Source organism: Nonomuraea rhodomycinica (genome assembly GCF_013363995.1).
In the GTDB taxonomy this organism is placed as follows: Bacteria; Actinomycetota; Actinomycetes; order Streptosporangiales; family Streptosporangiaceae; genus Nonomuraea; species Nonomuraea rhodomycinica.
This window is the reverse complement of the sequence record NZ_JABWGO010000013.1, coordinates 55,626-112,788: the sequence shown is the minus strand read 5'-3', so window position 1 is coordinate 112,788 and position 57,163 is coordinate 55,626. Positions and strand designations below refer to the sequence as shown.

At 70.0% G+C, this 57,163-nt stretch carries 49 protein-coding genes and 1 tRNA gene (1 of these 50 running past the window's edge); 27 read left to right on the top strand and 23 right to left on the bottom strand.

Features of this window, described 5'->3' with window-relative positions; translation table 11 throughout:
* Positions 1-77 precede the first annotated feature (77 nt).
* Positions 78-884 (bottom strand): hemerythrin domain-containing protein, encoded by an 807-nt coding sequence (locus HT134_RS46400; protein ID WP_175605254.1) that lies wholly within the window; start codon positions 882-884, stop codon positions 78-80.
* A gap of 1,293 nt (positions 885-2,177) precedes the next feature.
* Between HT134_RS46400 and HT134_RS46395 the strand changes: the two genes are divergently transcribed.
* From HT134_RS46395 to HT134_RS37590, 5 genes are all read left to right on the top strand, one after another.
* Positions 2,178-3,629 (top strand): LLM class flavin-dependent oxidoreductase, encoded by a 1,452-nt coding sequence (locus tag HT134_RS46395; protein ID WP_246366270.1) that lies wholly within the window; start codon positions 2,178-2,180, stop codon positions 3,627-3,629.
* Between the two features lie 49 nt (positions 3,630-3,678).
* The gene (locus HT134_RS37605) at positions 3,679-4,515 is read left to right on the top strand and encodes an alpha/beta fold hydrolase (RefSeq protein ID WP_175605253.1); all 837 of its coding nucleotides are present in this window, start codon (positions 3,679-3,681) and stop codon (positions 4,513-4,515) included.
* A gap of 4 nt (positions 4,516-4,519) precedes the next feature.
* The gene (locus HT134_RS47910) at positions 4,520-5,209 is read left to right on the top strand and encodes a winged helix-turn-helix transcriptional regulator (RefSeq protein WP_175605252.1); all 690 of its coding nucleotides are present in this window, start codon (positions 4,520-4,522) and stop codon (positions 5,207-5,209) included.
* Between the two features lie 247 nt (positions 5,210-5,456).
* Positions 5,457-6,428 (top strand): 23S rRNA (guanosine(2251)-2'-O)-methyltransferase RlmB, encoded by a 972-nt coding sequence (gene rlmB / locus HT134_RS37595; RefSeq protein ID WP_175605251.1) that lies wholly within the window; start codon positions 5,457-5,459, stop codon positions 6,426-6,428.
* Positions 6,429-6,448: 20 nt separating this feature from the next.
* Positions 6,449-6,521 (top strand) — tRNA-Thr (locus HT134_RS37590).
* 96 nt (positions 6,522-6,617) lie between these two features.
* On the opposite strand, the gene HT134_RS37585 is transcribed toward HT134_RS37590, so the two are convergent.
* The 8 genes from HT134_RS37585 to HT134_RS37550 form a co-directional block, all read right to left on the bottom strand.
* A complete protein-coding gene (locus HT134_RS37585; protein ID WP_175605250.1) occupies positions 6,618-7,025 on the bottom strand; it encodes a hypothetical protein in 408 nt (135 codons plus the stop codon).
* A gap of 162 nt (positions 7,026-7,187) precedes the next feature.
* Entirely contained in the window at positions 7,188-8,426 is a 1,239-nt protein-coding gene (locus HT134_RS37580; protein ID WP_175605249.1) for a site-specific integrase, read from the bottom strand.
* Complete coding sequence (locus tag HT134_RS37575; protein WP_175605248.1) at positions 8,426-8,608, bottom strand: helix-turn-helix domain-containing protein; 183 nt, start codon at positions 8,606-8,608, stop codon at positions 8,426-8,428. Before HT134_RS37575 ends, HT134_RS37580 begins: the two co-directional genes overlap by 1 nt.
* Positions 8,605-9,957, bottom strand: a complete 1,353-nt coding sequence (locus HT134_RS37570) for a replication initiator (protein ID WP_175605247.1) — start codon at positions 9,955-9,957, stop codon at positions 8,605-8,607. Before HT134_RS37570 ends, HT134_RS37575 begins: the two co-directional genes overlap by 4 nt.
* Before the next feature lie 715 nt (positions 9,958-10,672).
* Entirely contained in the window at positions 10,673-10,990 is a 318-nt protein-coding gene (locus HT134_RS37565; RefSeq protein WP_175605246.1) for a hypothetical protein, read from the bottom strand.
* Positions 10,987-11,643, bottom strand: coding sequence for a DUF2637 domain-containing protein (locus tag HT134_RS37560; RefSeq protein WP_175605245.1), 657 nt, complete (start codon positions 11,641-11,643; stop codon positions 10,987-10,989). The genes HT134_RS37565 and HT134_RS37560 overlap by 4 nt, the downstream gene beginning before the upstream one ends.
* An 89-nt stretch (positions 11,644-11,732) precedes the next feature.
* Entirely contained in the window at positions 11,733-13,103 is a 1,371-nt protein-coding gene (locus HT134_RS37555; RefSeq protein WP_175605244.1) for an FtsK/SpoIIIE domain-containing protein, read from the bottom strand.
* Positions 13,104-13,202: 99 nt separating this feature from the next.
* Positions 13,203-13,532: an SCO3933 family regulatory protein gene (locus HT134_RS37550; protein WP_175605243.1), complete on the bottom strand. Its 330-nt coding sequence runs from the start codon at positions 13,530-13,532 to the stop codon at positions 13,203-13,205.
* 137 nt (positions 13,533-13,669) lie between these two features.
* Between HT134_RS37550 and HT134_RS37545 the strand changes: the two genes are divergently transcribed.
* Positions 13,670-14,512: a GntR family transcriptional regulator gene (locus HT134_RS37545; RefSeq protein ID WP_175605446.1), complete on the top strand. Its 843-nt coding sequence runs from the start codon at positions 13,670-13,672 to the stop codon at positions 14,510-14,512.
* Positions 14,509-15,183 (top strand): HAD family hydrolase, encoded by a 675-nt coding sequence (locus HT134_RS37540; protein ID WP_175605242.1) that lies wholly within the window; start codon positions 14,509-14,511, stop codon positions 15,181-15,183. Before HT134_RS37545 ends, HT134_RS37540 begins: the two co-directional genes overlap by 4 nt.
* A gap of 561 nt (positions 15,184-15,744) precedes the next feature.
* On the opposite strand, the gene HT134_RS37535 is transcribed toward HT134_RS37540, so the two are convergent.
* Together HT134_RS37535 and HT134_RS37530 are read right to left on the bottom strand one after the other, a co-directional pair.
* Positions 15,745-17,247, bottom strand: coding sequence for a pentapeptide repeat-containing protein (locus HT134_RS37535; RefSeq protein ID WP_175605241.1), 1,503 nt, complete (start codon positions 17,245-17,247; stop codon positions 15,745-15,747).
* A 782-nt stretch (positions 17,248-18,029) separates the two neighbouring features.
* On the bottom strand, positions 18,030-18,353 hold the full coding sequence (locus HT134_RS37530; protein WP_175605240.1) for a hypothetical protein: 324 nt from the start codon (positions 18,351-18,353) through the stop codon (positions 18,030-18,032).
* An 81-nt stretch (positions 18,354-18,434) separates the two neighbouring features.
* On the opposite strand from HT134_RS37530, the gene HT134_RS37525 reads away from it, so the two are divergent.
* Positions 18,435-18,716: a GntR family transcriptional regulator gene (locus tag HT134_RS37525; protein WP_312888724.1), complete on the top strand. Its 282-nt coding sequence runs from the start codon at positions 18,435-18,437 to the stop codon at positions 18,714-18,716.
* A 249-nt stretch (positions 18,717-18,965) separates the two neighbouring features.
* Positions 18,966-20,300 (top strand): hypothetical protein, encoded by a 1,335-nt coding sequence (locus HT134_RS37520; RefSeq protein ID WP_175605239.1) that lies wholly within the window; start codon positions 18,966-18,968, stop codon positions 20,298-20,300.
* Between the two features lie 704 nt (positions 20,301-21,004).
* Here the strand turns inward: HT134_RS37520 and HT134_RS37515 are convergent.
* Positions 21,005-21,997: a hypothetical protein gene (locus tag HT134_RS37515; RefSeq protein ID WP_175605238.1), complete on the bottom strand. Its 993-nt coding sequence runs from the start codon at positions 21,995-21,997 to the stop codon at positions 21,005-21,007.
* 387 nt (positions 21,998-22,384) lie between these two features.
* On the opposite strand from HT134_RS37515, the gene HT134_RS37510 reads away from it, so the two are divergent.
* Both HT134_RS37510 and HT134_RS37505 read left to right on the top strand, forming a co-directional pair.
* Positions 22,385-22,576 (top strand): DUF2283 domain-containing protein, encoded by a 192-nt coding sequence (locus HT134_RS37510; protein ID WP_175605444.1) that lies wholly within the window; start codon positions 22,385-22,387, stop codon positions 22,574-22,576.
* 226 nt (positions 22,577-22,802) lie between these two features.
* A complete protein-coding gene (locus HT134_RS37505) occupies positions 22,803-23,471 on the top strand; it encodes a DUF4241 domain-containing protein (protein ID WP_175605237.1) in 669 nt (222 codons plus the stop codon).
* A 141-nt stretch (positions 23,472-23,612) separates the two neighbouring features.
* On the opposite strand, the gene HT134_RS37500 is transcribed toward HT134_RS37505, so the two are convergent.
* On the bottom strand, positions 23,613-24,065 hold the full coding sequence (locus HT134_RS37500; RefSeq protein ID WP_175605236.1) for a DUF6463 family protein: 453 nt from the start codon (positions 24,063-24,065) through the stop codon (positions 23,613-23,615).
* 216 nt (positions 24,066-24,281) lie between these two features.
* Positions 24,282-24,698: an HIT family protein gene (locus HT134_RS37495; protein ID WP_175605235.1), complete on the bottom strand. Its 417-nt coding sequence runs from the start codon at positions 24,696-24,698 to the stop codon at positions 24,282-24,284.
* 248 nt (positions 24,699-24,946) lie between these two features.
* Here HT134_RS37495 and HT134_RS37490 point away from each other — a divergent pair, with 248 nt between their 5' ends.
* The 3 genes from HT134_RS37490 (at position 24,947) to HT134_RS37480 (ending at position 26,483) form a co-directional block, all read left to right on the top strand.
* On the top strand, positions 24,947-25,144 hold the full coding sequence (locus HT134_RS37490) for a hypothetical protein (RefSeq protein ID WP_175605234.1): 198 nt from the start codon (positions 24,947-24,949) through the stop codon (positions 25,142-25,144).
* A 134-nt stretch (positions 25,145-25,278) separates the two neighbouring features.
* Positions 25,279-25,638, top strand: a complete 360-nt coding sequence (locus HT134_RS37485; RefSeq protein ID WP_175605233.1) for a hypothetical protein — start codon at positions 25,279-25,281, stop codon at positions 25,636-25,638.
* A 50-nt stretch (positions 25,639-25,688) separates the two neighbouring features.
* The gene (locus HT134_RS37480) at positions 25,689-26,483 is read left to right on the top strand and encodes an inositol monophosphatase family protein (RefSeq protein WP_217708822.1); all 795 of its coding nucleotides are present in this window, start codon (positions 25,689-25,691) and stop codon (positions 26,481-26,483) included.
* Positions 26,484-26,587: 104 nt separating this feature from the next.
* On the opposite strand, the gene HT134_RS37475 is transcribed toward HT134_RS37480, so the two are convergent.
* Positions 26,588-27,034 carry an SRPBCC family protein gene (locus HT134_RS37475; RefSeq protein ID WP_175605231.1) on the bottom strand — a complete coding sequence of 149 codons (447 nt, stop codon included), beginning with the start codon at positions 27,032-27,034 and terminating at the stop codon, positions 26,588-26,590.
* Between the two features lie 185 nt (positions 27,035-27,219).
* On the opposite strand from HT134_RS37475, the gene HT134_RS37470 reads away from it, so the two are divergent.
* Positions 27,220-28,182 carry a DUF1838 family protein gene (locus HT134_RS37470; protein ID WP_246366266.1) on the top strand — a complete coding sequence of 321 codons (963 nt, stop codon included), beginning with the start codon at positions 27,220-27,222 and terminating at the stop codon, positions 28,180-28,182.
* A gap of 56 nt (positions 28,183-28,238) precedes the next feature.
* Here the strand turns inward: HT134_RS37470 and HT134_RS37465 are convergent, their stop codons facing one another.
* The 4 genes from HT134_RS37465 to HT134_RS37450 form a co-directional block, all read right to left on the bottom strand.
* Entirely contained in the window at positions 28,239-28,793 is a 555-nt protein-coding gene (locus HT134_RS37465; protein WP_175605229.1) for a YceI family protein, read from the bottom strand.
* Between the two features lie 10 nt (positions 28,794-28,803).
* Positions 28,804-29,013, bottom strand: coding sequence for a hypothetical protein (locus tag HT134_RS37460; RefSeq protein ID WP_175605228.1), 210 nt, complete (start codon positions 29,011-29,013; stop codon positions 28,804-28,806).
* 194 nt (positions 29,014-29,207) lie between these two features.
* Positions 29,208-34,559 carry a non-ribosomal peptide synthetase/MFS transporter gene (locus HT134_RS37455; protein WP_175605227.1) on the bottom strand — a complete coding sequence of 1,784 codons (5,352 nt, stop codon included), beginning with the start codon at positions 34,557-34,559 and terminating at the stop codon, positions 29,208-29,210.
* Positions 34,556-39,370: a non-ribosomal peptide synthetase gene (locus tag HT134_RS37450; protein WP_175605226.1), complete on the bottom strand. Its 4,815-nt coding sequence runs from the start codon at positions 39,368-39,370 to the stop codon at positions 34,556-34,558. The genes HT134_RS37455 and HT134_RS37450 overlap by 4 nt, the downstream gene beginning before the upstream one ends.
* Positions 39,371-39,857: 487 nt before the next feature.
* On the opposite strand from HT134_RS37450, the gene HT134_RS37440 reads away from it, so the two are divergent.
* The 8 genes from HT134_RS37440 (at position 39,858) to HT134_RS37405 (ending at position 50,770) form a co-directional block, all read left to right on the top strand.
* On the top strand, positions 39,858-39,947 hold the full coding sequence (locus tag HT134_RS37440) for a K(+)-transporting ATPase subunit F (protein WP_175605225.1): 90 nt from the start codon (positions 39,858-39,860) through the stop codon (positions 39,945-39,947).
* Positions 39,948-41,594: a potassium-transporting ATPase subunit KdpA gene (kdpA, locus tag HT134_RS37435; RefSeq protein WP_175605224.1), complete on the top strand. Its 1,647-nt coding sequence runs from the start codon at positions 39,948-39,950 to the stop codon at positions 41,592-41,594.
* Positions 41,594-43,696, top strand: coding sequence for a potassium-transporting ATPase subunit KdpB (kdpB, locus tag HT134_RS37430; RefSeq protein WP_175605223.1), 2,103 nt, complete (start codon positions 41,594-41,596; stop codon positions 43,694-43,696). The genes kdpA and kdpB overlap by 1 nt, the downstream gene beginning before the upstream one ends.
* The gene (locus HT134_RS37425) at positions 43,697-44,536 is read left to right on the top strand and encodes a potassium-transporting ATPase subunit C (protein WP_175605222.1); all 840 of its coding nucleotides are present in this window, start codon (positions 43,697-43,699) and stop codon (positions 44,534-44,536) included.
* A complete protein-coding gene (locus tag HT134_RS37420; RefSeq protein ID WP_175605221.1) occupies positions 44,533-47,073 on the top strand; it encodes a DUF4118 domain-containing protein in 2,541 nt (846 codons plus the stop codon). Before HT134_RS37425 ends, HT134_RS37420 begins: the two co-directional genes overlap by 4 nt.
* Positions 47,070-47,738 carry a response regulator gene (locus HT134_RS37415; protein ID WP_175605220.1) on the top strand — a complete coding sequence of 223 codons (669 nt, stop codon included), beginning with the start codon at positions 47,070-47,072 and terminating at the stop codon, positions 47,736-47,738. The genes HT134_RS37420 and HT134_RS37415 overlap by 4 nt, the downstream gene beginning before the upstream one ends.
* Positions 47,739-47,874: 136 nt before the next feature.
* A complete protein-coding gene (locus tag HT134_RS37410) occupies positions 47,875-49,785 on the top strand; it encodes an APC family permease (RefSeq protein WP_175605219.1) in 1,911 nt (636 codons plus the stop codon).
* Between the two features lie 67 nt (positions 49,786-49,852).
* Positions 49,853-50,770, top strand: coding sequence for a DMT family transporter (locus HT134_RS37405; protein ID WP_175605218.1), 918 nt, complete (start codon positions 49,853-49,855; stop codon positions 50,768-50,770).
* On the opposite strand, the gene HT134_RS37400 is transcribed toward HT134_RS37405, so the two are convergent.
* Positions 50,757-51,392, bottom strand: coding sequence for a TetR family transcriptional regulator (locus HT134_RS37400; RefSeq protein ID WP_175605217.1), 636 nt, complete (start codon positions 51,390-51,392; stop codon positions 50,757-50,759). The genes HT134_RS37405 and HT134_RS37400 overlap by 14 nt on opposite strands.
* Positions 51,393-51,448: 56 nt before the next feature.
* Between HT134_RS37400 and HT134_RS37395 the strand changes: the two genes are divergently transcribed.
* Positions 51,449-52,111, top strand: coding sequence for an esterase/lipase family protein (locus HT134_RS37395; protein ID WP_175605216.1), 663 nt, complete (start codon positions 51,449-51,451; stop codon positions 52,109-52,111).
* Between the two features lie 65 nt (positions 52,112-52,176).
* On the opposite strand, the gene HT134_RS37390 is transcribed toward HT134_RS37395, so the two are convergent.
* The 3 genes from HT134_RS37390 to HT134_RS37380 form a co-directional block, all read right to left on the bottom strand.
* Positions 52,177-52,314, bottom strand: a complete 138-nt coding sequence (locus tag HT134_RS37390) for a hypothetical protein (protein WP_175605215.1) — start codon at positions 52,312-52,314, stop codon at positions 52,177-52,179.
* A gap of 104 nt (positions 52,315-52,418) precedes the next feature.
* Positions 52,419-52,778 (bottom strand): ClpX C4-type zinc finger protein, encoded by a 360-nt coding sequence (locus tag HT134_RS47325; protein ID WP_175605214.1) that lies wholly within the window; start codon positions 52,776-52,778, stop codon positions 52,419-52,421.
* 9 nt (positions 52,779-52,787) lie between these two features.
* A complete protein-coding gene (locus tag HT134_RS37380; protein WP_175605213.1) occupies positions 52,788-53,138 on the bottom strand; it encodes a hypothetical protein in 351 nt (116 codons plus the stop codon).
* A 338-nt stretch (positions 53,139-53,476) separates the two neighbouring features.
* Here HT134_RS37380 and HT134_RS37375 point away from each other — a divergent pair, with 338 nt between their 5' ends.
* From HT134_RS37375 to cbiQ, 3 genes are all read left to right on the top strand, one after another.
* On the top strand, positions 53,477-55,300 hold the full coding sequence (locus HT134_RS37375) for a glycosyltransferase family 2 protein (protein ID WP_175605212.1): 1,824 nt from the start codon (positions 53,477-53,479) through the stop codon (positions 55,298-55,300).
* Between the two features lie 74 nt (positions 55,301-55,374).
* Positions 55,375-56,406 carry an energy-coupling factor ABC transporter permease gene (locus HT134_RS37370; protein WP_175605211.1) on the top strand — a complete coding sequence of 344 codons (1,032 nt, stop codon included), beginning with the start codon at positions 55,375-55,377 and terminating at the stop codon, positions 56,404-56,406.
* Between the two features lie 10 nt (positions 56,407-56,416).
* On the top strand, positions 56,417-57,163 hold the 5' portion of the coding sequence (cbiQ, locus tag HT134_RS37365; protein ID WP_175605210.1) for a cobalt ECF transporter T component CbiQ. 9 nt of this gene lie beyond the right edge of the window; only the first 747 of its 756 coding nucleotides appear in the window; its start codon is at positions 56,417-56,419; its stop codon lies off the right edge, out of view.

Sequence of the window (57,163 nt, the reverse complement as noted above, 5' to 3'; positions counted from 1 at the left end):
GGCGTTGTACCTGCTCCTTGATCGTCGTTCCCACCTGCTCCCTGCCGCCCGGCAGGCTGCCGGCTCAGGTGCCGCGGTCAGGAGCAGGAGTGCGAGTGCCTGATCGCCGGGCCGAACACACGGCGCTCCAGCCGCACGTACGCCCGCCCGGACATCGCCAGCAGCGCCCGCCTGCCCGCCCCGGCCTCGCGCATGAGCCGGTGACGCTCCTCGGGGGTCGCCAGCCGGGCCGCCCAGGGCAGCACCCAGGCGACACGGTTCGGGGCGATGGTGGAGCGCATCCGCCGCGATGCCACCGCGTAGTCCTCGGCGGAGACGTATCGGGTGATCAGCGGCAGGACGTCCTGGTCCAGGTGGCCGACGTGCTCGTCGATCCGGTCCCTGACCACCCGCAGCAGGGCCGCGAGCAGCGCCGCGCCCGACTCGGGATCATCGGCGAACTGGTCGGCCGCCGCCCGCAGCCCCGCCAGGATCGGCGTCAGGGCGTCGCGGCTCTCCAGGTACGGACGTATGTCGATGGCGGCGCCGGCGGACTCGGCCACGATCGGCCACAGGATCCGCTCCGCGCACTCGTGGTGCCGGTCCATCTCCTCACAGAGGAGCGTGACGTAGTCCCGCACGGCCACAGCCCGCCGCCGGGACACCAGGGGCACCTCCGGCGCCCGCTGGGACTGTCCAGATGCTTTCGGCGTCCGGCGAGACAGCACCAGCCGGGACGGCGTGCGCTTGGGCTGGGCGGCCGGGGATGTGGGCGCAACCGTCGGCGTGCGCGGGGACTGGGCGGGGAACACGCTGCTGGCGGGGGTAGGCATGGAGTCGGCCACGACGGGCGAGGTCGGTGGCACGGCGCTCGCCTCGACGGCGTCCGCCAGCCCGCCGATCACGTCGGCCAGCCTGTGGAGATCGTCACGTAGAGAACGATGAATGAGCCGGGGAACGGTGACATCGGCTCCCCCTGAGTGGTGGACCGCGACGCTCCGGCCTGTGACGTTCTGACCTGGGATGCCCTGGCCCATGTCGCCCTGGGGCGAGCGGCCGTGAGCTGAGGGACCCTGGGGTGAGCCGCCCTGGGCTGAGCGGCCCTGGCCTGAGTCGACCTGGTTTGGGCCGCCTCCATCCATGACTCTTGCGTCGACAAGCCTCGCGTCCGCGACCCTTTTCCGCGCCTGACTTTCGTCCGCGAACCTCTCATCAGAGAGCTGTGAACCTTCACGCACATGTCGCGCGATGCCCACATCGCCGTTCTTGTGGATGTACGTCATAAATGACCTTCCCTCTTGTCTCGTCTACCGACTCCTCCTACTCGGAGTGGCTTCAGTGAAGATTTAGTAATATGTGTCCCCATTTGTCGTATTCCTTGTGATCGTCCAGGATCGACGACCTGCCACCAGATATGTCTCGATGTAGGCGAACAAGACCCGTCGGCCCTGAGCCGAAGCCCACCAGTCCCAAGCCGCAGCCCGGCCGTCCCAAGCCGGAGCCCAACAGGGCCAGGTTGGAGCAGCCGTCCCAGGCTTGAGCCTGACCGCCGAAAAGCCGGACTTCCGTCGCCCGCCGGATCCATTTTCAGATCCCACTGGGCCCTCGCCCTGCTCCTTCGAACCCGCCAGAGCAGCCACCCTTGAAATCCGGTCAGATCCCCGTTCAGTCCCATGCTGGGGCGCACAGACCTCCTCGTCCGGAAGCGAGCGCCTTCGTCCGGCCTCAAGCCAAGACCGCCTGACCTGTCCTCAGATCAAGCGGGGCCTACTGTGTGCGCCGCTCTTGGCTTGCTTGTGCACCGTGGCGCACCCTCGACCCCCAGCCATGGCTCTGAAGACGGCTGCAGGTGAGACCGCCACACCCAACCGACTGGGCCACGTCGCCCACGCATGCCCCTTGGCACACTCACCGGCAGCCCACACAGGGGACGCGGACGGGTGTTTACGGTGAGCCCCGACCGACCCGAACCAGTCGCATCCACCACTGTCCGGTAGCACTCACATCCACTATCAACGGCCTTTGACCTGCGGATTGTTCCCTCCAAGCCACGCTCCGCCCTACGGCTCTCGCCTCGCTCGCCACCTGACATAGATGGAGGCCTATCTACCTGACTTCAAAGCTTCTACTTCAAAAACGAGAAGTATCTGCTCTAAGATCGTGGCATCTGCTCAGAGCTTGGAGTGAGGGGGAGCGTCATGGGCGACGGCAAGGACAGCAACCTCGACAGCACCACCAAGGTGACCCTCAACGGGGCGCCCCGCGAGACGCGCGCCCCGGCACCCGATGAGGCGCCCCCTAACGCTGATGGAGCGGCTCCTACCAGGGCACCCGGCGAGACCGACGACGCGGCACCCGACGACACGTTGAATGTGGCTCCGCCCCAAGTCGCTGAGCTGCGGATCGGCTATCTGCTGCCGACCCGGGACTGGGTGGTCATGGATGATCGCGACCTCACCTCCCTGGTCGATCAGGCACGGTTGGCGGAGGAGCTCGGGTTCGACTCGGTCTGGGCGGGAGACAGCCCCGTGACGCGTCCGCGTGCCGACCCGCTGCTGGTGCTGGCCGCCGCCGCGGCACTCACCGAGCGCGTCACGCTGGGTACAGCGGTGCTGCTGCCCGCCTTGCGGCACCCGATCCTGCTCGCCCACCAATTGGCCACGCTGGACCTCATGTCCGGAGGGCGCCTGGTGGCGGGCATGGGCGCCGGTTTCCCGACGCCGAACACCGAGGCCGAGTTCGAGGCGATCGGCGTCGGCTTCAAGCGCCGGGTCAGCCGCATGGAGGAGGCCATCCACGCCATGCGCCGCCTCTGGAGCGAGGACGAGGTCTCGTACCAGGGGACGCACTTCTCCTTCCGCGACGTACGCCTCGCCCCGAGACCGGCCCGGCGAGGAGGTCCGCCGATCTGGCTGGCGGGGGGCGGCTCCGACGCCGCGCTGCGACGCGTCGCGAGGATCGCGGACGGCTGGCTCCCGTATCCGCCGGACCCTCGGACGTACGCCAACGAATGGACATCCATCACTGCAGAACGGTCGGCCTCCCTGAAGACGGGCGGCTCCCGCGATACGGAAGAACGCGACCCAGGCGACACGGCAACGCGGGACACTCGCCGCCCCGACGCCCAGAACGCGTCCGAGCCGCCCCGCGCGAAGGGACATCGTGCGGACGCCCTCTCCAACGACCGAAGCGACCGAAGCGGCCGAAACGACCGCAGCGACCTGAGCGGAACCAGTCACCGAAGGGACGGTGGAGACCGTGGCGGCCAAGGCGGACCTGGCCGGAGCGCCCGCGGCGACTTAGGCCACCACGGCGACCGTGACCGGAGCGACCGCAGGGACCTTCACAACCGGGGCTCGCACGACGCCCCGACCCCCGCCCTGTACGCCACGATCTGCCTGGACGACGACCCCGAACGGGCCCGCCTCCGCCTCCGTACCAGCATCGAGCGCTACTACAACGCGCCTCTGGAGGTCGTGGAAGGCATCCAGGCGATGTTCGCCGGGACGCCCAAGGACGCCGCCGCCTGGCTGCAGGCGTATGTGGAGGCGGGGGCGCGGCACGTGGTCATCCGGCTGGCCGTGGACGATCACCGGGCGGCCATGGAGGAGTTCGCCGCCCAGGTGCTGCCGCTCGTACGACATGCGTAGCCGAGCCGGCAGGAACCGAGACCTGCCGACGACAGGAAGGAACACCATCATGACCACGTACGTCCTGGTGCCCGGCGCCTGGCACGGCCCCACGGCCTGGGACCGCGTCGTGCCGCTGCTCGAACGAGCCGGTGCCCGCGCCGTCACGATAGACCTCGCCGCCACGCCCGCCACCGGGCTGGACGAGCATGTACAGCAAGTGATCACGGCGCTGGACGCACTTGAGCCGTCCACCTTCGCCGCACCCACTTGCGACGCCGCAACGCCTGAAAGCCCCGCACATACTCCCCACACATCCGTGAGCACCTCACGGACAGTCGCGCGAGCCTCGCGAACAGTCTTCCCCACACCTGGACCATCCGCCCCCGAACCCGGCCGTGTCATCCTCGTCGGCCACAGCTACGCGGGCCTCGTCGTACGGCAAGCCGCTGACCGCAGGCCCGAACGCGTCGAGCACCTCATCCTCATCGACGCCTGGGTCGGTCCGGACGGGTCGGGGCTGTTCACCCTGACGCCCGAGGCGTTCGCGGAAAGGATCCGCGCCGCCGCGGACGAGAGCGGCCTCATCCCCGCGCCGGCGCCCGCGCTGTACGGCGTCACCGAACCCGACGACGTCGCGTGGCTGCAGCCGAGGCTGCGCCCTCACCCGCTCCGTACGTTCACCGACACGACGACCCTCACCGGCGCCGTGGACCGCGTCCCCGGCACCGCCCTCTACTGCCGCCCGCAAAGCCTGCCCTTCGACCGGCTGGCCGAGGAACTCGGGTATCGGACGATGCCCGTCGACGCGCCGCACGACGTGATGGTCACGGATCCGGAGACGGTCGCCCGCTACCTTCTCGACATCCCGCAGGTTCAGAATCGGGAAGCGCCAGAGCTACAGTGAAGAAGTGGATCAGCGGACGTACAACCAGTACTGCGCGACGGCCCGGACCCTCGACATCGTGGGGGAGCGCTGGACGCTGCTGCTCGTGCGCGAGCTCCTGACGGGGCCCAAGCGCTTCGGCGACCTGCAGAGCAGCCTGCGCGGTCTCGGCACGGGACTGCTCGCGGCACGTCTGAAACACCTCGAACGTGAGGGCCTGGTCCGCAAGGTCGTGCTGCCGCCGCCCGCCCGCACCCCCGCGTACGCCCTGACGCAGGCAGGCGCCGAGCTGGGCCCCGCGGTGCTCGCGCTCGCGCGGTGGGGGATGAAATGGGCCATGGGCGAGCGCCGCGAGGACGAGGCGTTCCGGGCCGGCTGGGCGGTGCTCGGGCTGCGAGCGTGCTTCGACGCAGAGGCGGCGTCGGGGGTGAGGGCGGTGTACGAGTTCCGGATCGCGGACGAGATCTTCTACGCGCGGGTCGAGAACGGGACGATCGAGACCGTGCTGGGGGCGGCGCAGCAGCCTGACGTCGTGATCGAGATGGACGACGAGACGCTGGCGGAGCTCGCCGCGGGGGAGCGGACGCTGGCGGACGCCATCAGGCACGAGGTCGTACGGGTCTCAGGGGACACGGCAGCGGTCGGGCAGCTGAAGTCGCTGTTCCGGCTGCCCCAGCCGCAGTCCAGGTACGAGCAGGCGACCCAGGAGACCTGACGCCGAAGCCCCGGACACCAGAGAAGGCCGAACCCCAGACCCAGACCTCAGACACCAGAGGACGTTGGCGCCCCAGATGCCAGAGGACGCTGGAGTCCCAGCGCCCGGTAGCCCCGTAGGAACCCGGGTAGCTTCGGAGGAACCCGGATAGCTCCGGAGAAACCCGGCCCCCAGTCGCGGGACGAACAGGCACAGGGCCGAAGCGAGCGGGCATGAGTGGGTCGTGCCCGCCAGTACCCTTGATGGCATGGCAGCTGGTGGTAGGGCGTCGGGCAGGCCCGCGAAGAAGAAGGGCCCGACCAAGGGCACCGGAGGTCAGGTCCGCCGCGGCCTGGAGGGCCGGGGCGCGACCCCACCCGCCGAGATGCGCCACTGGTACAAGGACAAGGCGCGCGCCGAACGCGTCGCCCGCGAGGAGCGTGGCGGCGGCGGTGGCGCGCGGCGCCCGGCCGCGGCCCGGCAGAGGCGTTCGGAGGACGCGCCCGAGTACATCGGCGGCCGCAATCCCGTGCTGGAAGCGCTGCTCGCCGGGGTGCCGGCCAGTGCCCTGTACGTCGCGCAGCGCATCGACAACGACGACCGCGTCCGTGACTCGATCAAGATCGCGGCCGAGCGCGGCATCGCCCTGCTGGAGTCCTCGCGCGACAAGCTCGACCGCCTCACCGACGGCGCCGTGCATCAGGGTCTCGTACTCCAGATCCCGGCCTACGACTACGCCCATCCGTCCGAGCTGGTCGAACTGGCCCAGGACGCGGCCGAGGCGCCGCTGATCGTCGCCCTCGACGGCGTGACCGACCCGCGCAACCTGGGCGCCATCGCCCGCTCGGCCACCGCGTTCGGGGCGCACGGGCTGCTCATCCCCTCGCGCCGCTCGGCGGGCGTCACGGGCGGCGCCTGGAAGACGTCCGCGGGGACGCTCGCCAACCTGCGGGTCGCCCGCGCCGCCAACCTCACGGCCGCGCTGCGCGAGTACCGTGACGCCGGCCTGTTCGTGATCGGCCTGGACGGCGAGGGCCGCACCGACATCGGCGACGTCGACCTGCTGACGGAGCCCCTCGTGGTCGTCATCGGCTCGGAGGGCAAGGGCCTGTCCCGGCTGGTGCGCGAGCACTGCGACGTGGTGGCCCGCATCCCGATGCGCGCGGCGGCGGAGTCGCTGAACGCGGGGGTGGCGGCGGGAGTGGCGCTGTACGAGGCCGCTCGTCACAGGAGTCGCTAGGCTCTACACTGGTAGGCCGTGCCGACGTAGCTCAATCGGCAGAGCATCTGTCTTGTAAACAGAAGGTCAGGGGTTCGATTCCCCTCGTCGGCTCTGCAGCTCAAAGGCCCTTCGGGATGATCCCGGAGGGCCTTTGTGATCTCCGTACAGCAGCGCCGTACAGCAACGCGTTCAGTGGATACCTGCCGCTCACTGCACACCTAGCTCCTTGCGCATCAATCGCAGGTATTCATCGAACGCTGATGAGAGCGGTCCTTGATCGCCTTTGCCATTCGCTCCGAAGAAGGCCATGAGTTCCTTGGTCGCCATTTCGGCCGCGCGATGAGTGGAGGGAGATGCGAAGACCCGCACGGTGAGAAGCCGCTTGTACAGTCCATCGAAGTCGTCTGCCTCGAAGTCACACGGCGCCGGGCCTTCGTCGTAGGGGTTGTGACGTGCTGCGATGTCCCAGTAGTGGTCGAAGCTCTTGAGGAAATCTACGTGTGCTTCCCTCCGATGGTCATAGGAGCGCCCTTGAGCCTCCCGCCGCCCTTGCATGAACTGACCGAGCGCAACGCCAGCAAGGGCACTCAGCGCGCCCACTATGACCGACCACATGGCATGACTCCTTCGCGATCGCGGCTGATGGAGTGACATGATCACGTAAAAGCGGCAAGGCTTGCATAAATGTTGCCACTTCGTGAATAGCAAACGCTCCGCCGAGAGGCGGAGCGCTCACGTACCTCTGCCTGATCAACGATCAAGTAACGAGAACGGCACTCATTCCCCCTGCTCGCCAGTGCCCAGGCTCTGCGCCAGTCGGTCGAGTGCCTTGCGTGTCTCTGGACTCGGGATCTGGGTGTAGACGTTCATGGTCACGCTGATCTGTGAGTGCCTGAGGATGCGCATGGCCACGCGTGGATGGACGTCGAGGGCGGCGAGGAGCGAGGCGCAGGTGTGCCGGGTGTCATGGAAGCGGATGCGTGGGACACCGGCGTTCTTGCAGTGGGCCTCGAAGGCGCGGTTAAGGTTTCGTGGTTCGATGGGCGTGCCGTATCTCGTGGTGAACACCAGGTCTGAGTCCTTCCACTTGTCGCCGGCCTTTTCGCGGGCCTGGTCTTGCAGCTCGCGACGCAGCTTCAGGGCCGAGACGCACAGGCCCAGGAGTGGGAGCGAGGCGGACGAGTCGTCGGTCTTGGTCTTGTCCCTGTGCAGGAGCTGGCCGCCGACTCTGGTGAGTTGCCGGGCGATGTGGAGCTCTTCGGCGTCGAGATCCACGCAGTCCCATGCCAGGCCGAGCACTTCCCCGCGCCGCAGGCCAAGGACGAGGACGAGCACGTACGCGGCGTAGAGCGGATCGTCCTGGACGTGTTCGAGGAAGCGACGGGCCTCATCGACGCTCCAGACCACCTGCTGACGCTTCTTCTTGGTCTTGCTGGCGCTGGGCAGTGTGGTCAGCGCCGCGACGTTCTTCGAGATCAGCTCCTCGCGGATGGCGTGGCCGAGGGCTGCTCGGAGAGTGCGACGAATGCCGATGATCGTGAAGCGGGCTGGGTAGCCCTTGCAGCACTTCCCGATGGCGCAGCATCGGCGCTTGGCCTCGGGGCGCTTGTGGTCCTTCTTCTGGTCGCAGCAGGTGCAGAGAGTGGGCAGTGTGTTGAGCCAGGCTTGCACGTCGCGCACGGTCAGCTTGTCGAGCCGCTTCCTGCCCAGGCCGGGAATGATGTACAGCCGCACGAGCGGTTCGTACGCGACGTATGTGGTCGGTTCCCGGTTGGGTTCGACGACCTCCGCGAGCCAGCGCTTGAGGAAGGCCGCGACGGTCTCGTGTCTGGTGGCCACGGGGCCGCTGCGGGCCTGGTCATGGAGCTTGAGCCACTTCTCGTGGGTCTCCTCGCGGGTCTTGCCGTAGGCCCATTTGCGGGTGCGCTTGCCGGCCGGGGTGGTGACCCAGACGTAGCCCGCCCAGCCGCCCTTGTACGGGAAGATCGAGCCTTCACCGTTCGATCGCTTGCTCATCAGGCGGCCTCCTCACAAAGACGGGTCACGTAGGCATCCAGGACGGACGACGGGATGCGGCGGCAGCGGGTGCCGACGAGGATGGATGTGATCTCGCCGGAGCGGATCAGGTTGTAGAGGGTCCAACGGCTGACCTTGAGCACGGCCATCGCTTCCGGGACGGTGAGGAGGTCAGCGGTCATGCGTGCCCCTCTCCGTTGACGGTGGCGGCGAGGGCGGATTCGCCCGGCGTGAAGCCCTGCCCGGCGTACTTCCAGTGGGCAAGGACGAGCGTGCTGGTCGGGTCGTACGGCAGGCGTTGCAGCTCTTGGGCCTCGCGGTACTCCACGCGGACGCGCCGCAGGGCGGTCAGGGTGGTCGAGTAGGCGCGGCTCTTGGTCGAGAAGTGGCCTCGGAAGCCGAGCATGTGGGCCCATTGCCGCAGGCGCAGCGGGGCCAGGTCCGGATGGGTTTCGGTGTTGCCGAGGTCCCAGGCGGTGCGGATCAGGCGGGCGGCGTGGTCGGTGACGCCGTGGGTGTGCAGGCGGGCGAGGTCGTGGTGGGTGACGCGGCGGTCCAGGGTGCCGGAGGTCTCGGCGGCCTTGGTGGCGTACTTGGCGATGTAGCCCGCGACGGCTGCTTCGGACAGGGTGCTGGGGCCGGCGGTTCGGATCGGGCGGACGTCGATGGTGCCCCAGGTGAGTGGGTGGCCGGTTCGCGGGGCGGGCAGGCGTACGGCTTGGGCGGCGGAGTGGATCGTGGTGGTGAGCAGGTCGAGGGTGGCCCAGGTGGGCGGGGTTGTGAGGGTGTCGCCGTCGCGGCCGTCGAGGCGGATGACGGCGTGGAAGTGGACGACGCCCCTTGCCTGGTACTCGGCGACCTTGGCGAAGGACAGGCGGCTGACGCGGGCGAACTCCTTGCGGGTCAGGCCGGTGGTGGCGGCCAGGTGCTGGCGGAGGTAGACGGTGAAGCGGTGCCACAGGGCGGCGGCGTGGGCGTTCCACAGGATGTGGGCGGTGTAGTCGTAGCTGTCGGCGTCGAGCGGTTGGCCGATGGTCGGGTCTCCTTGGTGGTGGCGGGTGAAGCATGACGGGCCGGTACGGCGTGCATGGCAGACGTTGGCGGTGCCGTCCTTGTCAGGACCCTGGTGGACGGGGCCGAAGGACGGGGCGGTGAGCGTGGCGAGGACTCTGGGATGGGTGCGGACGATCTCGGGAACCCCCTTGTCTCCGCCGAGCAGGCCCGCGCGGATGAGGTGGAAGGTGTCTTGGCGGTAGGTCTCGGCGCAGGCTGGGCAGCGAGAGGCGCGGCGGTTGCCGCAGCGGACGAGGAGCTGGCCGTGTGGTTCGTCGCGGGTGGTGTAGGCGTTCAGGACTTCGCCCGTGGTGCCGTTCAGGACGGCGGATTCGCCGGTCAGGCGGATTGGGTCGGTGCAGCCGCGGAGTCGGTCGACCTGGTGTAGCCATCGGGTGACGTCGTGGTTGGAGCGGCGGGCCAGGTCCCGGATGACCGGACCGATGAGGTCGCCGAGCTGTGCGGGCGTTTCGGTCATTGGGCCTCCTCTCCGCTGCCTTCGCAGCTCGGGCAGTAGACGATGATCAGAAGGTGGCTTTGGATCGAGCGGACGCGGACGGAGCCGTATCCGTCGCATTCCGGGCAGGGCCGGTCGCGCATACTGGAGTTCCTTCGTTGAGTGCGGAGGGTGACGCCCCACGGGGACGGCGGGCTGCCAGGCTTGAGCCGTCCCGTGGTGGCGTCGTTGGTCAGTTCTGGTTGTCGATGCCGGTGCCGGAGCAGTCGCGGCAGGTGTCGTCGTCGTACAGGCCGGTGCCGTTGCAGGTGGCGCAGGCGTAGGCGGAGATCACTGGGGTTCCCCTCCTTGTGTTGTGCACGGGCAGGGCTGGTCGGGTGTGGTGGTGTCGCAGTCGGGCGGGTCTCCGTCGAAGTCGCAGCCGTATCGGGCGCAGCAGGCGCAGAACGGGCACGGTAAGCGGGTCACGGGTGGATGCCGCATCAGTCGGCACGGAGGGCGACCTTGGCCCGTTCGCACACGGTGGTCATCGAGTGCCCTTTCCTTGGCAGGTGGGGCAGGTCTCCGTGGTCTCGATGACGAGGGTCGGGCCGGTGGGCTGGGGCTGGCTGCGGTAGGCGGTGATGGTGCCGGAGCCCAGGCAGCGGCGGCAAGTACAGGTGATTCATGCGGGGCCGCCCTGTACCGGGACCCAAGCGGCGCGGTTGCCGGCGGCGTGGCGGACGGCGGCCACGACCTAGCCGAGGTTGGTCGAATCCAGGATGGTGAGCGCCGGGCCAAGCTCGACGGGCAGGGCGTAGGCGATCGAGAGGGCGATGCGAAGCATGGCGTCCTCTCCGCGTGAGCAGGGCAGCTGGCCGCGGGTGAGGGCGTTGTGGACGGCCTGCCAGTCGATGACCGCGAACGGTTCCTCCAGGTCCACGGCGAGGGTCTGGAAGTCCGATCGGCGTAGCCAGGTGCCGTGGTGGATCAGCAGCTCCACGGCGGCTTCCATCGGGCAGGAGCCACGGGCCCAGGAGCGGGCGGCCTCGATGATGAGGTCGTGGTGGTTCATGCGACGGGTTCCCTTCGGATCAGGGTGAGCAGGTCGTTGGCCACGTCAGTCGAGACCTGCATGCGGATGGCGAGCTGGTCGCCGGTGATGGGCCGGTGGTGCTTGGTGTGGTGGTCGCCGGCCAGACGGCGGGCGTAGGCCAGCAGCGCCGGGGACACGGCGGGTTCGGGTTCGCGTTCGGCCGAGGGCAGTTCGACGGGGTCGACATGTACGGCCTGAGCGATCTCGGCGTCGGTCTCTGCGGGCTCGGCAGCGGCCGGCCTCTCTGGACGGTGCGAGGCGCGGCGTTCCAGCATCGACACCGAAACCAGGAAGGCCACGGCAGGTGTGGCGGCGGTGATCCAGCCCCACACGGTCGGCCGGGCGGTGGCGAGATTCGCTGCCAGGGTGAGGACGATGCCGCCGGTGAGCACGAGTGCGGGCCAGGACATCAAGCCGCATCGGTGGCGGCCGGTGCGCTTGTCGCGTTGGAGTTCGCGGGCAGCCATGACGCACATCAGGTCGATGCACACGGCGACCGCCCATGACTGCCAGCCGACTTGTCCGTGCCGAGCGGCCAGATCGCTGATGTGGGTGAAGGACCCGACAGCGGCGATGACCGCCAGGACGACGACGGGACCGGTGTCGACCAGCCGGGCGCGGATGTGGTTCATGGCAGGGCACCTCCCTTCGGTTTCGGGCATGGGGCGGGTAGGGACCTGGCGCGATCAGGCCGGCGCCGGGGCCTTGGGCAGGTGAGTGGTTAGGTGGGTTCGCCTTCGCGGGCCAGGGCTTCCAGCTCGGCGTCCGTGACGGTCACGGTGTCGGTGCCGGTGAGGAGATCGGCCCAGGCGGGCGTCAGCTCGGCGTTGGTCTGGGCGGCGGCCTCGGCGACCTCTTCGCTGACGTAGACGGACCGAGCCCGGTACCAGCGCCCGTCATCGCCGACGACGACGGCGGTGCCCGGCATGTTCGCCGGGATCTGACGGGCCGCGTCGAGGGCGGCCGGGTCGGTGTCGCCCAGTGTCATGGTCGCGGTCTCCGGGTCGTTCACCCGGTGGCAGACGCGGCCGGACAGTTGGGATCGCAGAGCGGTGACGCCGGGACCGAGGTCGGAACCGACCCGTTGACCGCACACCACCAGATACACCCCGAACGCCCGGCCGAGCTGTGCCAGCCGCAGGAGCGCGGTGGCGGTCGAGGCGATCTCGTCCTTCTCGCCCTTGTGAGCCATCAGGAACAGCTCCGCCACCTCGTCGACCAGGACCACGACCGGGGTCGGGCGCAGGTCTTCGGGCAGTCTCCAGATGTTGCGGACCTTGTTCGTACGGCACAAAGCCATGCGGGTCTTGACCAGGCAGATCAGGTCATCGAGCAGCCCGACGCATTCGGCCCGCTCGGTGGCGATGGCGGACAGGCGTGAGCTGTAGGCGGTGAGTTCGACGCCGCCCTTGAGATCGAAGCCGACCAGGGCGACGGGCTGGCCTGACAGGCCGGTGATCAGAGCGTTCAGCAGAGTGGACTTGCCGGACTGAGTCGCACCGGTGTTGAGCCAGTGCGGGACCGTACGGAAGTCGACCACCCACGGCGCGCCGGTCTCCAGCAGCCCGACCCGCACCCGCAGCAGCCCTTCAGACAGCACGGGTGCGCGAACTTCGGACAGCGGATCACCTCGGGTAGCGAGCAGGGTGATCCGGCCAGGCCGTGACGCCACCAGCCGCACCGAATGCACGCGCCAGGCGTGGGCGAGGTTGGGCAGCCGGGCGGCATAGTCATCCGGCGTCTGACCGTCCATGAGCTTGACGTTCACCCGGAAGCCGAGACGACACGGGCGGACGATGCCGAGCCGGGGTGGTTTGTCGATCTGCACCCGGCGGACCTTCCGCTTGTGGGTGAGCGAGATCGTCGCGTGGCCGACGACCGGAAGGCCGTCGAGGGTGTAGCGCCAGCGGCGGCGCTTACGGGTCAGGGAGCAGCCGAGGGCGACGTTGCCCCAGGTGAAGTAGACATGCAGGGTCTTGAGCGGGTAGCCCACGACCAGCCAGAACGAGACGGGGTGCAGCCCGCGCCACACCAGCAGGATCGTGCAGGCCGAGGCCACGGTGATGGCCAACGGGATCAGCCAGTCGGACATACTTGGGACGTCCTTTCGAACCTTCGAAAAGGGCTGGCCCCGGGAGCGGGCGAACGAGCTGCCTGGCGACGCGCCCGCTCCCAGGGGTGTACCTACGGGTCAGGCGGCCTTGGGCATGGCCACCGTGATCGTCTCGGCGCGAAAGCCGAGACCGGACCTGCCGTTCATCGACCAGAAGAACGCCGCCAGGCCGACCGGCCGGACCTGCACGCCCTCGGGGATCTGCGGGAACGTCTCGCTGGGGAACGTCACCACGATCACCGGGTTACGCCGGTCGTCGTTCGGCTTGGGGAGCAGCGGGATCGTGTACAGCTCCCGCCCTTCGGCGTCCCGCTTCACCTCGCCGGTGGCGCGATCCACGATCTTGGGCTCAGGCTCGCCCGCGACCGTGAACGCCAGGCTGGTGATGTCGACGGGGATGTTGCGCATGTTGATCTCCTCTGAAGGTTGCCTAACTTGGCTAGGCATCTTGTTGATGCCTTCATGTTGCCCAGCATGGCTAGCCATGTCAAGCATCCCGAAGGAACTGGACTAGGCAACCTAGAAGAACTAGGCTGATTTGCGTGATGAGTCTCGATCCCGACGACCCCCGCCCGCCGTACCAGCAGGTCGCCAACGCCTTGCGCGCCGCGATCCTGACGAAGAAGTTCGAGCCGGGGGAGAAGCTGCCCTCAGGCCACGACCTCGCGAAGAAGTACGGCGTGGCGCGCATGACCGTCCAGCAGGCCATTCGCCTGCTGCGGGACGAGGGCCTGGTCGTCTCACGCCAGGGAAGCGGCGTGTTCGTACGCGAGCGCACCGAACGGCCGGTCGAGCTGCGTCCGCACGTTGAACGGGCCTTCGAGGAACAGAACGTCTCCATCGACTTCGCCGGCTTCTCCGGCGAAACCCTCAACGGGATGCTTCAAGAGCCTTTGGACAAGATCCGCCTCGGACGGCTCACCCCAGAGTCGATCAACATCCGCATCCTGGTCCCCGACATGGAACACCCCATGTCCCTGCCCTGCCGGACCGAAGACCTCAGCGACGATCCCGTCATCCGGACGCGCGCACTACGCATCCAGCAGCGCAGTACCCAGGCCATCGCCGACGCCGTGCATGAGCTGGCCGACCTCGGACTCGTCAAAGCCGCGACCGTACAGGTACGCGTTCACCAGACCGCGCCCGCGTTCAAGTTCTACGTGATCAACCGCGAGCGCGTGTTCTTCGGCTTCTACCCGGTCGTCAAGCACACCGTGCGCATCAAGGGGGAGCCCCACGAGCTGTACGACGTCATGGGCAAGGACGCGCTGCTCTTCCACTACGAGATCACCGAGGACCCGACGTCGATGGCCTCGCAGTACGTCAGCGAGGTACGGCGCTGGTTCGACAGCATGTGGACCACCATCAGCCGTGAGGTCGACCTGTGACCACCGCCGCCGACCTCGCGCGCCAGGCCGACGCCGTGCTGCTCGACTTCGACGGGCCGGTGTGCCGGGTCTTCGCCGGCCTTTCCGCATCGGTGGTCGCGGCCCGGCTCAAAGAACTGCTCACCAGGGAAGGCGTCCAACTGCCCCAGGACGTCGAGGCCCTGGACGACCCGCTTAAGGTGTTGCGCCGTACGGCTGACTTCGCTCCTGAGCTGGTCGACACGGTGGAGACCGCGCTCATGGCCAACGAGGTCGAGGCCGCGACCTGCGCTGAGATCACGCCGGGCGTTCGCGAGTTTCTCGAAGCATGTGCAGAGGCCGGCAAGCCGGTCGCCATCGTGAGCAACAACTCCGAGCCTGCCATCGAGACGTTCCTAGCCCTGGCGGACTTGGGGGAGTGGGTCACCGCGGTTTCCGGGCGCCCCATCGGGGAGCCGAACCAGATGAAGCCGGACCCGGGATCGACGCTGCGAGCGTGCAAGGCACTGGGAGTCGAGCCAGCGAGGGCCGTGCTGATCGGGGATTCCGACTTCGACATGCAGGCCGCACACAACGCAGGAACACGCAGCATCGCCTATGCCACTGAGCCAGCCAAGGCCGAACGCCTCACGCAAGCCGGGGCTGACGCAGTGACCAGCAGCATGGCCGAACTGGCAGCGCACCCGCAGTAATGACGCCGTCCCGGCAGTCAGTCAAGATCGCCCGTGATTCATATCTTCCCTACGTCATCAAGCCGCCGCCCGATGGGCGGCGGGCGGCCGGGCGGTCCGGGCGGGCGTGCGGCCTCTCCGGGCCGGTCCCGCCCGGCCACCCCGCCGCACCAGCGGACGCAGGCAGAAGCGCATACGGAACGTTCACCGGCACCACGAGGTACGTCGACTCCCCGACTGAGCCGATGACGTCAAAGCATGCCTCCGGCGGGAGCACTCCGACACCGAGGTATCGCCACATGGCTCTAAACGTAGATGGGTGGCTGGGGGCTGAACACCTCGCACATCATCGACCCAGGCAAGCCCAGCAGACCGGCTCCTCCGCATCAAGCTCAGCTCTGACCGCAGGACAACGCGATTGAGGAACAGCGACCGGCGAACGTACAAGCGAGCCGAGCTTGACACTCCAGCCCCGGCCTGCTGCCGCCACGCGGTGAGCCGACGGCGTACAAGGTGATCAGGGGGTAGAGGCGCGCGTTTCGGTGCTCCGACAAGTGGCGTTGATAGTGCCCCATGCGAGGTTTACTCCGCTTTCTTCTCAGGCACGCCTCCTCCATCGTTGTCACGGCTGATAAAGCGTCCCCAGCCCGGCTTATCCTCGCATGGAACGACATGCCATTCGCGGAGCCACTTTCTCTTGAATAGAGATTTGTTCTCGGCCGCCTCGACGTATGTATCAAAGAAGCCTACCGAGCCCCCTTCTCTCTCGATCCAGTCATGCATCTCTAGATAAGAGTGAAATGTGGTGTCAACAATGGTGAGAAGTCCGTTCAGCTTCAAGTAATCAAGATGTGCATGAGAATGGAAATTGACGTTTTCGATCCTGGATAGCTTGGCGAAGGTTGCGCCGCCGAACCTGGTGTTGCTCATGAATTCTACATTTTCACACCAGAACCCGCCTGTGAACGATACGGCCCGGAAGGTGGTGTATTGACGGAAGGTGGTTCCGGTGAAAAATGCCGTCTCGCCAAACTGGCTACTATCGAACTGTGCGTTGTCCTCAAATTCGGCATCGGTAAACCATGCCCCTTCGCGGAAATCTGCCGATTCAAAAAGTGCTTCATCCGTAAATTTGGTTTCCCCGAAGCTGCAAGAGGCGGAGGCCGTAACCTTCTTGAAGTTGACGGGGCCTTCGAAGATTGTCCTATAAAAGGAAGCGCCCTCGATGAATTCGGACTGCTCAAAGCTTGCCTCTGTGAGCTTGGCGTCTTGAAATGAAAGTCGACCACAAAATTTCGCCTCGTTTAGTCGAATGGAACCCTCTACTCTTGTGCTGTCGAAGTCGGCGGTGTCTGTGAAGGTAGCTCCGGTCAGCTTCAATTCATATTTGAAGCGTGCGCCAGAAAAAATTGCCGAACCAATGAAGCGCGCGTTAGATAGATCGATACTCCCTACGCTGCAATCCTGTAGTGAGAAGTTCTCCAGCATTGCGCCCTTGAGGTCGATAGATACGTTATCCCAGAATTGCTCTGAGGGAGACGTGCCATTGTTGTTAAGCAAGTGATTTCTGAGGAGCGTTTGCGCGGCAAGTCGGACCTCTCGCTCTTCGTCTTGAGCTGGCTGTCCGGATGCGCTCGAGTCGGTGTCTGACTCTTCCTCTGCTGCCCTTGTAGTGCCATTGTGATGAGGCATTCGCAAGTATGTGCAGATCACGTTCACAATGGTCTGGCGATGCTGTAAGTGATTCTGTGCTAGGCGCTCCAAGCCATACAACCCTCCTAGGCGAACCACTGCTTTTTCTCCGCCTAGTTGCTCTACTGCCTTTATGTAGAGTTCGGTTACTCTCCGTTCGTCGGCGTCATGCTGACTGTGCCGGGCGACCCTTTCATTATGTCGGTGAGTCAACTCGTTTAGCCATTGCTTCCGCGCTGTCAGTAGTAGTGCTGCGAGTCCTCCTATGCCGACACCTACTGTAAGGCCGGTCTTGATAGCATCGAATTCTAAGGCTGCATTTCCATGTGCCGCAGATCTAAGAAGGGCTATTGCTGACCACGTTGCTACCGCGGCGACCAGCAGTCCGATCACTATCGACCACCAAGGAAGAACGCGAAATCCTGGTGTCTGCTTCGAAGATGGCGAGCGAGACGAAGTCATCCACAATCCAACACCTGTCGCGAAAGCGCTAAATGCCGCTAAGGCAAGAAGGGCGGGTTTAGGGAGCGAGTCCCACCACGTGACGACCTCGTGCCACAATATTATTACGACAGCAAGCGCTGCAATGATGCTTGCCGCTACAAGCGCAATGGCAGTAGTGCGACGACTCAAGCTTGCCCTCCGAGTTATGGCATTCAATTGCAAGCTGCTTGTTGGTGATCCTTTTGTCGGGCTGAGTTAGTTTGGGTCCAACCTGCGAGCAATCCGCGCAACATAGCCCAAAGGTATGACGGCCTTAGGTTCGCTGTCGTACTGAGTGTGCATCTGTCGGGGTGCAACTTCAAGATCTGCTTCCCCATAGACATCAACAACAGGATCTCGCGAAGATCGGTTCATGCACTACGTCCGTGGACGTGACCTCGCCCGACTGGTGCCGATCAACCGTTGATTGGTGGGTGACTATCTGAGTGACGAACGAGGCGTACGGCTGAGGGCACTCACGGGGACTACTTGACCGTTGACCCGGGTCAGGATGTCTTTCGAGCCTGACCGACCGGTGTCGCGGTCGAGCGGCTTCGCATCGAAGTGGTCTAAGGCCGTGACGATCGCTGACTTCGGTTCCGGGCCTCTCGGACTGGGGCGATCGCTGCCGCAGATCGACTTCGTCGATCTTTGCCACCGGTCTGCGGGGGGCTGTCCGCCGGGACTTGCTCTTATCGCGCGTCACCGACGATGAGCAGGGACCACCAGCGACGAGCCTCCGCGTGGGGCCAAGGGCCGGCGAAGGCGTGTACAGGGGTGTCGAGTTGTGTGACCTTGTGGATCAGATAGGCGCCGCTGTGTGCGATCAGCTCGTAGTAGACAGCAGTGCAGGCACAGGTGAACTCCTGGACGCGGGACCGCTCAGGTGCAAGCGCTGTCCAGGCGAGAACTGTGTGGTTGGCGCGAGCACGTGCCGGATGCGGGGACACGGCGGGGCACTCCCAGTCGGGTGAGTCGCTGAGGTCGGCGGCCTGGACGCACTGCTCGTCGGACATGCTTCGAATATAGACCTCTCTATACCTCTGTAGAGGCATCTAGGTGTTCTTGCAGGTCAGAGGGCATCTATGTTTTGCAGCGTGGCGGAGGACAGCGACTATCCAGAGATCGACAGCGATGGGCCCGAACTCGTCTACATGGTCGTGGCCAACCACATCGCCGGGAAGATCGAACGAGGCGAGCTCAAGCTTGGGCAGCGGCTTCCCTCAGAACTGGACCTCGCGGAGCAGTACGGCGTAGCCAGGATGACCGTTCGTCGTGCGATGAAGGAGCTACGCGAGCGCGGCCTCATCCGGAGCGTTCACGGCAAGGGCACCTACGTGCAGCAGCCCGATCCTCCCGCTGAGAACGTCGATCGGTGACGGTTGCTGTACAGCAACCCGTACAACAACGTCTGAACCTCACGCCCACATCGATTACCAGACAGCGTTTCGGCCAGCCTTAAGAGCAATATCAGGCGTTCTGCGATGCTCATGGGTTTGACGCAGAGCTGGTAGGGCTACAGGGTTCTACGGGACGTTCGTGAACTGACCATGACGACCTGGCTCATGCAGAACGTCGGCGAGGCCCCCGGATCGGCGAGGAGTTCGCGCATCGGGTCAGGTCCCTCCGTGAAGGAGACCGCGACGTTGTCTGGCATCCGGTTTAAGCGGCAAGCCAACAGCAAACGACTCTTCGACCCGCCAGCGCAGCGCGACTGTGTGCGATTGAGCAACGTGTACGCCACGCCCTGGCAGCTTGCCGAGGACGCGGATCAGACGCTGCCAGGGGAGTACCTGCGGCTCGGTCGGCTGGCGGAGTACTTCAACGGATCGGCCGCACAGTTGCCGAAGGTGATCCAGCGGATCGATCTCGATCACGACCGGATTGCTTTCCGGCGCTGGGATCGTCTCCGACTGGTGACCGGTGCCCGGCTATGGCTGCTGGTGGTCCCGTCCAGGCAGATTGTCGCCGTGCTCAGTCTCGATGTGACCTGCGAGCTAGCACACACGATCGACCTGCTCGAGGACTGCTACTACCTTGATGTGAAGGTCGAAGGCCAGAGCGTCACGACGCTGGCCGCCGAAGCACTTGGCATGGGGGGCGTATTTTTGCCCGAGCGGCACCAGATCGCCTTCGGGCCGATAATGTCCGCCACCAAATATGATGACATTGTCCAGCGGGTCATCTACCGCGCCGACTTGCCGTATCGCAAGGAATTCAGTGCGATCACCTATCCAATGGAGCTAAACCGGAACCCGGGCGCGGTAGCCGCGGTAGGACCGTATGTCAGCGTCTTATGCGGTCAGCAGGATTACGTCGAGAACAGCGTCTTCCTGTCCGCGATCCAAGGCGTGGCCAGCGCGGCACGATTGCGCGAGATCCGAGCAACGGTTTATTCCGCGGTGTCCACGTTCCGCGCTACCGACCGTACGCACCAGGGCACGCAAATGCGGCGCAAGACTCTGGAGAGTCTGAGCGGCCAGCTCGGAAACATGGAGCTGGACTTGAGCTACAGCGTCGAAGCGACGGCGGACCTTGGTTTACTTGTCCCCTCGCTGCGAGTGGCCGGCTACCACGACGCCTTGTACGAGGCGATGGGGCTGGGGGCCAAGGCAGAGACGGTGGCCCGAATGCTGCGCCGCCTTGAGAGGGCCACCGCCGCCGAGTTGACCGCAATCGAAAGCCAGGAACGTCGTGCGGACGAAGACCGGCGGCTACGCTGGGCCATAGCCATCGGGTTCGTGTCCACACTCGCCGTTCCTGTCGGCTTGATCCTCGCTTTTCTCGGCATCAACGCACGTGAAGTCGACAATAGTTGGTCGATGTTCGACGTCCGTTACCTGCCCGTCTACGCGCTCGCAGTCCTCATCGTTCTTAGTGGGGTGCTGGTATCGGCCGCGCTCTACGCCCAGCAACGCCGTGCAATGCGCCGCAATGGCAAATCGGAGGAGCCTGCGGAGTAGATCCCTTCTGCCCCTGCCAGGTGACAAGGCAGAGCGATGGTGAGGCGTATGAGCTCGGCTGGATCGCGCAAGCGCTTCGCCGGTCAGGGTTCGATCATCGATCGACGAAGACGTTCTGCGATAGCCGAGAGGGCTGGAACAGCAGAACCCGCTGTTGCTGTGCAACAGGTACCGTCGCGATGCGTTCGTCTCCTCAAGGTCACGTCAGATGAGCGGGGCCTGGCGTGCTACGTAGTCGTCACTGGGGAACCCGTATCGTCGCAGTTCCTCGTCGAGAGGCTTGGGCCTGCTCTAGGAGCAATGTCGTCATGGCCGAGGAGGCATCGAAGTTCATCAATGAATGGATCGCCAGCTTCGACGACTGACAAGTCTCTTCGAACCGGCCCTCGGCTCCTGTGACGCGCGGGCTGTACAGCAGCACGTACAGCAACGCCGTCTTATGCGATCACACCCGGCCAGCGCGCATCTACCGCCTGAGCAGGCCGAGGTGTCCTCAACGAGTGGTCTGCCCTTCCCTTGTAAACAGAAGGTCAGGGGTTCGATTCCCCTCGTCGGCTCTGCAACAGGAAGCCCCTGAACAGGCGATATGCCGTCAGGGGCTTCCTTGTTTGCGAAAGGATGTGGCGACCGTGCTCATGAAGTGCCCTTGCCGGGGCGCTGAGGCAGTCTCGTCCACATCCTGTGGCGGCAACCCTGGATTGGGCTTAGGAGCTCAGTTCATAGCGGTACCAATGGCGCGGATCGCCGTCCTCGTGCAGCCACAGTGTCCCGTCTCTGCCGATCTTCCCTCGCGCCCAGCCGGTCGGGTGTCGGTCGTCTGGCAGAAGCAGGTTCGCTCGGTCTGTCTCAGTGACGGCTCCGCCCTCTCTGCGGGCCCTGCGGATCTCCCAGCGGAAGCCGCCACCTGCTCGGTGCTGATCGAGGAAGGCAAGCTCGGCGCCGGAGACCGCCAGGCCGCTGCACCGTGTGACGGGGTTCGGTGTGATGCTCCGGACGCCGTCACCGTCGATCTCGATCAGCGGGAAGTCGGTGTAGGGGCAGGCGTGGACCACCTCATGGCCGACATTCAACGCATAGCAGTCGCACCAGACGACGTCTGGAGTGTGGGATGGCGCCATCCAGGGTGGGCTACCGTGGCTGTCCCAGCGCGCGAGTCCGATCATGAACCTGTAGGAGCGGGTGCCGTCCGGGTTGGCGAACCAGTAGTTCGACTCGTCGAAGTAACTGGTCCAGATGTTGCCCTGGGCGTCGGTCATGAGCTGCTCGATGCCGTCACCAGCGTAGAAGGCCGCTTGGGTCTGTCCGTCTCTGTCGATCACTCGGACGTTGTCGGTGAGGTGTAGTTCGTCCTCTGGAACCAGCCATCGATAGCGCTCGATGTCGACGCCCACGGGCTCGCAGCGTGCAGCGGCCAGCACGATGCCGTCACCGAGGGTGTCGATGTGGGTGAACCACAGGCCGAGATCTGTCAGCGTGATCTCGCGGACCTCGGCTCCGTCGCAGATGACGGCGGTCGCGTCGTAGCGCGGGGGCGGACGTAGCGCGGAGAAGTGCGGGACGGGGGTGAAGCCCTGAGAGGGGTCGGCGACCAGGGCGGCGAGCCGGCCGCGGTGGTCGATGGTTGAGGCCAGGACCTCATCATGGGCGTAGCGGTCGGGAAGCGTCGCGTGCAGCGCGAGCCGGCAGTCAGCGGCCATGGGCCTTTCTTGTTGTCATCCCTCGATGATCGCATACAAGGCGGCGCCGAGTCGTCGGTGCGGTCGACCGAACGCAGCTCGGGTCTGCAGCCAACAGTCGTCCCGGTCACCGCTCTCCGGAGACGATCGATCACGTAGCGTGCGGTACCGCGGCCAGGATTGCGAGCTGAACAAGATCGACGTACGTCTATGCGGGCAGGTGGGTCATGGTTGCTTCTGAAAGCCACCTTGGGAGCCACCCGCGCGGAGGATCAAGAACTGAGATGATCGGATCTGAACAGCCGGGGACCTCATGACCAGCCCGGCGAACGCCGGACGGCTGCGGAGATCGTTTGGCAGTCTCGTAGACAATTCCCCTCATCGGCTCTGACAGGAGACCTCGTGGAGATGGAAGAGCATCCTGGCACATGGACCTACGACGCTGAGGTGGGAGCTACGTACGTCTACCTCCGAGGTCCTATCGCTGAGGGTGGGGTCGCGCGGACGGTCACGATGGATGAAGCGATGGTGAACTTGGACCTCGACGCTGATGGTCGCGTGATCGGTATCGAGATCATCGCTGAGTGGCCGGGACAATAGCGAAGTGGGCCCTCCTGGACGTACTGTGCCGGACGGTGGGAAGGGGGCGGCGACGCTTCGTCGGCTGTGTAACAGCAAGGCTCCTGAGCGGCGCCTGTCTGGCTTGACTCCTCATTTCTTTGAGGCGCTACAGCGGCGATGATGACGGCGATCTACTTCTCGTTCGGCGAGTGAGGATGCCCTCCCTTTGAGATCGTGATTGCTCTTCGCCTGGGAGGAAGCAGGCATGCCGATTTCTCCGGCAGATTTCGATGCGATTTTCACGGAAGGCGCGCGCTTCCCGTGGCCGAGCGGCCATACGTTGCGTATCGAGCTGCGCGAAGTGGCGAAGCTGGAGCTTCCCACTGGTCGGCTGGTCGCCCGCGACAACGGCATCCGGGTCGCGGACCCGTTCGACGAGACGCAGGCGTTCGCGCACTCCGTCAAGAACGGCAGCTATACGGTGGTGCTCGCGATCGCGGAACCCGAGGCTCGCAGCTATGGCGCACGTCCGAGGGCGGCTGCCGCCAAGGTCGTCATCTCGGCTGAGGAGGTGGCTTCCTGGGAGATCGCACTGCGCCCTGGCCAGCGAATGGCCGACTTGGCCGACGACGCCTTCTTCGGATTCGCCGTCGACAGCGGCCAAGGGTGCTTTCTCGACCTTTCGACGCTGCCGTTCCTGCGGCGTCTTCAGCGGGACGAGACTGAACTCGACGCGGCCCGGGACCGGGTGATGCGGGACTGCCATGCCGAGTTGATGGATCCGCAGGCCGGGACGAACATCGTGCTGTTCGACTGCGGGATGGGGGATGGTGCCTATCCCACCTGGCTCGGCCGTGGCGTGAGCGGGGAGATCGTGTGCTTCGCCACGGATCTTGAACTGCTGTCGCACAGTTCTGGTCGTCCTCCCACATGACCTCTGCGTCCAACATGACCTCCGCGTCGCTGATGGCGGCCGATAGCTTGGCCCGCTGGTGTGGTCATGTGGTCGAACACTCCCTGTCCCGACGGATCGCCTCATGTCTTGCGGTGATGAGGTGGAGCCGCGGCGCGGTGCTCAGGATGAACTGCGGCGCTGTCGTCTGGCGGCGATGTCGGCCGTGATGAGCAGCCCGGCAGGGACGGCTATGAACAGGAAGCCGCTCGGTCCGATGAGGCTGACGGCCAGCGCTCCCCAGGCCAGGAGCGTCCAGCCGACGTACCCGGGAAGGAGCTGTCCCTGGCGCCCGGCCCGCGCCGCCAGGAGGCCCAGCAGTGCCAGCACCACGACGAATCCGCCGGGCAGCGCCCAGAACGTCGCCACCGAGTCGCTGTCCGCGGCGTTGTCGTGGAGGTCACCGGCGAGCCAGCTGGACCATGGGGCCAGGGTGGCGAACAGGGCGGTGTGCGCCACGGCGATCACGAGCATGGTTCGGCCGGCCCAGATGGTGAGCCGGCTCGGGGGCGCGGGCGGTGCCGGTGGGACGGCTGCCGGTGGTGCGGGTGGGTTGGCCGCGGGTGTGAGGCTCATGGGTGCCAGCTTCTCCGGGTCGCGGCCCGGCGTGCTCCCCTGCCGGAGGGATGTCGATCCCTCCGGCAGGGGAGTGGGGCACGTGTGGCTCCCACGGTCGTGGGCGGCTCTCCCGGTCACAGACGTGTCAGGGCGGGAGCGCGAGTGATCGGGTGGCTGTGGAACGGCCGGCTTGTGAACGGAGGGGCGGGGCCGGCGGCGAACCGGGAACCGCGGTCACCTGAGCGCCTCGCGGATCAGCGCCGCGTCGTGGTCGAGGAGTTCGCGCGAGCGGGTCTTCCAGTCAACGGTGATCGCGACGCCGTCCCCCGGATAGCGCGGCACCACGTGCAGGTGCAGGTGGAAGACATCCTGACCGGCGGCTTCCCCGTCGGCCAGTGACAGCCGCACGCCGTCACAGCGGAGTCCGGACGCGCGCAACCCGGCCGACACACGCCGTGCCGTTCGCCAGATCGCCGCACCGATCGCGTCGTCGGCGTCCGCGAGCCCGGCCATGTGCGCGCGTGGGATCACCAGTACGTGGCCGATCGTGGCGGGTCTGTGGTCCAGGATGGCCACCACGCTGTCATCGTCATGGACGACGCTGGCCTCGGCTCGCCCGGCGATGATCTCGCAGAAGACGCAGACTGCCATACGGATCATGATGTCGGTCGGGGCAGGTCCGCCGCACCCGGATTTCGTGCGACGGCTTCCGTCCGCCAAGGGGTTGCGAGTGACCGCTTTGGGTGATCGTGGAGTGGAGGGAGGGAGGTCACGTGCGGAGGATGATCGCGTGCCTTTCACTGGTGCTGCTCCTTTTCTCCTGCGGCTGGTCACAAGAGAGGTCGGCCGGTGATGCTCGCGGCCTTTCGTCTGACGAGTTCCGTGAGCGTGCCCGGGAGGTGGCGGAGCGCCGGCAGGGCTCGGCCGACGACCGGGCCTGGCGGGAAGGGTTCGTCGCGCTGGGAGCGCTCAACCCCCTGAGATGGGCCCGCGTGGGCGGCATCCCGGCCTGGGTGAACAGAAGCGCTCACAATGGTGCCTGGCGGCTGGCGGCCGAGCTGCCCGCGGACTCCCCGCCCCGCGCCGACGCGCGGTGACAGGGCTGCCGGTGCTGCGGGGACTGAACAGGCGCTGACGTCCGTCGCCGAGGCTCTGAGCGGCCTCCTTTCCGATCTTGTGGGGGTGTCTGATGGGTGGCCAAGGCCGCGCGGTGCCTGATGTGCGGACGAGCGTGCTCCGGCTGGCCGAGACGTTGGTGATGCTGGCCGCCGGCGCCGATGAGCAGGTCGCGTGGTGCCGGCGGCACGGCTGGGGCGTGGACGAACTCGCTCTCGATTTCGACTGGGCGAGGAGCTGGGTGGTTCGGAACGTGGACGAGCAAGCGCCGGGACTGCTGTCGCCGTTGCTCCACGACGTGCTGGAGCGCATCGACGATCGCCTGGAGGCGATGAGCGGTGAGGCCGACGCCGGCACCTGGACTCCCCGCGGTCTCGCCGTCGATCCTGAGTGGGAGGAGGTACGCCGTCTCGCCCGGCGGGCGCTTGCCGAGATGGCGGGGCCGGTGCGCGTTCCCCGCCCTGAGGAGCTGTGAACCGGCCGGTGGGATGAGATGCCCGAAGTGGTGGGTCTAGGGTCGTGATCATGGAGATCGACCACGTCACCGAGATAGTCGTCGATGCCGCGCGCGTCGCGATCCTCCCCCGCTTCCGGGCGCTGGCCGAGGGGGAGGTGGCCGAGAAGTCGCCCGGCGAGGTGGTCACCGTGGCCGACCGTGAGGCCGAGGAGCTGATCAGCCGCCGGCTGCGCGAGGTGCTGGACGCCCCGGTCGTGGGTGAGGAGGCGGCCGCCGACGACCCCCGGCTGCTCCAGGCGTTGGGGGAGGCTCCGGCGGCGTGGGTGGTGGATCCGCTGGACGGCACCGCCAACTTCGTCGCGGGCCGTCCCGACTACGCGGTGATGGTGGCGCTGGTGCGCGGCGGGGAGACCGTCGCAGCGTGGATCGCGCAGCCGGCGCAGGGACGCGTGTACGTCGCCGAGCGTGGCGCGGGGGCCTGGCGTGACGGGGTCCGGCTGCGCAGGGAACCCGCTCCCGGCGACCCGGCGGCGCTGCGCGGGGCGGCGCTCACCAGGTTCCTCGATCCGGCGGCCAAGGCGCGGGTCGAGGCGGCCGCGCCCCGGTTCGCCGCTCTGCGGCCGGGCAGCGGATGCGCCGGTGTCGACTATCCCCGCCTGGTGGACGGCGAGCAGGACTTCGTCCTCTTCCAGCGGACCCTGCCCTGGGACCACGCTCCCGGTGTCCTGCTGCTGACGGAAGCGGGTGGTCACGCGCGCCGCCTGGACGGCGGCCCCTACCGGCCGGCCGATCCGCGTCCCGGCCTGCTCGACGCCGCGGACCCGGCCTGCTGGGGAACGGCGCGGTCGCTGCTCCTCGGGTGATCGCCGCTCCGGCCGCGACCGCTGCTCATCGGCCGATCATCGCTGCTCCTCGGCTGATCGCAGCCCCGGCCGCGATCGCCGCTCATGCCCTGACCGCGGCCCGCTCATGCCCGGTGGGACAGCCGTTCCGCCAGGATCCGGGCGCGGGCGAGCTGGACCTTGCGCGCCTGGCCCGCGGCGAACCCGGCCACGACCCGGGGAGCCGTCAGGTCGAGCCGGTCGCGCACCCGCGTGCCCCCGGTGCCGTCCGGCGCGAGGCCGAAGCGGTAGGCCATACGGACGCGCCCAGGGCTTCGCACCTCGCCGTACACGGACAGCCCGTCGGTGTGGAGTGCCACGTCGATCGGGTTGTCGTACGTGAGGAACCGGAGGAGCCGGAACCGTTCGACGGCCGTGTACCGGATCACCCCGGGCCGCGAGCGGTCCACGTCGCGGACGGCCACCACGAGCGGCGACAGGCCGATGTAGCTCTCCGGAGTCGTGAGGTGCTCGAACACCTCCTCCGGCGCGGCTCCCACGCGATATTCGTGGGTCAGCACCCTGTTCGACACCCCGGCCTCCCCTGCCTGCGCCTTTTGTCGCGGAATTTTGGCAAGATCCCTCGCTGCCGGGGAAGCGCGGAATGATCACGAAAGATGCCAGTTGAGGCGCAGACGCGACAACTGACATGATCTCGCTGGTTCTGTCACCCTGTGCAGCGCATGGAGCACCCTTGTTCAAGCGTCGTGGTTTGATCTTGTCCGCAGCCCTCACCGCGCTGGCGGTGGGCGTCGCCGTTCCCGGCGCGGCGGCGGGCGACGAGTTGGATGATCCGACAGCCCCGGGTCCGGTGTACAAGACGGTCACGGACAAGAGCGCCCTGCTGTCCTTGCAGACCAACGGGCGCCCGGACGGGCGGGACATGGTGTTCCGGATCTCGGGCTCCGTGTACGCCAACATCGAGGGCAACGCGTACGACCCGACCCTGCGTCACGGCCAGAAACTGTTCAACATCGAGGGCTACAACATCCGGCGGCTGTACCGGGTGCCCGGCACCACGCAGCTCTACCAGCTCTCCCGCGAGATCGTCTTCTACACCGACCCCGCCGACCCGACGAAGGTCCTGCGGGAGTGGAAGAACCCGATCGACCAGAAGACGTACCCCGTCGTCCCGATCAACAACGACGCGGTGAACTTCGGCCCGTTCAACGTCACCCCCTCCTACGTCGGCCCGCCCCTGCGGCAGATGCACGACGAGACCGAGTGGACCAGCGACATCCCGGTGCGCACGGACCTCAAGACCGCGCTGGGCGAGTCGTTCGGCCTGGTCAACGGCGTCTACGCGGCCCAGGAGATGTTCGACTTCTACGTCGACGACCGCGAGGTCGCCGCCCGCACCGTCGTGGGCACCGTCCCCAAGGGGGCGATGAACACCAAGATCAGTTGGGCGAGGACGAGCCCGTGGGCGCCGTTCATGTGCCTGCCGGAGACCGACGTGCGCGGGCAGCTCACCTACCACGCGCGGAGCTGGTCGCTGCAGTCCTACAGCGAGATCGAGCCGTGGCTGCGCGCGGAGGTCGAGGCCGGCTACCCGCTCTACACGGCCGCCCCCACCGCGCCCGGCCCGAGCGAGACGTCCTGGACCTCCTTCTACAACAAGCAGCTCGGCAAGGGGGCCACCACCTGGGCCGCCTGGTGCGCCGCCAACGGAAAGGCCTGACGCACACCATCCCAGCCGTCGGCGCCTCGGGAGGCTCCGGGCGGCTGGGATCTTCCTCACTGCTTCGGCACGAGCCCGAGGTCGAACCGTATCCCGACCTCGTCGCCCACCTTGAGCGCGCCGAGGAACGCCGAGTACGGCCGGATGCCCCATCGCGACTGCGCGACGACCGCCGAGCCCTTCACCCGCCCCTCGGCCAGCGAGCCCCGGACCTCCACGGGGCGGGTGGCGCCGGCCATCGTGAGGTCGCCCTCGACGCGGAACGACTCCGCCGTCCCCTCGATCCGTGACGACCGGAACGTGATCACCGGGTTGCGCGCGCTGTGCAGCACCTTCTCCCGGATGATCTTCTCGATCTCGGCGCGGTCGGAGGCCGTGAGCGGCTTGACGCCGCCGGTCCCCTCGCGCACCTCGAACGACCCCGCGTCGACCTCCACGGTCAACGACGAGCCGGCCGGGCCGGCGGGGTCGATCAGGGCCTCGCCGCGCCAGCGGGTGACCGCGATGGTGAGGTCATGGCCGGCCTTCGCGCCGAACCCGGCACGCGTCGTCGTGACCTCGAGCAGGCCGGACTCGGGTCCCAGCGGGTACGCGCCGGCGGTGATGCCCATCCCGGCCGCCCTAGGAGCCGGACTCGACGGTGACGAACGTCCAGGCGATGGACCGCATCCGCTCGTAGACGGCGTACACCTGCTCGTCCTCGTCTGCGCCGCTCGCCCGGTAGGCGGTGAGCGCGAGCGGGGACCCGTTGGGGGAAAGCGTGCACCAGGTGCTCCCGTCGCCCGGCGTCCAGGTGGGCGCGGGGACGACGATCAGCGGGTTGTCGGCCATCTGTGCTCGCTTTCGGTCAGGGACATGCCTCTCTTGTCCTGTGCCCGGGATACCCGACGGCGCCGAGCGCCGCACTCGTCGTCCTCGCAGTTGGGCGCTTTTTGGCGGTCGCTCGACCCTGTGCCCCCGGGTCGGGCCCCGGAAAGCGAAAGGGCCCCCGGCGGGATGACACCGCCGGAGGCCCTCGCCGACCGTCAGCGGCGCCCGGACGACACCAGCTCCCGGTCAGCCTCCTCCTGGACGAGGTCGAGGTCGTCGGCGATCTCGGCGCCCGCCACGGCGTCCGGCAGGTCGTCCTCCATCCGCCGCAGCGGCCGGTACCACAGCCCGAGCGCCCCCCACACCACGAGCAGCGCGCCGGTCACGGCCAGCAGCAGGCCCACGCCCCGCCCCGGGCCCACGCCGACGAGGTCGCCAACCACGGTGCCGTCCAGCGCCCCGCCCGGGTCGAGCAGCGGTCCGAACAGGCCGGACAGCGCCGGCGCGGACAGGAACGCCAGCGGGGTCATGGACACCGCCAGCATCTGGTTGGTGGCCAGCACCCGGCCCTGCAGCTCCAGCCCCACCTTGAGCTGGATGAGCGACAGCCAGTGCGCGTTGAGGATGCTGAGGAACAGCCACGACAGCAGCCCGCCCACGGCCGCCAGCGCGACCGACGGGCGCAGCCCGATGAGCACGATGCCCAGGCCGAAGCCGCTGACGAGGCCGACCATGCCGATGGCCCGCCGTTCCGTGCCGCCCCAGAACACCATGACGAGGGTCCCGAGGACCGCGCCCAGGCCCTGCGCCGCGGTCACCACGCCGACGCCCGCCACGTCGCCGAACGACTCCACGGTCGGCACGGTGACCGCCAGGGCGAGCATGCCCAGGTAGTTCTCCACCACGAAGAACCCGATCATGATCATGAGGGGGCGCCGCCGCACCAGGAACCGCCAGCCGCCCGCGATGGCCTGCCGGAACGTCTCCTCCAGCCGGTGGAACATCCGGTCGGGGAAACGCACCAGCAGCAGCGTGACCAGCCCGGCGGCGAAGGTGACGGCGTCCACCGCCACCACCCCGTGCAGCCCGACCAGGGAGATCAGCGCCGCCCCGGCGAGCGGCGCGACCAGCATGCCGAGCCCGGTGCCCACGTTGGCGACCGCGTTGGCCTGCATCAGGTACGGCTTGGGCACGAGCTGCGCCACGGCCGCCAGGTAGGCGGGCCGGTGGAAGGCCGTCACGAGCGACAGCACGCCCGAGACGATGCCGACCTGCCACACCTCCAGCCGGCCCGTGGCCAGCAGGATCACCACCGCGAGCGTCGCCACGGCCGACACCGCGTCACAGGCCAGCATGACCAGCCGCCGGTCCACCCGGTCGGCCACCGCCCCGCCGAGCGGCGAGGCCAGCAGCGACGGCAGCGTGGCCAGCATCGAGACGAGCGCGTAGTCCGAGACCCGCCCGCTCTCCTGGTAGGCCCACACGCCCAGCGCGAAGGCGGTGAGCGCGCTGCCCAGCAGCGAGGCGGTCTGCCCGGCGGCGACGGTGTAGAAGCGGCGCAGGTCCCGGCGGGCGCGCTCGCCGACCACCTCCACCTCGCCGACCGGCTCCGGCACCCGGCCCGCCGCCCAGGCGTTCAGGTGCCCGTCGATGATCTCGGCCAGCCCCGTGGCCTGGTGCTTGATGAAGTAGTGGCCCGCCCGGGGGATCGTGGCCAGCTCCACCCGCTCGGCGAAGGCGCCCCACTCGCGGTAACGCTCCTGGTAGAGCTCGGTGGCCCGGTCACGCTCGCCGATCACGCACAGCACCGGCGCGGAGAGCCGCCGCGCGCGCCCGCCCGCGGCGCCGCGTCCGGGCTCGCTCAGCTCGCCGCTGAACCACGCCTGCGCCTCCTCCACGTCGTGCCGCAGGCCGCGCAGCATGATCGTGGTGTCGCCGGTGTCCTCGTCGAGGGCGCCGAGCGTGCGCAGGAAGTCGCGCTGCGACCGGTCGGAGGACCACCGGTTGGCCGGGAACCTCCGATTCCACCAGGCGGAGAGCCGGCCGGGCAGGCGGGCGTCGGGGAAGCTGCCGCCGACGAACAGCCCGGCCACCGCGACGCCCGCCTCCTCCAGGCGCAGCGCCAGCTCGGTGGCCGCCGCGGAGCCGACGCAGTGCCCGTAGAGGGCGACCGGCCCGGTGCTCAGCCCGGACAGCTCCGCCAGGATCCGCTCGACCAGCTCGGGGAGGGTCAGCAGCGGCTCATCGGGCCGGGCCGGGTCGTGCCCGGGCAGCTCGACGGCCAGCACCGCCGTGCCGGGATGCCGGGCCGCCAGCTCGGTGGCCAGTGGTCCGTACGCCGCGGCCGAGCCGCCGCCGTACGGCACGCACAGCACGGTGCGGGCGGCCACGGCGGGGCCGGCCAGCCGGTGCAGCAGCCCGGGCTCGCCCGTGTCACCGGAGTCGAGGTGGGCGGCCAGCTCCCGTACGGTCGGCCGGGTGAACAGGTCGATCACCCGCAGCGCGGGATCGATCTCCCTGACCGCGCGCACCGCCATGAACGAGTCGCCGCCGAGCGCGAAGAAGTCGTCGTCGATGCCGAAGTCGTCGATCCCGAAGTCGTCACCGCCGAGCACCGCCGCCCACACCTCGGCGACGCGCCGCTCGGTCGGCGTGCCGGGCGCGACCCGTTCGGCCGCCGCGGTGACCTCCGGCATGGGCAGCGCGGCCCGGTTGACCTTGCCCAGGGGAGTGAGCGGCAGCGTGTCGAGGACCACGATGGCCGGCGGCACCATGTACTCCGGCAGCCGTTCCCGCAGGCCCGCGCGGACCGCCGCCAGATCGACGTCACCGGGCGCGATCCAGGCGACCAGCCGGCGGTTGTGCGCCTCGCCGACCGGCAGCACCGCGGCCTCCAGCACGCCCGGCTGGTCCTGCAGCGCGGCCTTGACCTCGCCCAGCTCCACCCGGAACCCGCGGATCTTCACCTGGTCGTCGACCCGGCCGAGGAACTCCAGCATGCCGTCGGCGTTCAGCCGCACGCGGTCGCCGGTGCGGTAGCAGCGGGTGGCACCGGTGACCGGGTCGGGCACGAAGCGCTCCGCGGTCAGGTCGGGCCGGCCGAGGTAGCCGCGTGCCAGGCTGGGGCCGCCGATCCACAGGTCGCCGGGGACCCCGGCGGGCAGCGGCCGGCCGGCCGGGTCGACCACGTAGCAGTCGACGTTCGGCAGCGGCCGGCCCAGCGGGACGGCGGCCGAACCGGTCGGCGTGGGCGGCGCGACGCAGCTCAGCACCGAGACCGTGGTCTCCGTCGGCCCGCAGTGGATCTGCAGCTCCAGGCCCGGCCGGGCGTCGCGGATCCGTTCGGCCAGCTCCCACGAGGTGGCCTCGCCGGCCAGGATCAGCAGCCGGGTCGGCAGCATCGCGGCCAGGTCGCCGTGCGCCGCCAGCAGCTCCAGGTGGCTGGGCACCATCTTGATCACCTCGACCGGGTGGGCGGCGAGGTGGCGGGCGAAGGCGTCGGGGTCGGTGGCGGTGTCCTGGTCGAGCAGGTGCACGGTCGTGCCGCCGAGCAGCGCCCCGAACAGGCAGGTCATCACCAGGTCCGAGGCCATCGTGGAGACCACGCCCCACGAGCCGTACGCGCCGTCGATCCGTTCGGCGACCGCCCGCAGGTACTGCAGGACGGCGCGGTGCTCGACCGCCGCGCCCTTCGGCCGGCCGGTCGAGCCCGAGGTGAACAGCACGTGCGCCAGGTGCTCCGGCGACACGGCCACGCCGGGCGAGGTCTCCGGCAGGTCCTCGGCCAGCACCTCCTCCAGCACGAGCGCGCCGGGCAGCCGCCCGGCCAGCGCCCGCTCCGCCAGCACCAGCCGCGCCCCGCAGGAGACCATGTACGCCAGGCGGTCGTCCGGGTAGGCCGGTTCGAGCGGCATGTACGCCGCCCCGGCCTTGAGCACGCCCAGGATGGCGGGGACGAGCGGCCGGTGCCGTTCGGTGAGGACGCCCACCACGTCGTCGGCGCCGACGCCGGCGGCGCGCAGCCGGTGCGCGATCCGGTTGGCCTGCCGCTCGACCTCGGCGTAGGTCAGGGTGCCCGCCGGGTCGGCGACCGCGACGGCTTCGGGGGTGCGCGCCGCCCAGTCCTCGAACCAGGCGTGCAGCGGCCGGGACAGGTCGTAGTCGCGGCGCGGCCCCGCGACCAGCGGCCCGGTGACGGGCTCCAGCGGCACGGCCGCCGCGGGGGCGTCCAGGTCGGCGAGCATGCCCTCCAGCAGGGTCACGTACCAGCCGGCCAGGCGCCGCGCGGTGTCCTCGTCGAACAGGTCCCGGCGGTAGGCCAGCGTGCCCTCGTAGTGGTCGCCGGCGTTGGCCAGCGCCAGGTTGAGGTCGTACTTGGCGGTGCGCAGGGGCGGCTCGAAGACCTCCACCTCCAGGCCGGGCAGGCGCGGCGGCTCCGGCGGGGTGTCCACGACGTTGAGCACCGCCTGGAAGACCGGGGTGGTGGCCAGGTTCCGGTCGGGGTGCAGCCGCTCCACCACCCGCTCGAACTGGATCTCCCGGTGCGCGAACGCGTCGAGCGCGAGGTCGCGCGTGCGGGCCAGCAGCTCGCGGCCGGTCGGCTCGCCGGACCGGTCGCCCCGCATGACCAGCGTGTTGACGAAGCAGCCCAGCATCCGCTCGGTGTCGGGGTGCAGCCGGCCGGCCTCCAGGACGCCGACCGGGACGTCGTCGGTCGCCGACACCCGGCCGAGCAGCTCCTGCCAGGCGGCCAGCAGCACCATGAACGGCGTGCCGCCGGCGCCCGTGGCGGCCGAGCGCACCTTCGCCGTGAGCTCGGGGCCGAGCACGAGCGGGACCTCGCCGCCCGTCCAGTCGGCCACGGACGGGCGGGGCCGGTCCGTCGGCAGGTCGAGCACCGGTTCGAGCCCGGCGAGCCGGTCGAGCCACCAGCTCACGTCGCCTTCCGGCTGTTCGGCGAGCCAGCGGGCGTAGTCGCCGTAGCGCACCCGCGGCCGTGCCGGCCGCTCGCCCAGGCCCAGCTCGGCGGTGTACAGCGCGGCCAGCTCGGCCAGCGCCACGTCCCGGGACCAGGCGTCGAAGGCGATGTGGTGGACGGTCAGCAGCAGCACGTGCTCGTCGTCGTCCAGCCGGAAGAGCGTCGCCCGCGTCGGTGGCTCGGCGCCCAGCTCGAACGGCCGGTACGCCTCCCGCTCCAGGGCGGCCCCGAGCCGGTCCGGCCCGGTCACGTCCTCGACCGTGATCGGCACCCGGTCCGCGCCGACCACCACCGTGCGGTCCTGCTCGACCAGCGTGCGCAGCACCTCGTGCCGCTCGGTCAGCTCCCGCACGGCGTTCAGCAGCGCGGCGGTGTCGAGCGCACCGCGCATGCGCACGGCCGTCGGGACGTTGTAGGCGCCCCGCTCGCCGGGCTCGGCGAGCTGCGCCAGGAACCACAGCCGCGCCTGCGCCGGCGAGGGCGGCGCGGGCTCGTCACCGGCCGCGGCGGGGATGCCGGGCACGGCGCGGGCCGCGGTACGGCGGGCGGCGGCCAGCCGCTCCGCCAGCCGGTCCTGCAACTGGGTCAACGCCCCGCCTCCAGCTCCGTCATCAGCAGCTTCTCGACGGCGGCGGCGAACGCGCCCAGCACCGGCCGTTCGAACAGCAGCCGCACCGGCACCTCCATGGCCAGCGCCTCCCTGAGCCGCCCGGCGACGAGCATGGCCGCCAGCGAGTGGCCGCCGACCGCGAAGAAGTCGTCGTCGACGCCGACGCTCCCCAGGCCCAGCACCGCCTGCCACACCTCGGCCACCAGCAGCTCGGCGTCGCTGCTGGGCGGCACCTGCGCCCGGGCGACGCGGTCCGGCCTGGGCAGGGCGGCCCGGTCGGTCTTGCCCGAGGAGGTGGTGGGCAGCGCGTCCAGCGTCACCCACTGGCGCGGGATCATGTAGTCGGGCAGCCGCTCGCGCAGCGCCGTCTCCAGCAGGGCGGTGTCGGCCGCGCCGACCACGTAGCCCACGAGGTGGTCCTCGTGCACGACGACGGCCGCGTCGCTCACGCTCTCGCGCAGCGCGGCCTCGATCTCGCCGAGCTCGATCCGGTGCCCGCGCACCTTGACCTGCTGGTCCCGGCGGCCGAGGAAGTCCAGGGTGCCGTCGGCGCGCCAGCGCGCCAGGTCGCCCGTACGGTAGCGGCGCTCGCCGGGCGCGAGCGGGTCGTCGGCGAACGCGCCGCTCGGCACGCCCCGGTACCCCCGGGCCACGCCCGCGCCGCCGATCCACAGCTCGCCCGGCACGCCGGGCGGCAGGAGGCGTCCGGCCTGGTCCAGGACGTAGGCGCGCTCGCCGGGCAGCGGCCCGCCGATGGACACCGTCTCGCCGGCCGGGGCGGTGATCCGCGTCATGGTGGAGTAGACGGTCGTCTCGGTCGGGCCGTAGGAGTTCCACAGCTCGCCGATCCGGGCCGCGAGCTGGTCGGCCAGCGCCGGGTCCAGCACCTCGCCGATGCTCACCACCCGTACGCGCCCGCCGCCCGCCCAGCCCGCGGCCACGAGCATGCGCAGCGTGGTGGGGGTGGCCGTCAGCAGCGTGACGCCGCACTCGTCGATGCGCCGGGCGACGGCGTGGCCGTCCAGGGCCGCCTCGCGGTCCAGCAGCTCCAGCCGGAGCCCGTTGCACAGGCTGACCCACAGGTCGAAGCCGAAGACGTCGAAGGAGAAGGGGGTGAGGCCGAGCATGACGTCGTCGTCGCGGACGCCGGGCATGACCCGCATGGCCGCCACGAACGCCGCCAGGTTGGCGTGCGTGACCTGCACGCCCTTGGGCCGCCCGGTCGAGCCGGAGGTGTAGAGCACGTAGGCCAGGTCGCCCGGGGCCGGCTCATGGGGGATCGGGCCCCCGTCCGGCAGCGCGGCGAGGTCCAGCACGGTCGCGCCCGTCGGCTCGGCCAGCAGGCGCGCGGTCCCGGTGGTCCCGGCGGCGGCGAGCACCACCCGGGCCCCCGAGTCGGCGAGCTGGTGCCGCAGCCGCTCGGCCGGATGGTCGGGTTCGAGCGGCACGTACGCCGCGCCCGCCCGCGCCACGCCGAGCAGGGCCGCCGGCAGGAAGCGGTCGCGCGGCAGGCACACGCCGACGACCCGGTCCCCGGCCGGTCCGGAGGCGTACGCCTCGGCCACGGCGGCGGCCACGCGGGCCGAGATCGCGGCGAGTTCGGCGTAGGTCAGCTCACCGGTCCCGTCGGCGACCGCGACGCGCTCCGGATGGCGCGCGGCCCGCGCCAGCACCTCGTGCGCGACCGTGGCGGTCTCCAGCGGGGGCAGCGGCGCGCCGGTGCCCCAGGCGAGCAGCGTGGCCCGCTCCTCGGCGGTGACCAGCCGGAGCTCCGACAGCGGCAGGTCCGGGCCGGCCACCGCGGCCTCCAGCAGCCGCATGAGCCGGTCGGCGAAGGCGTCGGCCTCCTCCCGGGTGAACAGGTCGACGTCGTACTCGAACTGGACCTCCACCCCCGCCGACGTGGTGTTGACGAACAGCGTGTACGGGGCCTGCGCCCCGCCGCCGCTGAGCTCGCCGAGCAGCTCCACCGCCAGACCGTCGCGCTCCAGCCGCACCGGCACGGACGGCGGCTGGTAGGAGAGCACGACGGGGGTGAGCATGGTGCCGCGCGGGCGCTCGATGCCGGAGACGGCCAGCCGCTCCTCGGGGGCCAGGCCGACGTGGTCGAGGGAGCGGGCCGTGGCGGTCGCCGCGCGGGTGACGGCCCGCCGTACCGACAGCTCGCCGTCCAGGCGCAGCCGTACGGGCAGCACGTCGACCAGCGGGCCGACGAGGCCCTCCAGCTCGGGGTGGGCGCGGTCGGCGACGGCGGCGCCGAGCAGCACGTCGGACCGGTCGGTCTGCGCCGCGACCAGCAGCCCGAGGACGGCGAAGTACACCGCGAACGGGGTCGTGCCGGTCGCCGCGGCCAGCGCGGCCACCCCGGCCGCCGTCTCGGGCCGCACCTCGCGGACCAGGCGGGTGCCACGGAAGCGGCTGGGACCGCCCTCGGCGCGGGCCGACAGATCGTACGGCGGCGCCGCCCCGGCCAGCTCCCCGGCCCAGAACGCGCGCAGCCGTTCGGTCCGCGCGGGGTCGGCGGCCAGTTCCCGCTCCAGCAGGGCCACGTCGCCGACCTGGACGGCGGGCGGGGTGACGGTGCCGGTCAGCGCCTCCATCAGCGCGGCGTTGGACCAGCCGTCGTAGGCGGTGTGGTCGGTGACGACGATCAGCTCGGCCGTCCGCTCGCCGCGCCAGAGCAGCGCCGCGCGCAGCAGCGGCACGTCGGCGGAGATGTCGAAGCCGTGGACGGCGAGCCGTTCGGCCAGGCCGGGGGAGTAGGGGTGCTCCTCCAGCGGGACCGGCGCGGGCGGGCGCACCTCGGCGGCCGGCTCGCCGTCCGGGCCGACGACGGTGACCGTGCGCAGCACCTCGTGCTCGCGGACCAGCCCGTCCAGCGCGGCCCTGACCGGCTCGGTGGAGTCCAGCTCGGTCAGCAGCAGGCGGAAGGCGAGCGTCGTGGCGTTGCGGGTGTGGCTGACCTCGCGCAGCAGCCACATGCCGTACTGCGCGGCGGTGAGGGGGTAGCGGGTCGTGCCGTGGTGGCGGACCGGCCGGGGCGCGCCGGAGCCGGTCGCGGTCTCCTCGATGAGCGGGGCCAGCTCGGCGATCGTGGGCCGGCCGAGGAACGTGGTGAGCGCCACGCGCGCGCCCAGCTCGCGCTCGATGACCGCGCAGATCCGGGCGGCGGCCAGCGAGTGCCCGCCCAGGTCGATGAAGTGGTGGTGGACGCCGACCTGCTCGACGCCGAGGACGTCGCCGACGATCTCGGCGAGGCGCCGCTCGATGTCGGTGCGCGGCGCCACGTACGGGCCCAGCTCGGGGGCGAACTCCATCGCGGGGAGGGCGGCCCGGTCGATCTTGCCGGTGGGGCCGAGCGGGATGCGGTCCATGATGGCGATCCGGGACGGCACCATGTAGTCGGGCAGGTGCCTGCGCATCCACTCGCGCAGCGCGTCCTCGCGCAGGTCGTCGTGCCCGGCGGCGGGCTCCACGTAGGCGACCAGGCGGCGCACCTCGCGAGCGTCGTCCTGGGTCAGCACCGCCGCGTGGTTCACGCCGGGGTGCCGGGTCAGCGTGCCCTGCACCTCGCCCAGCTCGACACGGAACCCGGCCACCTTGACCTGGTCGTCGTTGCGTCCCGCGTAGTGGTAGACGTCGTTCTCGCGGCGGACCAGGTCACCGGTGCGGTAGTGGCGCACCCCGTCCTCGTCGGTCACGAAACGCTCGGCGGTCAGCTCGGGCCGGTTCAGATAGCCCCGGCCGACCAGCGGCCCGGCCACCCACAGCTCGCCGATCTCGCCCTCTCCCAGGGGCCGCCCCTCCGGGTCGCGCACGCTGAGCAGCGATCCCGCGTAGGCCGAGCCGATCGGCGGCTCGCCCTTGTCGTCGCGGGTCACCTCGTACGAGGTGCAGGTGACGGTGCACTCGGTGGGCCCGTACACGTTGACGACCCGCCGGACGCCGGGGTTGGCGTAGATGCGGTCCACCAGCGCCCTGGTCAGCGGCTCGCCACCGGCCATCACCATCCGCGTCGCGGCGGGCAGCGGCTCGCTCAGCAGGGCGACCAGCGCGGACGGCGCGCCGTACACGGCCGTCACCTCCTCGCGCGCCGGGAGCGTGGGCAGGGCCAGCAGGTTGTCGGCGACGATCACGGTGCCGCCGGTGACCAGGGGCAGGAACATCTGCGTCACCGAGGGGTCGAAGCACACCGACGTGGCGAACAGCATGCCGTCCAGCTCGCCGGCGTAGCGCTCGGCCTCGTGGCGCAGCAGCGCCATGACGTTGTGGTGCTCGACGACCACGCCCTTGGGGCGTCCGGTCGAGCCGGAGGTGTAGATCACGTACGCGGCGTCCGCGGGGCCGCCCCGCTCGGGGCCGTCGTCCTGGGGATGCTCGCCCAGGGCCTCCACGAGCAGCGCCTCGGCGCCGGAGGCGGCCAGCACGGCCTCCTGCCGCCGGGCCACGGGGCCCGAGGTGATCAGCTGCGCCATGCCCGCGTCGGCGGCGATGAACTCCAGCCGGTCGGCGGGGTAGGCCGGGTCCAGCGGCACGTACGCCGCGCCGGTCTTCCAGACGCCGAGCAGCGCGGCGATCAGCGTGTGGTCGCGGTCCAGGCACACGCCCACGGAGTCGCCCGGACCCGTGCCCCGCGCCCGCAGCGCCCGGGCGATCCGTTCCGCGTGCGCGTCGAGCTCGGCGTACGTCACCCGGGTCGTGCCCGCCACGACGGCGACGTGTTCGGGTGTGCGTCGTGCCTGGCCGGCGAAAGCCTCGTGAACACGGTCGGTGTCGAGGAAGGTACCCACCAAAGATCTCCCGCGTCAGGGTGGATTGATCGCGGCAAGGCTCGCACGTCCAGCGACACCGGCGAGATTTAGGCAGGTTCCGTTACCATAACAATGATCATTGCGATAAGTGACACGAAATGTCCGATTAGTGATCTCCGCTGGAGACGCGGGATCGCGGCGCGCCGTCCCGTGCTCGGCCATGCGGCTCCCTGTGGGCGCGTCACTTGACGTGATCTTGGCCTGGGGGGCGGCCGTCAAGCGGCCGGCGCCGGCCGCACACCGCGTAGAAAAGCCATCAATATTCCGACGATGGCCGTATGAATCCCGTCAAGAAGCGCCAAAGCCCCAAAATCCGGCGATTTGCTGTGATGTGAGGCCGCCCGTCCGGGGGGCCGCAACGCAGGAAACCTAGGCGAGGAGTGGGGATGGCCGACGTCATCTTCGTCGCCCTGACGATCGCGGTCTTCGTGGTCCTCGGGCTCGTGGTCAAGGCGGTGGAGCGGCTGTGAGCGCCGTCAACGCCATAGGTCTGATCGGCGCCGTCGTGCTGGTGAGCTTCATGGTCGCCGCCCTCCTCCACCCGGAGCGCTTCTAGATGGCCGCCCTGTTCATCGGCGCGCTCGTCGTCGCCCTGGCGCTGGTCCACAAGCCGCTGGGTGACCACATGTACCGCGTCTACACCGGGGTCAGGCACAGCCGGGCCGAGCGCGTGGTCTACCGCCTGGTGGGCGTGCGGCCCGAGGCGGAGCAGCGCTGGCCCGTCTACGCGCGCAGCCTGCTCGCCTTCTCCGCCGTCTCGATCCTCTTCCTGTACGCCTTCCAGCGCCTGCAGGACAAGCTGTTCCTGTCGCTGGGCCTCGCCCCCGTGCCCGACCACATCGCCTGGAACACCGCCGTCAGCTTCGTGACCAACACGAACTGGCAGGCGTACGCCGGCGAGTCCACGATGGGGCACCTGGTGCAGATGGCCGGGCTGGCGGTGCAGAACTTCGTCTCCGCCGCGGTCGGCATGGCGGTCGCCGTCGCCCTCGTCCGCGGGTTCGCCCGCGACGGCGCCGACACCATCGGCAACTTCTGGGTCGACCTGGTACGCGGAACGCTGCGCGTCCTGCTGCCCATCGCCTTCGCCGGAGCGATCGTCCTGGTCGTGGGCGGCGTGGTGCAGAACTTCACCGGGCCGCACGCGATCACCACCCTCACGGGCGGCACGCAGCACATGACCGGCGGTCCGGTGGCGAGCCAGGAGGTCATCAAGGAGCTAGGCACGAACGGCGGCGGCTTCTACAACACCAACTCGGCGCACCCCTTCGAGAACGCCACGAGCTGGACCAACTGGTTCGAGATCCTCCTCATCCTGCTGATCCCGTTCAGCCTGCCGCGCACCTTCGGCAAGATGGTCGGCCAGGTGCGCCAGGGCTACGCCATCGCCGCCGTCATGGGCGTCATCGCGCTGGCCTCGGTGACCCTGACCACGGTGTTCGAGCTGCACGGCGCCGCCACGGTCCCGCAGGCCGTCGGCGCGGCGATGGAGGGCAAGGAGGTCCGCTTCGGCGTGGCCAACTCCGCCACCTTCGCGGCGGCGACGACCCTCACCTCCACCGGGGCGGTCGACTCCTTCCACGACTCCTCCACCCCGTTCGGCGGCATGATGACGCTGTTCGACATGATGCTGGGCGAGGTGGCCCCCGGCGGCGTGGGCTCCGGCCTGTACGGCATGCTCGTCCTGGCCCTGATCACGGTCTTCGTGGCCGGCCTCATGGTCGGGCGCACCCCCGAGTACCTGGGCAAGAAGGTCGGCGCCCGCGAGATCAAGCTGGCCTCGCTGTACTTCCTCGTCACGCCGGTGCTGGTGCTGGCCGGCACGGCGGTCGCCATGGCGAACCAGGCCGGGCTCGCGGCGATGCTGAACACCGGCCCGCACGGGCTGTCGGAGATCCTCTACGCCTTCACCAGCGCCTCCAACAACAACGGCTCCGCCTTCGCCGGCGCCACGGTCAACACGCCCTGGTACGACGTCGCCCTCGGCCTGTCCATGGCGTTCGGCCGCTTCCTGCCGATCGTCCTCGTGCTGGCCCTGGCCGGCTCGCTGGCCCGGCAGACCCCTGTGCCCGAGTCGGCCGGCACGCTCCCGACCCACCGCCCGCAGTTCGTCGGCATGGTGGTCGGCGTCACGATCATCCTGGTCGCCCTCACCTTCCTCCCCGCGCTCGCGCTCGGCCCGATCGCAGAAGGACTGTCCTGATGTCCACGCACGTGCTCGAAGGCGCCCCCGAACGGGTCGGCGGCGGCCTGCTCGACCCCCGGCAGCTCCTCACGTCGCTGCCCGAGGCCCTGCGCAAGCTCAACCCGGCCACGCTGTGGCGCAACCCGGTCATGCTGATCGTCGAGATCGGCGCGCTGGCCACCACGGTCCTGGCCGCCACCACCGAGACCTCGTTCTTCGGCTGGGCGATCGCCGGGTGGCTCTGGCTGACGGTCGTCTTCGCCAACCTGGCCGAGGCTGTCGCCGAGGGGCGCGGCAAGGCGCAGGCCGCCACGCTGCGCGCGGCCAAGCGCGACACCACCGCGCGCCGCCTGCGTGAGCGGACCTCCGCGGAGTGGGACGTGGTCGGCGCGGCCGAACTCAGGCAGGGCGACTTCGTCGTCGTCGAGGCCGGTGAGACCGTCCCCGGTGACGGCGACGTGGTCGAGGGCATCGCGTCCGTGGACGAGTCGGCCATCACCGGCGAGTCGGCCCCGGTGATCCGCGAGTCCGGCGGCGACCGCTCCGCGGTGACGGGCGGCACGAAGGTGCTGTCGGACCGGATCGTCGTCGTGATCACGCAGCGGCCCGGCGAGAGCTTCGTGGACCGGATGATCGCCCTGGTCGAGGGCGCGAACCGGCAGAAGACGCCCAACGAGATCGCCCTCAACATCCTGCTCGCCGCGCTGACGATCGTCTTCCTGGTCGCCACCGCCACCATGCAGCCGCTGGCCATCTACTCCATGGCCGTCAACCCGGGGGTGCCCGACTCCCTCGCGCTCACCTCCGACGGTGTCACCGGGATCGTGCTGGTCTCGCTGGTCGTCTGCCTGATCCCGACCACGATCGGCGCGCTGCTGTCGGCCATCGGCATCGCGGGCATGGACCGTCTCGTGCAGCGCAACGTCCTCGCGATGTCCGGCCGCGCCGTGGAGGCCGCGGGCGACGTCTCGACGCTGCTGCTGGACAAGACCGGCACGATCACGCTGGGCAACCGGCAGGCCGGCGAGTTCGTGCCGATCCGCGGCGTCACCGAGGAGGAGCTCGCCAAGGCGGCGCAGCTGTCCAGCCTCGCCGACGAGACGCCCGAGGGCCGCTCCATCGTCGTCCACGCCAAGGAGGTGTACGGCCTGCGCGAGCGCGAGCCGGGCGAGCTGACCCACGCCACGTGGGTGCCCTTCACCGCGCAGACCCGCATGTCGGGGGTGGACCTGGACGGCCGGGAGATCCGCAAGGGCGCCGCCACGGCGGTCATGACGTGGGTGCGCGACCACGGCGGCCACCCGGCCGACGAGGTCGGGCGCCTCGTGGACGGCATCTCCGCCAGCGGCGGCACGCCGCTGGTCGTGGCCGAGAAGGGCCGGGTGCTCGGCGTCATCCACCTCAAGGACGTCGTGAAGAAGGGCATGCGGGAGCGCTTCGACGAGATGCGCCGCATGGGCATCCGCACCGTCATGATCACCGGCGACAACCCGCTGACCGCTCGGGCCATCGCGGAGGAGGCCGGCGTGGACGACTTCCTCGCCGAGGCCACGCCCGAGGACAAGCTGGCGCTGATCAAGAAGGAGCAGGAGGGCGGACGGCTGGTCGCGATGACCGGGGACGGCACCAACGACGCCCCCGCCCTCGCCCAGGCCGACGTCGGCGTGGCCATGAACACCGGCACCTCCGCCGCCAAGGAGGCCGGGAACATGGTGGACCTCGACTCCAACCCCACCAAGCTCATCGAGATCGTGGAGATCGGCAAGCAGCTCCTCATCACGCGCGGCGCGCTGACCACGTTCTCGATCGCCAACGACGTCGCGAAGTACTTCGCGATCATCCCGGCGATGTTCGCCGCGGTCTACCCGGGCCTGGACGCGCTCAACGTCATGGGCCTGGCCAGTCCCCAGTCGGCGATCCTCGCCGCAGTGATCTTCAACGCCCTGGTGATCATCGCGCTGATCCCGCTCGCCCTGCGCGGCGTGCGCTACCGCCCCTCCGGCGCCTCCAAGCTCCTCAGCCGCAACCTGTACGTCTACGGCCTGGGCGGCATCGTGGCCCCCTTCGCCGGCATCAAGCTCATCGACCTGCTCATCCAGTTCCTTCCGGGGATGTCGTAAATGGACCACATGCCAAGCTGGATCCGCCGGCACCTCGCCGCCGTCCGGGCGCTCGTCGTGCTGACGCTGGTCACGGGCGCGCTCTACCCGCTCGCGGTGACCGGCGTGGCCCAGCTCCTGTTCGACCGCCAGGCCAACGGCTCCCTGATCGAGCGGGACGGCAGGACCGTCGGCAGCGCGATCGTCGGCCAGAGCTTCACCGACGCCGCCGGCAAGCCCGTCGCGACGTACTTCCAGTCCCGGCCGTCGGCCGCCGGCGACGGCTACGACATGCTCTCCACCGCGGCGAGCAACCTCGGCCCGGAGGACGTCGTGGACACGCCCGGCCGCGCGTCGCTGCTCACCCAGGTCTGCGCCCGCTCCAGGGCGATCGGCGAGCGGGAGGGCGTCAGCGGCGCCCGGCCGTACTGCACGCCGGACGGGGTCGGCGCGGTGCTGAAGGTCTTCCCGGTCGCCGGCCGGCCGGTGCGGGCCGTGTCGGTCAACCAGCCCTGTCCCGCGACGCCGTTCGTCGCCGAGTACCGTGGCGTCAAGGTCGAGTGCGCGCGGCCCGGCGAGGACTACGCGGCCGGCCGCACCGTCCCCGTCCGCGGCGGCGTGACGCAGGCGGCCGTCCAGGTGCCCGCCGACGCGGTGACCGCCGGCGGCTCCGGGCTCGACCCGCACATCTCGCTCGCCTACGCCCGGCTCCAGGCGCCGCGGGTGGCCAGGGAGAGAGGAGTCGGCGTGGACCGGATCCGGGCCCTCATCAGGGAGCACACCACCGGCAGGGCGCTCGGCTTCATGGGCGAGCCCGCGGTCAACGTGCTCGAACTCAACCTGGCCCTCGACCGGTCATGACCAGGGGTCGCCTGCGGGTCTACCTCGGGGCGGCCCCCGGGGTCGGCAAGACGTACGCGATGCTCGGCGAGGGCCGGCGCGCCCGGCAGCGCGGCCGGGACGTGGTCGTGGGGTTCGTCGAGACCCACGGCCGCGCCCGCACCGCCGAGCTGCTGGAGGGGCTGGAGGTCGTGCCCCGCCGCACCCTCGTCCACCGGGGCGTGAGCTTCACCGAGCTGGACGTGGACGCGGTCGTCGCCCGCGCCCCCAGGGTGGCGCTCATCGACGAGCTGGCCCACACCAACGTGCCCGGCTCGCGCAACGCCAAGCGCTGGCAGGACATCGAGGAGATCCTGGACGCCGGCGTGGACGTCGTCACCACGGTCAACATCCAGCACCTGGAGTCGGTCAACGACGTCGTCGAGCAGATCACCGGCATCGCGCAGCGGGAGACCGTGCCGGACGAGGTGGTGCGCCGCGCCGACCAGGTCGAGCTGGTGGACATGTCGCCGGAGGCGCTGCGCCGCCGGCTGGCCCACGGCAACGTGTACGCGCCGGAGAAGGTGGACGCGGCGCTGTCCAACTTCTTCCGCGAGGGCAACCTGACGGCGCTGCGGGAGCTGGCGCTGCTGTGGGTGGCGGGCAAGGTGGACGAGCAGCTCGACCGCTACCGCGCCGCCCACGGCATCGAGGGCACGTGGGAGGCGCGCGAGCGGGTCGTGGTGGCGGTGACCGGCGGGCCGGAGGGCGACACCCTGGTCCGGCGGGCGGCCCGGATCGCCGCGCGGTCCAAGGGCGCCGACCTGCTGGCCGTCCACGTCACCAGCGCGGACGGCCTGGCCGGCGGCGACCCCGCCAACCTGACCCGGCAGCGGGCGCTGGTGGAGTCGCTGGGCGGCACGTACCACCAGGTGGTCGGCGACGACGTGCCTGGGGCGCTGCTGGACTTCGCGCGCGGCGTCAACGCCACCCAGCTCGTGCTCGGCGCCTCCCGGCGGGGCCGGTTCGCGCAGCTGCTCTCGCGCGGTGTGGGGGTGGAGACGACGGCCCGGTCCGGCAGCATCGACGTCCACATGATCACGCACGCGGAGGCGCAGCGGGGCCGGGAGCGGCCCGCCCGTTCGCGCGCCGCGCTCACCAGGCGCCGCAGGGTGGCCGGATGGCTGGTCGCGGTCGCCGGGATGCCGCTGCTGACCCTGGCCCTCCTGCCGTTCCGCGCCGTGGTCTCGCTGCCCAGCGAGATCCTGCTGTTCCTGTGCCTGGTCATCGGGGTCGCGCTGGCCGGCGGCATGTGGCCGGCCGTGACCGCGGCGGTCGGCGGGTCGATGCTGCTCAACTGGTTCTTCACCCCGCCGACCGGCGAGTTCACCATCGCCGATCCGGAGAATCTCCTCGCCCTGGTGGTCTTCGTGCTGGTCGCGGGTGTGGTCAGCACGGTCGTGGACCTCGCGGCCCGCCGTACCCGGGAGGCCATGCGCGCGCAGGCCGACGCCGAGCTGCTGTCCACGCTCGCCGGGCACGTGCTGCGCGGTGAGGCGGCGCTGCCCTCGCTGCTGGCCCGGCTGCGCGAGACGTTCGGCCTGACCTCCGTCACCCTGCTGGAACGCGTCGGACCGCCGAGCCCGGACGACCCGGCCGAGCCGCGGGCGTGGCGCATCCTGGCCACCGCCGGGGGCGCGCCGGTCACCTGCCCCGCCGGGGCCGACACCGACGTGACGGTGCGCGACGGCCTGGTGCTGGCGGCGCGCGGGCGGCTGCCCGCCGCCAGCGACCGGCGGGTGCTGGAGGCGTTCGCCGCCGAGATCGCCGTCGCGCTGCGCCAGGAACGGCTGCGCGAGCAGGCCGAGCTGGCCGAGCCGCTGGCCGAGGCCGACCGGATGCGGACCGCGCTGCTGGCCGCCGTCAGCCACGACCTGCGCACCCCGCTCGCCTCGGCCAAGGCCGCCGTGGACAGCCTGAACGCCACCGACGTCACCTGGTCCGCCGAGGACCGGGCCGAGCTGCTGGCCACCGCCGAGGAGTCCCTGGACAAGCTGAACCGGCTGGTGGAGAACCTGCTCGACATGAGCCGCCTGCAGGCCGGCGTCCTCGGGGTGGCGCTCCAGCCCCTCGCCGTGGCGGAGATCGTCCCGCCGGCCATCGACGACCTGGGCCCGCTGGGCGACAGGGTGGAGAGCGACATCCCGTTCGAGCTGCCCGAGGTGGTGGCCGATCCGGCGCTGCTCGAACGGGTGCTGGTCAACCTGCTGTCGAACGCGGTGCGCTACAGTCCGGCCGACCGGAAGGCGCTGATCAGCGCGAGCTGGCACGGCGACCAGGTGGAGGTCCGGGTGATCGACCGCGGCCCCGGCATACCGCCCGAGGCGCACGACCGCGTCTTCATGCCGTTCCAGCGGCTGGGCGACCGCGACAACCACACCGGCGTCGGCCTCGGGCTCGCCCTCTCGCGCGGACTGGCCGAGGCCATGGGCGGCACGCTCGTCCCCGACGAGACACCAGGGGGAGGTCTCACCATGATCCTCGCATTGCCCATCTCGTCCCGGTCGGTGACGCCGTGACCCGCGTCCTCGTCGTCGACGACGAGCCGCAGTTGCTCAGGGCGCTGCGGATCAACCTCGTCGCCCGCCACTACGAGGTCGCGACGGCCCCGGACGGCGGGGCCGCGCTGCGCCAGGCCGCGGAGTTCCATCCCGACCTGGTCCTGCTCGACCTCGGGCTGCCCGACCTGGACGGCCTGGACGTCATCCACGGGCTGCGCGGCTGGACCACCGTCCCGATCATCGTGCTGACCGGCCGGTACGCGCACCAGGACAAGATCGAGGCGCTGGACGCGGGCGCCGACGACTACGTGACCAAGCCGTTCGACATGGAGGAGCTGCTCGCCCGCATCCGCGCGGTCACCCGCCGGGCGGGCCTGCACGAGGAGGAGCTGGCCAAGATCCAGATCGGTGACCACACGGTGGACCTGACCGCCAAGACGATCTCCGGGGACGTGCGGCTGACCCCGACCGAGTGGGGCATCCTGGAGATCCTGCTCCGCAACCCGGGCAAGCTCGTCGGCCAGCGCCACCTGCTGGCGGAGGTGTGGGGGAGCGGCCACGTCAAGGAGACGCACTACCTGCGCCAGTACATGGCCCAGTTGCGCAAGAAACTCGAACGGGACCCCGCGCATCCGGCCCACCTGATCACGGAGCCGGGCATGGGATATCGCTTCAAGCCGTGACGTCTCCCCGGCCAAGCCGAAATAGCCGAAAAATATGCATTCATACGCATTCTTGACGCCCTCACCTGGCCATTTCCCCTTCCGGGCTGGGTAGGGTGCTTTCGGCTTTAGGCGTGTTTCGTGAAGGGTGACCGAAATGGTGCTGGCGAAACGGCCAGTCGCTACCGAGGGAACGCTGCGCTCGTGGCTCCTCGAAGGTCTGCAGACCGACCGCAGGCAGATCGAGCACGGTCCCCACGCCAAGCACCCGTGGTGGCGGGTGATGTGCCTGACCGGCGTCGACTACTTCTCCACGCTGGGCTACCAGCCGGGCATCGCCGCACTGGCGGCCGGCTTCCTGTCGCCGCTGGCCACGCTGTTCCTGGTGGGGCTCACCCTGCTGGGCGCGCTGCCGGTGTACCGCAGGGTGGCGGCCGAGAGCCCGTACGGCCAGGGCTCGATCGCCATGCTGGAGCGGCTCGCCCCGCAGTGGTGGGGCAAGATCTTCGTGCTGGCCCTGCTCGGGTTCGCCGCCACCGACTTCGTGATCACGATGACGCTGTCGGCGGCGGACGCGACGGCGCACATCCTGCAGAACCCGCTCGTCCCCGACGCGCTCCAGGGCCAGGCGGTCCCGGTCACGCTGCTGCTGCTCGCCCTGCTCGGCGGGGTGTTCCTCATGGGCTTCGGCGAGGCCATCGGCATCGCGGTGGTGCTGGTCCTCGTCTACCTGTCGCTGAACGCGGTGGTGGTGGTGACCGCGATCCTGCACGTGCTGGAGGCGCCGCAGGTGGTGGTGGACTGGCGGGACGCGCTCAGCACGGGATACAGCAGTCCGCTGGCCATGATCGGGCTCTCGCTGATCGTGATGCCCAAGCTGGCGCTCGGCATGTCCGGGTTCGAGACGGGCGTGGCCGTGATGCCGGTGATCGCGGGCGACATCAAGCGGCGCATCGTGGGCGCCCGGCGGCTGCTCACCACCGCCGCCGTCATCATGAGCGTCTTCCTGATCCTCTCCAGCTTCGTCACGACCGTGCTCATCCCGCACCAGGAGTTCGAGAACGGCGGCAAGGCCAACGGCAGGGCGCTGGCCTACCTCGCGCACGGCTACCTCGGCCCCTGGTTCGGCACCGCGTACGACATCTCCACGATCGCGATCCTCTGGTTCGCCGGGGCCTCGGCCATGGCCGGCCTGATCAACCTCGTGCCCCGCTACCTGCCCCGCTACGGGATGGCGCCCGAGTGGACCGGCGCGGTGCGGCCCCTCGTGCTGGTCTTCTCGGCCATCGGGTTCGCCATCACGGTCATCTTCCACGCGAACGTGGACGCCCAGGGCGGCGCGTACGCGACCGGCGTGCTGGTGCTCATGCTGTCGGCGGCGGTCGCGGTGACGCTGTCGGCCCGGCGCGGGCGGCGGCACGGGGCGACCGCCGGCTTCGCCGTCATCTCCTTCGTGCTGGCGTACACGCTGGTGGACAACGTCATCGAGCGGCCCGAGGGCGTGAAGATCGCCTCGTTCTTCATCGCGGCCATCATCCTCACCTCGCTGCTGTCGCGGGCCACCCGCTCGACCGAGCTGCGCGTCACCGACGTGCGGCTCGACCCGCTGGCCGAGGAGTTCGTGAACGAGGCGTGCGGGGAGATCCACCTCATCGCCAACGAGCCGCACCGGCGTGACCAGGAGGAGTACAACGCCAAGGTGCGCGAGACCTGGCTCAACCACCGGCTGCGCAGCTCGGAGCCCGTCATGTTCGTCGAGGTGAGCGTGCCCGACGCGTCGGAGTTCGAGACGGAGCTGGACGTCAGGGGCGAGGAGCGCTACGGCCACAAGATCCTCACGGTCGAGAGCTCCGCGGTGCCCAACACGCTCGCCGCGATCCTGCTCTACCTGCGCGAGCGCACGGGCGGAGCCCCGCACATCTACTTCCACTGGACCGAGGGCAACCCGGTCGTGGCCATGCTGCGTTACCTGGTCTTCGGCGGCGGCGACGTGCCCGCGCTCACGCGGGAGGTGCTGCGCCAGGCCGAGCACGATCCCGCACGCCGGCCGCACGTCCACGTCGGCTGAGGCGGCGCCCCGGCCAGGGTGGGATATTTCGGTCAACAGCGAAGGATTATCCCCCTACCGTGGGGCCATGGTGTTCCGAAAGAGCGAGTGGCCCGCCATGGCGGCGGCCGGTGTGACCGTCGTGGCGTGGGCGTCGGCCTTCGTGTCCATCCGCAGCGCCGGCGCGGCCTACTCCCCGGGCGCGCTGGCCCTCGGGCGGCTGCTCGCCGGGACGCTCGTGCTGGGCGCCATCGCCCTGGCCCGGCGGGTGGGATGGCCGCCGCGCGCCGCGTGGCCGGGGATCGCCACCTCGGGCGTGCTGTGGTTCGGCGCGTACATGGTGGTCCTGAACTGGGGCGAGCGGGAGGTTGACGCCGGGACCGCGGCCATGGTGGTCAACATCGGGCCGATCCTCATCGCCCTGCTGAGCGCGCGGCTGCTGGGCGAGGGGCTGCCCCGGCCGCTGCTGGCCGGCATGGGCGTGTCGTTCGCGGGCGCGGTGGTCGTCGGGGCCTCGGTGTCCGGCGGCGGGCACGCCTCCGTGCTCGGCGTGCTGCTGTGCCTGCTGGCCGCCATCTCGTACGCCGGAGGCGTCGTGGCGCAGAAGCCCGCGCTGCGGCACGCCGGCGCGCTGCAGGTCACCTTCTACGGCTGCCTGGTCGGAACCGTGGCCTGCCTGCCCTTCGCCGGCGTGCTCGTGAGCGAGGCGGCCCGCGCCCCGCTGCCGGCGACGCTCAACATGGTCTACCTGGGGGTGGTCCCGACCGCGCTGGCGTTCACCACCTGGGCGTTCGCCCTGGCCCGCACGACGGCGGGGAGGATGGGCGCGACCACGTACGCGGTGCCGGTGCTGGTGGTGGCCATGTCGTGGGCGCTGCTGGGCGAGGTGCCCGGGCTGCTCACCCTGCTCGGCGGGGCGCTGTGCCTGGCCGGGGTCGCCGTGTCCCGCCGTCCGGCGGCCCGCGCCCGTCGCGCCGCCGGTCAGGAGCCGGTCAGGATCCGGTGAGGTCGCGTTCGAGGGTGCGGGCGTAGGACTCGACGGCGGCGACGATGTCCACCGCCTCGGGGTCCAGCAGCCACTGGGTCTGCAGCCCGTCGAGCGTGGCGATGATCTCGGCCGCCTTGACCTCCGGGTCCAGCCCGGCCCGCGTGAGCCCCGCCTCCCGCGCCGAGCGGATGGTGTCGGCGACGATGGCGCGCAGCGCGCGGTAGCGGGCGACGAAGTGGTCGTGCCCCGGCGCGTCCGGCTCCAGGCTCTCGGCCACCAGCACCGTGAACAGCTTGGCCAGCCCCGCCCGCTCCCTGTTGCGCCGGGCGAACTCCGGCAGCGCCCGCAGCCGCTCGGCCGGCTCCATGCCGAGCAGCTCCATGGCGAACGCCTCGCTGTCGAGGTCGCGCCGCTCGATCACCGCCAGCAGGAGCCCCGCCTTGTTGCCGAAGTGGTGCAGCAGGCCCGGCTCGGTGATCCCCGCCCGCCCGGCCACGTCGGCCAGCGAGGTGCCCCGGTAGCCGCGCTCGGCGAACAGCTCGGACGCGATGCCGATGATCTCCTCGCGGCGCAGGCGGGCCCGCTCGCGGCGGCTCGTGACGGGTTCGTCCCCGTGCAGGGGTTGATCGGCACGACTCATGGTGTTAAACCTAGCGCAACTCACTTACCGAGTACTAAGTAAGTTAGGTGGCGACCATGGGGCGTCTGCTGGCGGGAGCGGGGGTCGTCGTGTTATCGGCGGCCCTGAGCACGAGTTCGGGAGCGGCCTGGGCGCGGCAGTCCCCGGGCGAACCGGTCATCCTCGTCCACGGCTGGAACGGCACGCCCGACTCCTTCGCCCCGATGAAGGCGGCCCTGGAGCAGGCCGGGCACCCGGCGTACGCCATCGACCTGCCCGGCGAGGAGAACGTCGCCAATGCCGACGCCATCGCCGCCCTCGTCGAGCAGGTACGCCAGAAGCACGCGGCCGACAAGGTGAGCCTGGTCGGCCACAGCATGGGCGGCCTGTCGGCCCGGTACTACCTGAAGTCCCTGGGCGGCGCGGCCAAGACCCTGAGCTACGTCTCCATGGGCACCGGCCAGCGCGGCTACTGGCCCGCGTGCCTGCTCCCGGTCGCGCAGGGCGGCCAGATGTGTCCGTCGGGCACGTTCATGCAGCAGCTCAACAGCGGAGACCCGACCCCCGGCGCGGTCCGCTACACCGTGCTGGCCAGCTCGCTCGACGAGACCCGCGACGACACCATCGACGGTGTGGCCTGCCGGGCCGAGATACCGGGCGTGCCCCACGCCGAGGAGCCGGGGAACCAGGCGTTCATCGACGCGGTCCTGACCGCGCTCGGCGGCGGCTGCCCGGCCTGAACGTTCTCGGGGGCCTCGGCCCCCAACTCCAGCTCCCCGGGTGCGGCCGGGGAGCTGGAGCCCGTTCAATCGGCGGCCGGTCGCCCCGCCTCGTCGCGGAGGGCGCTCAGCCGCTCTGCCTCGTGGTGCAGCGCCGCGGTCAGGAGCAGCTCCAGGCGGAGCTCCTCAAGATCCGGGGCCGCGAGGCCGTCGAGGACGCTCATGGTGGGCCTCCCTTGCGGGTTGGACGCCCCACCGGTCACATCGGTTTACCGTTGGCGGGATATCGGTCGCCGCGAAATCCGGCGTTGGCGAGACCCGGAAGGCGTCACTCCCGGAACCTCTCCCACGCGGACTGCCGGGTCATGCCCAGCGCGGCCCCGATGCGCTCCCAGCTCACGTCGCGCGTGCGCAGGTGGCGCACCCAGTCGTGCAGGTTGTCGTCGACCTGGACCTGGACGGTGACGATCTTGGGCAGGTGGTCGAGGATCTGCTCCTCGGTCATGCTCTCCCACATGGGCAGCCGGGGTTCGGTGGAGGTGGCGAGCCGCTCCTGCTCCAGGATGTCGACGCAGAGGCCGACGCACTCGTCGCAGATGTGGACGCCGGGGCCCGCGATGAGCTTCGCGACGTCCGCGCTCGGTTTGTGGCAGAACGAACAGTGCAGCTTCTCTTTCCAGTCAGGCATGACCTGACGTTAGTCCGTCAGGCCACGCCTGACAAGGGTCATGCGGGCCCGATCGATCTCCTGGCGTTCCTCCCGGATCCGGCGGCAGATCGTCACGTACGCGGTCACCACCTTGCGATAGGCCAGGCGCGCCTCGTCGAGCTGGGTGCTGAGCGCCAGGATCCGGTCGGGGTCGCCCTGCCGCTCGGCCTCCGCCAGCAGTTCCCGCGCCTCCGTCACGATCTCCTCGGCCCTCAGCCGCGTACGGCGGAGCAGCGCCGAGCACTCGGAGAGCTCCCGCAGGCGTGCCGAGGAGACGATGAGCTCGGCGGCGCGTACGGCCGAGCCGGTTTCTCCGTGTCTGCGGAGATCAGATGCCATTCCCGCCACCTCCCCGGTCGAGATTGCCTAAGCGTAGACGCGTGACGCGGGCCGGCGGATCACCGTGGGAGCCGCCGGGGTACGGCACTCCTACCAGTGGGAAAGTTCTCTACCCCGCGGTGGAGAAACGCCTTCCTGAAAGTAATTCGGTGCTGACGAATAGTGACCGGTTGGCGATATTAGCTGGGCTTTCCGGGCATGCGCGAAGAATTACCGGAGTCGTGAGGGGACGAGAAAAAAGCCGGTGGTGAAGTCCGCCGATCGCCCCACGCGCCCCCCGCGCTTCGTCACATACTGAAGCCAATCGGAGGCGGACTGTAGCGGCGAGGGGCGCGGCTGTGGCTATCACGACATCGGCGAAGGACGGCGAGACGGTGGACGTCAGCGTCGTCATCCCGGCCCGCGACTGCCGGCCGTACCTCGACCGCTGCCTGACCTCGGTGCTCGTCCAGCGGGTGCGCAAGGAGATCGTGGTCGTCGACGACGGCTCGACCGACGGCAGCGCCGAGCTGCTCGACCTCTACGCCGCCTACCACAAGGCCAGCGTCAAGGTCGTGCGCCTGAGCGGCGAGGGCGGCGGCGCCGGGCGCCCGCGCAACGTCGGCCTCGACCACGCCACCGGCCGCTACGTCTTCTTCTGCGACGCCGACGACTACCTCGGGCCCGAGGCGCTGGAGCGCATGGTCGCCATGGCCGACCGCAACGACTCCGACATCGTGCTCGGCAAGATGGTGGGCCACGGCCGCCGCGCGCCGGTCTCGATGTTCGCCCGCGACGCCGAGCGGGCCGAGCTGGGCGCCAGCGCGGTCTACAACAGCCTGTCGTGCTTCAAGCTGTTCCGCCGCGAGATGCTCGAACGCCACCGCATCCGCTTCGCCGAGAGCCGGCTCGTGGGTGAGGACATCTACTTCACCGTCCACGCCTACTGCCACGCCGGGGTGATCTCCGTGGTCGCCGAGCACGACTGCTACCACCTGGTGGCCCGGCCCGACGGCAGCAGCATCATGCAGCAGTCCGGCAGCCGCGACCCGCTGGGCTGGCTGGCCATGATCCGGGGCCCGGTCCAGCTCATGCTGGAGCACATCCCGCCGGGGCCGCTGCGCGACCACCTGCTGCTGCGGCACTTCCGGCTGGACGTGCTGGCCCAGCTCGGCGTGCCGTTCCTGGAGTCCGACCCGGTGCGCCGCAAGGACATCGCGCAGGAGGTGGCGGCGCTGTGCGACGAGTGGCTGACGCCGGGGGTCCACGCGCGGCTCAGCCGCATGGGCCGGCAGCGGGTCGCCTCGCTCGACGACGTGGACCGGCTCGGCCGGCTGGCCGACATCGAGGCCGCGGCCGTCCGCCGCCGCCTGACGGCGCTGCGCTGGGAGGAGGGCGTGCTGGTGGTCGCGGGCACGGCCGGGCTCGACGGCGTCCACCTGCCGTACGCGATGTCGCTGGTGCTGCGCGAGCGGCACGACGCGGGGCGTGAGGTCGTCGTGCCCGCCGCGTGCGAGGGCGAGCGCTTCACCGCCCGCCTGGACGTCTCGCGGCTCGGCTCCGGCATCTGGGACGCGCGGATCGCGATCGAGCTGGAGGGTGTGATGCGCACCGGCCGGCTGGGGGCCGACCGCGACGAGGACGTCGCCCGGCCCGCCGCCCGGCTCGTCGGCGAGGCGGTGGTCATCCCGTACTTCACCAAGGACAACGGCAACCTCAGCATCGACGTCGGCGGGCACCTCGCGGCGGTGCCCGGCAGCGTGCGCGTCACCCGCACCCGGTGGGCGCTGGGCAGCCGGCTGGCCATGGACGGCGAGGTCACGGTCGGCGGGTCGGCGCCCGGCGCGTCGGCGCTGCGCCGGCTGATCTGGCGCGAGCGGCGCACCGGCGACGAGCGGGCCGAGCGGGTGGTGCCGCTGCCGGGCGGCGGGTTCGCGGCCCGGCCCGCGATCGGCCGCCTGTCGCCCGGCACCTGGGACGCCTACCTGGAGGTGGTGGTGGGCGGACCGCCCGCGCGGTTCCGGGTCGAGGCCGACGCCGAGACCGTGGCGGCGCCGCGCCGCCTGTGGGGAGGGGCGATGTTCCGCAGCGTGCGGCCGTACGCGACACCGGGTAAGGGACGGTTGAGCGCGGTGGTCCGGAAGCTCACCGCTCGTACCGTGCTACGAAGGATCTTGCCCTAATTGCCAACTATGTGCAGGTGCAAGAGAATGTCCTAAAGTAGGGCTGTTGTGCAGTCCTAGGTGAAGGATGTGCCATGCACGTACCCGATGGCTTCTTCAACGCGGCCGTGTCCGTTTCCGCCGGAGCCGTGGCCGCGGCCGGAGTGGCCGTGTGCCTGCGCGGCGCCCGGCGCGAGCTCGACGACCGCACCGCCCCCATGGCGGGCCTCGTCGCCGCGTTCATCTTCGCCGTGCAGATGCTGAACTTCCCGGTCGCCGCCGGGACCAGCGGGCACCTGCTGGGAGGCGCGCTGGCGGCGATACTCGTGGGCCCGTACACAGGGGTGCTGTGCATGGCCGTGGTCCTGCTCGTGCAGGGCGTGTTCTTCGCCGACGGCGGGCTCACCGCGCTGGGCGTCAACATCACGATCATGGGCATCGTCACCGTGCTCGTCGGCTGGGGCGTCTTCCGGCTGGTCACCCAGCTCGTCCGGGGCAAGGGCGGGGTGACGGCCGCCGCCTTCCTCGCCTCCCTGCTCTCGGTGCCCGCCGCGGCGCTGGTGTTCACGCTGCTGTTCTGGATCGGCGGCACCGCGCCGATCGAGGTGTCGGCGGTGGCCGCCGCGATGGGCGGCGTGCACGTGCTGATCGGCGTCGGCGAGGGCCTGATCACCGCGTTCACGGTGGGCGCGGTCCTCGCCGTGCGGCCGGACCTCGTGTACGGCGCGCGCGGGCTCGCCGCACCGCTGGTGCTGCGCGGGCCCGACGGCGTCACGACGGTCGAGCCGGCGGCCCGGCCGGTGGCGGCCGGGAAGGCGCTGCGGCCGTTCCTGCTCGGCGGCGTCGGCCTGACGCTGCTGCTGGCGGGCGTCGTGTCGTTCTTCGCCTCCTCCAGCCCCGACGGCCTGGAGGCGGTCGCCGAGAACAAGGGCTTCATCGGCCAGGCGACGGAGCACGTGATGAGCTGGTCCCCGCTGGGCGACTACGGCGAGGTCGGCGGCATCCCCGTGGGCGTCGCCGGGGTCATCGGCGTGGGCGTCGTGCTGCTCGTCGCCGGCGCCGTCGCCCACGCGGCGCGCGCCCGCGGGCAGGCCCCCGCCGCCGGGGACGACAAGGTCAAGGTCTGAAGGGCACATCGTGGGCGCGGGGCACCATCACCAGCTCTACCTGCCGGGCGCTTCGGCGGTCCACCGGCTGCCGCCGCAGTGCAAGCTGCTCGCGGTGTTCGCCTTCGCCGTGGTCGTGGTGGCCACGCCGCGCGAGCGCTTCTGGGCGTTCGGCCTGTACGCGCTGCTGCTGGCGGCCGTGGCCTGGGCCGCTCGCGTGCCGCCCGGCCACGTGCTGCGGCGGATGGCGATCGAGCTGCCGTTCGTGCTGTTCGCCTTCCTCATCCCGGTGATCGGGCTGGGGGAGCGCACCACGGTGCTCGGCCTCTCGCTCAGCGTGCCGGGGCTGTGGGCGGCGTGGAACATCCTGGCCAAGGCCACGCTGGGCGTGGTCGCCTCCATCCTGCTCGCGGCCACGACCGAGCCGCGGGTGATCCTGCTCGGGGCGCAGCGGCTGCGCGTGCCGTCGCTGCTGGTGCAGATCGCCATGTTCATGCTGCGCTACCTCGACGTGATCCTGGACGAGATGCGGCGGATGCGGGTGGCCCGCGAGTCGCGCGGCTTCGAGGCCCGCGACGTCCGGCAGCTCCCGGCCGTCGCCCGCTCGGCGGGGGCCCTGTTCATCCGCTCGTACGAGCGGGGTGAGAGAGTGCACCTGGCGATGCTGAGCCGCGGCTACTCCGGCCGGATGCCGATGCTCGGCGAGGTCTCGGCGTCGGCCGCGCAGTGGGGGGTCGCGCTCCTGCTGCCGGTTTCGGCTCTAGCGGTGTTGGGACTG

Bases quoted from the DNA above. Each gene is read 5' to 3' on its own strand.
- HT134_RS46395 (WP_246366270.1), top strand. From the start codon at position 2,178: ATGGGCGACGGCAAGGACAGCAACCTCGACAGCACCACCAAGGTGACC.
- HT134_RS37605 (WP_175605253.1), top strand. From the start codon at position 3,679: ATGACCACGTACGTCCTGGTGCCCGGCGCCTGGCACGGCCCCACGGCC.
- rlmB (WP_175605251.1), top strand. From the start codon at position 5,457: ATGGCAGCTGGTGGTAGGGCGTCGGGCAGGCCCGCGAAGAAGAAGGGC.
- HT134_RS37585 (WP_175605250.1), bottom strand. From the start codon at position 7,025: ATGTGGTCGGTCATAGTGGGCGCGCTGAGTGCCCTTGCTGGCGTTGCG.
- HT134_RS37580 (WP_175605249.1), bottom strand. From the start codon at position 8,426: ATGAGCAAGCGATCGAACGGTGAAGGCTCGATCTTCCCGTACAAGGGC.
- HT134_RS37575 (WP_175605248.1), bottom strand. From the start codon at position 8,608: ATGACCGCTGACCTCCTCACCGTCCCGGAAGCGATGGCCGTGCTCAAG.
- HT134_RS37570 (WP_175605247.1), bottom strand. From the start codon at position 9,957: ATGACCGAAACGCCCGCACAGCTCGGCGACCTCATCGGTCCGGTCATC.
- HT134_RS37565 (WP_175605246.1), bottom strand. From the start codon at position 10,990: ATGAACCACCACGACCTCATCATCGAGGCCGCCCGCTCCTGGGCCCGT.
- HT134_RS37560 (WP_175605245.1), bottom strand. From the start codon at position 11,643: ATGAACCACATCCGCGCCCGGCTGGTCGACACCGGTCCCGTCGTCGTC.
- HT134_RS37555 (WP_175605244.1), bottom strand. From the start codon at position 13,103: ATGTCCGACTGGCTGATCCCGTTGGCCATCACCGTGGCCTCGGCCTGC.
- HT134_RS37550 (WP_175605243.1), bottom strand. From the start codon at position 13,532: ATGCGCAACATCCCCGTCGACATCACCAGCCTGGCGTTCACGGTCGCG.
- HT134_RS37545 (WP_175605446.1), top strand. From the start codon at position 13,670: ATGAGTCTCGATCCCGACGACCCCCGCCCGCCGTACCAGCAGGTCGCC.
- HT134_RS37530 (WP_175605240.1), bottom strand. From the start codon at position 18,353: ATGTCCGACGAGCAGTGCGTCCAGGCCGCCGACCTCAGCGACTCACCC.
- HT134_RS37515 (WP_175605238.1), bottom strand. From the start codon at position 21,997: ATGGCCGCTGACTGCCGGCTCGCGCTGCACGCGACGCTTCCCGACCGC.
- HT134_RS37510 (WP_175605444.1), top strand. From the start codon at position 22,385: ATGGAAGAGCATCCTGGCACATGGACCTACGACGCTGAGGTGGGAGCT.
- HT134_RS37505 (WP_175605237.1), top strand. From the start codon at position 22,803: ATGCCGATTTCTCCGGCAGATTTCGATGCGATTTTCACGGAAGGCGCG.
- HT134_RS37500 (WP_175605236.1), bottom strand. From the start codon at position 24,065: ATGAGCCTCACACCCGCGGCCAACCCACCCGCACCACCGGCAGCCGTC.
- HT134_RS37495 (WP_175605235.1), bottom strand. From the start codon at position 24,698: ATGGCAGTCTGCGTCTTCTGCGAGATCATCGCCGGGCGAGCCGAGGCC.
- HT134_RS37480 (WP_217708822.1), top strand. From the start codon at position 25,689: ATGGAGATCGACCACGTCACCGAGATAGTCGTCGATGCCGCGCGCGTC.
- HT134_RS37465 (WP_175605229.1), bottom strand. From the start codon at position 28,793: ATGGGCATCACCGCCGGCGCGTACCCGCTGGGACCCGAGTCCGGCCTG.
- HT134_RS37460 (WP_175605228.1), bottom strand. From the start codon at position 29,013: ATGGCCGACAACCCGCTGATCGTCGTCCCCGCGCCCACCTGGACGCCG.
- kdpA (WP_175605224.1), top strand. From the start codon at position 39,948: ATGGCCGCCCTGTTCATCGGCGCGCTCGTCGTCGCCCTGGCGCTGGTC.
- kdpB (WP_175605223.1), top strand. From the start codon at position 41,594: ATGTCCACGCACGTGCTCGAAGGCGCCCCCGAACGGGTCGGCGGCGGC.
- HT134_RS37425 (WP_175605222.1), top strand. From the start codon at position 43,697: ATGGACCACATGCCAAGCTGGATCCGCCGGCACCTCGCCGCCGTCCGG.
- HT134_RS37420 (WP_175605221.1), top strand. From the start codon at position 44,533: ATGACCAGGGGTCGCCTGCGGGTCTACCTCGGGGCGGCCCCCGGGGTC.
- HT134_RS37410 (WP_175605219.1), top strand. From the start codon at position 47,875: ATGGTGCTGGCGAAACGGCCAGTCGCTACCGAGGGAACGCTGCGCTCG.
- HT134_RS37405 (WP_175605218.1), top strand. From the start codon at position 49,853: ATGGTGTTCCGAAAGAGCGAGTGGCCCGCCATGGCGGCGGCCGGTGTG.
- HT134_RS37400 (WP_175605217.1), bottom strand. From the start codon at position 51,392: ATGAGTCGTGCCGATCAACCCCTGCACGGGGACGAACCCGTCACGAGC.
- HT134_RS37395 (WP_175605216.1), top strand. From the start codon at position 51,449: ATGGGGCGTCTGCTGGCGGGAGCGGGGGTCGTCGTGTTATCGGCGGCC.
- HT134_RS37390 (WP_175605215.1), bottom strand. From the start codon at position 52,314: ATGAGCGTCCTCGACGGCCTCGCGGCCCCGGATCTTGAGGAGCTCCGC.
- HT134_RS47325 (WP_175605214.1), bottom strand. From the start codon at position 52,778: ATGCCTGACTGGAAAGAGAAGCTGCACTGTTCGTTCTGCCACAAACCG.
- HT134_RS37380 (WP_175605213.1), bottom strand. From the start codon at position 53,138: ATGGCATCTGATCTCCGCAGACACGGAGAAACCGGCTCGGCCGTACGC.
- HT134_RS37370 (WP_175605211.1), top strand. From the start codon at position 55,375: ATGCACGTACCCGATGGCTTCTTCAACGCGGCCGTGTCCGTTTCCGCC.